The organism is Ensifer sp. MJa1 (genome assembly GCF_037026475.1).
GTDB lineage: Bacteria > Pseudomonadota > Alphaproteobacteria > Rhizobiales > Rhizobiaceae > Ensifer.
Map to the genome: position 1 here is coordinate 1 of NZ_JAKUMO010000019.1, position 54,828 is coordinate 54,828.

The window sequence follows — 54,828 nt, forward strand, 5'->3', positions numbered from 1 at the left end:
GCCAACCAGGAAACTCTAGAGCGAAGGTCGTCGTCGCCAGCAGCGCCGCCGCCCTCGTCAGTGATCGGGCTTATAGAGGACCGACCTCGAAACCGTCAACAGGCAAAATCTCCTCCTCGGAGGAAATTTTGTAAATAATTGATTTTTAACAGTATTTTCTATCCACAGCAGTGGACCGCCGTTTTCCGACCGAAATGGCCTCCCCGGCGGTCACCGCTGCGCCCCCTTAGCCGGCTTTCGTCTCCTCGTTGCCACGCAGGAGACGGATCAGGCCTGAGAAGTCCTCGCCACCATGGCCGAGCTTTTCGAACAGCGAGTAGAGTTGTGCGGCCTGCGCGCCCATCGGCGTCGCCGCGCCGCTGGTGCTTGCCGCCTGCTGCGACAGCTTCAGGTCCTTCAACATGAGGCTCGCTGCGAAGCCCGGCTTGTAGTCGTTGTTGGCAGGCGACGTCGCAACGGGTCCAGGTACCGGGCAGTAGCTCGTCAACGACCAGCATTGACCCGACGAAGTGGAGGCAACGTCGAACAGCGCCTGGTGCGACAGGCCGAGCCGTTCGGCGAGCACGAAGGCTTCGCAAACGCCTGCCATGGAGATGCCGAGGATCATGTTGTTGCAGATCTTCGCCGCCTGGCCGGAGCCGGTTCCGCCGCAGTGCACGATCTTCTTGCCCATGGCATCGAGCAAGGGTTTGCCGCGGGCAAAGGCCTCGTCGGCGCCGCCGACCATGAAGGTAAGCGTGCCGGCGGAAGCGCCCCCAGTCCCGCCGGACACCGGTGCATCGAGCGACGGGCAACCGATCTTTTCGGCAAGGGCATGCGCCTTGCGGGCGCTGTCGACGTCGATCGTCGAACTGTCGATCAGGAGCGTGCCGGGATCGACGAAACCGAGAAGCTCATCCCACACGTAAAGCACATGGGCGCCAGCTGGCAGCATGGTGATGACGCATTCGGCACCGCGAACGGCATGGGCGATGGAGCCGGCGACGGAGACCCCGGTCTTTGCCGCAGCGTTGCGCGAGGCCTCCGACAGGTCGAAGCCGGTGACCGCATGGCCCGCCTTTACCAGATTGGCGGCCATCGGCCCGCCCATGTTGCCGAGCCCGATAAAGGCGATCTTCGTCATGTCATTCCTCCTCGCATGAAAACTGGAAGCCGTATCGAAAAGCGCACCATCCTCAGGCGCTAGAACAACGGCGGATGATCCTTCCTGGCGAAACGCCCGAGCATGGCGGGCGTCACATCGGCAAGCGCCACCGACCATTGCGGATTGCGATCCTTGTCGATTACGGCCGCGCGCACGCCCTCGTAGAAGTCGGCATTGGAAAGCATGCCGAGCGTCGCCGAATACTCCCGTTCGAGGCATTCATTCAGTGACGCGCTGCTTCGGCCGGCGCGCAGGAGGTCAAGCGTCAGCTTCATGCTGAGAGCGGAGCGAGAGTTCAAAAGCGCCAGCGTCTCAAGGGCGAAGTCGGAGCCATCGGCCTCGAGCGCCGCGAGTATCTCTTCAATGGTATCGAAGACGAAGCAGCGATCGATCAGGTCCAGGTGGTGCTGCAGCGGCGTGGCCGGAGCCTCGGTCGCGAATTTCGAAATCACCGCATCGATATCGCTGCGCCCTGCCGAGGACGACAGCGCGGCCAGACCCGCCATGAGCGTGTCAAGCTTGTCCGAAGCAACGAAACTGTCGGCAAGCCGCGCATGGATCGCATCGGCGGCAGTGATATCGCGGCCGGTCAGCCCGAGATAGGTGCCGAATTCGCCGGGGGCATTGGGCAGCAGCCAGGTGGCGCCGACATCGGGGAAATAGCCGATGCCGGTCTCGGGCATGGCAAGCCGGGTACGCTCGGTGACGATACGGTGGCTACCGTGGGCGGATATCCCGACGCCGCCACCCATGACGATACCATCCATGATGGCGATATAGGGCTTGCGATAGCCGGAGATGCGGCTGTTGACAACAAACTCCTCGCGCCAGAACTGAGCCCCCTCCTCCGGTCGCTCGCGACCGCTCTCGTAGATCATGCGGATATCGCCGCCGGCGCAAAGGCCGCGCTCGCCCTCGCCCGTCACCAGCACGGCAGCGACGGCCGGATCGTCTTCGAATGTGGTCAGCGCTTCGGCAATCAGCCGGATCATCGGGACATTCAGGCTGTTGAGCGCGCGTGTCCGGTTCAGCCTTATGCGGCCGATCGTCCCCTGCCGTTCGACGATGACTTCAGGCGCGGGCGTCTGCATTTCCATGAACGGTCCTTTCTACTTCCAGCCTATTTGCGACCGATGAGCGAGCGCGCAACGATCAGGCGCATGATCTCGTTGGTGCCCTCGAGGATCTGGTGCACCCGCAGGTCCCTGACAACCTTCTCGACGCCATAGTCGGCGAGATAGCCGTATCCGCCATGAAGCTGCAGCGCGTCGTTGGCAACGGCAAAGCAACGGTCGGTGACGAAGCGCTTGGCCATGGCGCAGAGCTTGGTTGCTTCCGGATCGCCAGCATCGAGCGCCGAGGCGGCGCGCCAGAGGAAGGTGCGGGCGATTTCGAGGTCGGTCGCCATGTCGGCGAGGCGAAACTGCAGCGCCTGGAATTCGCCGATCGCCTTGCCGAAGGCCCGGCGCTCCTGAACGTAGGCGAGTGCCCTTTCGAAAGCGGACTGGGCACCGCCGAGGGACGCCGCGGCGATGTTCAACCGGCCGCCATCAAGCCCGCCCATGGCGATCTTGAAACCGTCGCCTTCCGCGCCGATGCGGTTGTCGGCCGATACACGCACGCCGTCGAGCATGACAGCGCGGGTCGGCTGCACATGCCAGCCCATCTTCTTCTCGTTGGCGCCGAAGGTCAGGCCAGGAGCATCCTTCTCGACGACGAAGGTTGAAATGCCCTTGGGGCCGTCCTCGCCGGTGCGTGCCATGATCACGTAGAGGCCGGATTCACCGGCACCGGAGATGAACTGCTTCTGGCCGGTGAGCACGTAATCGCCGCCGTCCTTCACCGCCTTGGTCTTCAATGCCGCCGCATCCGAGCCGGAGCCGGGCTCCGTCAGGCAGTAGCTTGCCAGCACCTCCATCGTCAAAAGCTTCGGCAACAGCCGCTGGCGCTGCTCGTCCGTACCGTAGCGGTCGATCATGCCAGCGCACATGTTGTGGATCGAAACGAAGGAGGCGACGGCTGGGCAACCGGTCGCTAGCGCCTCGATGATGATGGCAGCATCGAGCCGGGTCAGGCCCGTGCCACCAACATCGTCACGCACGTAGATGCCGGCCATGCCGAGGGCTGCGGCACCGCGCAGGGTGTCGACCGGAAAATGCTTCTGCTGATCCCAGTCGATTGCATGGGGGGCGATCTCGTCGCGGGCGAAATCGAGCGCCATCTGACGAATGGCCTCCTGCTCCTCCGACAGGCGAAAATCCATATGCACGTCCTCCCTGACCGCATACTTGAATGATGTGGGCTAGTTACACCAAACGTCGTGCGGGGACAGATGCAACTTCTCACAGGTTCTGTTCAAAAATGAACAGACGTTCGCAATCAACTCTCGCTTAGACGATACGGCAGAGCGCCGCGTAAGTCATGGTCCACGATCAGGCGACGCTTCAATGGCGGCACGGCACGGCTGGCGCATTTCGTGCGCTCGCAGATGCGACAGGAAATGCCGATCGGATCAAACGCCGTGCGGTTGCCGAGGTCCATGTCGTCGGCATAGACGAATGCATCGGCGTAGGAGATCTCGCACCCCAGCGCCAGCGCGTAGCGGGGTTGCGCGGCGCGAAAACCGCCGCCGCCCTTGGTGATCTGGGTGGCGAGACAGAGATAGCGCACACCGTCGGGCGTCTCCGCCAGTTGCCGAATGATTCGGCCGGGCGTCTCGAAGGCCTGGTGTACGTTCCAAAGCGGACAGGCGGCACCGAAGCGAGCGAATTGCAACTTCGCAGCACTGTGGCGCTTGGTGATGTTGCCGGCACGGTCGATGCGGGCAAAGAAAATCGGGATGCCCTTCTGCCCCGGCCGTTGCAGCGTCGAGAGGCGGTGGCAGACCTGTTCCAGCGAGGCGCCAAAACGGGCGGCAAGCAGCTCGATATCGTGCCTCAGGTCGCGGGCTGCCCTGAGAAAAACCTGATAGGGCAGGATCAGCGCCCCGGCGAAATAATTCTGCAATCCGATCCGACAGATCTCATAGGCCTCCTCCGTGCGGAAACCGGCGCTGCCGGCCACGCGATCGATCTCCTCACGGGCATGAAGCTGGGCGATCTGCAGGGCGATCTGGAAGTCGCGCGTCGCCGCCGGCGCATAAGGGTTCAGCGTCAGGATGCGGGCACGCGGATCGAAGCGCCGGATCGCCTCGTCACCCGCATTGCCGCGCACGACCCGCACCCCGTGGCGCTGCTCCAGAAAGCTTGCAAGTGCTGCGTGATTGTCGCCCTCGCCGAGCCCGAGTTCGCCGGCCAGCCGCTCGGCGAGCAGATCGATCTCATGGATGTAGTTGTCGACGAAATGGAAGAAGTCGCGCACTTCCTCATAGGGAGTCGTTTCGACGAAAGGCCCGCCGCGGCCGATCGTGTCGTCGATGCTCGCCAACTGCTCGCTGTTGCGGCGATAGGCCTGGTGGCAGGTGATCAGCGCATGCGCCAGCCCCGGGGCGTTCTGGGCGACGAGCTTCAGTTCCTGCAGGCTCGCCGAATAGGTCTCGAACAGCGGGTCGCTAAGCGCCTCGGAAAGAGCGGAAAGCAGCCGATCGCCCTCCCCGGTCGAAAGTTCGGCGATATCGATCTGGAATTTTTCGGCAAGCGCCAGAAGCACGGCGGCAGAGACCGGCCGCTGGTTGTTCTCGATCTGGTTGAGATAGCTGGTGGAGATGCCGATGCGCTCGGCAAACTGACCCTGCGTTGCCTTGTTCACTTCCCGCAATTCCCTGACCTTGCGGCCGATATAGAGCTTGCCGATCGCCATATTTGCAACTTTGCAATTTACGTTTCACAAATTTCTCTATTTCACATTTGCACATGAAGGGACGTTTTTCCATGCCTGCTTCGACGCTATTGCGAAGCTCGAAGCGCCTCTGCACTATTGTTGAAAAAGACGGCAGCGAAGAAATCGGGAGGGCACCATGCGCGCCATACTAGAACAGGTCGAGGCCCGCCGGGCGGAAGCACGCGCCGGCGGCGGCCAGCGGCGCATCGACGCGCAGCACGGCAAGGGCAAGCTGACGGCGCGCGAACGCATCGAGGTCTTGCTCGATGAAGGCTCCTTCGAAGAATACGACATGTATGTCACGCACCGCTGCGTCGATTTCGGCATGGAGAGCCAAAAGGTCGCCGGCGATGGCGTGGTGACCGGCTGGGGCACGATCAACGGCCGCCAGGTCTACGTGTTTTCCCAGGACTTCACCGTGCTCGGCGGGTCGCTGTCGGAAACCCATGCCCAGAAGATCTGCAAGATCATGGATATGGCCGTGCGCAACGGCGCGCCGGTTATCGGACTTAACGACAGTGGCGGCGCCCGCATCCAGGAAGGCGTGGCTTCGCTTGCCGGCTACGCCGAGGTCTTCCGCCGCAATGCCGAGGCTTCCGGCGTCATTCCCCAGATCTCCGTGATCATGGGCCCTTGCGCCGGAGGTGCGGTCTACTCGCCGGCGATGACCGACTTCATCTTCATGGTCCGTGATAGTTCCTACATGTTCGTGACCGGCCCTGACGTCGTAAAGACAGTGACAAACGAGATCGTCACGGCCGAAGAACTCGGCGGCGCCCGCACGCACACATCGAAGTCTTCAGTTGCCGACGGTGCTTTCGAAAACGACATCGAAGCGCTGGAGGCGACCCGGGTGCTTTTCGATTTCCTGCCGCTCAACAACCGCGAGAAGCCGCCGGTCCGCCCGTTCCACGACGATCCGTCGCGGCTCGAAATGCGGCTCGACAGCCTGATCCCCGACAGCGCCACCAAGCCCTACGACATGAAGGAGCTGATCCTGGCGCTTGCCGATGAGGGGGACTTCTTCGAGCTGCAGCAGAGCTTTGCCCGCAACATCATCACCGGCTTCATCCGCATGGAAGGCCAAACGGTCGGCGTCGTCGCCAACCAGCCGATGGTGCTTGCCGGCTGCCTGGACATCGACAGCTCGCGCAAGGCCGCGCGTTTCGTACGCTTCTGCGATGCCTTCTCGATCCCGATCCTGACGCTGGTCGACGTACCGGGCTTCCTGCCCGGCACCGCCCAGGAATATGGCGGCGTCATCAAGCACGGCGCCAAGCTGCTCTTCGCCTACAGCCAGGCGACCGTACCAATGGTGACGCTGATCACCCGCAAGGCCTATGGCGGCGCCTATGACGTCATGGCCTCGAAACACATCGGCGCCGACGTCAACTATGCCTGGCCGACCGCCGAGATCGCCGTGATGGGCGCCAAGGGCGCCACCGAAATCCTCTACCGCTCCGAACTCGGCGATGCCGAGAAGATCGCGGCGCGTACGAAGGAATACGAGGAGCGCTTTGCCAATCCATTCGTGGCGGCTGAGCGTGGTTTCATCGACGAGGTGATCATGCCGCATTCGTCACGTCGCCGCATCGCGCGCGCCTTCGCATCGCTGCGCAACAAGCAGGTCGACCTGCGCTGGCGCAAGCACGACACGATCCCGCTGTGATGGAGGCGACGATGGCGCGAGAGCCGGAGCGCATCACGACACCGGAAGCGGCCCGCCGCGATCATTGGGAGATGCTGCGCTACATGGCGGGCAATGCGCTGATCGGCATGGTTATCGGGGCTATCACCGCGGCTGCGCTGATCTGGCTCAACATCGGCGCGGTCGGCACCCATATCGTCCGCTCGACGAGTCCGGTGCTCGCCACGCTCATGGTCGTCGTGCCCTTCGCGCTGCTTTTCGGTGGTGCTGCCGCAGCCTCCTCGATCGCGCTTCTGCCCTACCGCCGCAAGTTCAAACGCTGACGCTCGCCCCAGGATTTGCCAGGGACTTGAAAGAGAAACAAATGTTCAAGAAAATCCTCATCGCCAACCGTGGTGAAATCGCCTGCCGCGTCATCAAGACCGCAAAGAAACTGGGCATTGCAACGGTCGCGGTCTATTCCGACGCCGACCGTGACGCGATGCATGTGCGCATGGCGGATGAGGCCGTGCATATCGGTCCCTCGCCGTCGGCTCAGTCCTATATCGTCATCGACAAGATCATCGATGCGATCCGCAGGACCGGCGCCGATGCCGTTCATCCGGGGTATGGCTTCCTCTCGGAAAACGCCGCCTTTGCCGAAGCGCTCGGGAAGGAGGGCGTAGCCTTCATCGGCCCACCTGTTGGAGCCATCCAGGCGATGGGCGACAAGATCACCTCGAAGAAGCTCGCCGCCGAAGCCGGCGTTTCCACGGTTCCGGGCCATATGGGCCTGATCGAGGATGCCGACGAAGCCGTCAAGATCGCCGCCTCGATCGGCTATCCCGTGATGATCAAGGCATCGGCCGGCGGCGGCGGCAAGGGCATGCGCATCGCCTGGAACGACCAGGAGGCGCGCGAAGGCTTCCAGTCATCGAAGAACGAGGCGAAAAATTCCTTCGGCGACGACCGCATCTTCATCGAAAAATTCGTGACCGAGCCGCGCCATATCGAGATCCAGGTGCTTGGCGACAAGCACGGCAATACGCTCTATCTCGGCGAGCGGGAATGCTCGATCCAGCGCCGCAACCAGAAGGTCATCGAGGAGGCGCCTTCGCCCTTCCTCGACGCCGAGACCCGCAAAGCCATGGGTGAGCAGGCGGTCGCGCTCGCCAAGGCCGTCGGCTACCATTCGGCTGGCACCGTCGAATTCATCGTCGACGGCAAGCGCAATTTCTACTTCCTCGAGATGAACACCCGTCTTCAGGTGGAGCATCCGGTGACCGAGCTCATCACCGGGCTCGACCTCGTCGAGCAGATGATCCGGGTCGCTAGCGGCGAACAGCTCGCCTTCGGGCAAGGTGACGTGAAGCTTAATGGCTGGGCGCTCGAAAGCCGGCTATATGCCGAAGACCCCTATCGCAACTTCCTGCCGTCGATCGGCCGGCTGACACGCTATCGCCCGCCGGTCGAAGGCAGACGCGATGACGGCACGGTGACGCGCAACGATACCGGCGTCTTCGAGGGCGGCGAGATCTCGATGTATTACGACCCGATGATCGCCAAGCTCTGCACCTGGGGGCCGGACCGCAAGGCTGCTGTCGATGCCATGGCCGAGGCACTCGACCAGTTCGAGGTCGAGGGCATCGGCCATAACCTGCCGTTCCTTTCGGCTGTCATGCAGCAGCAGCGTTTTCGCGATGGCCGACTGACGACCGCCTATATCGCCGACGAATTCGTTGATGGCTTCCATGGTGTTACCGCCGACGAACGATCCCTGCGCAAGCTTGCCGCCGTCGCCGTGACGGTGAACCAGGCGCTGCAGGAGCGCGCGAGCCAGATTTCCGGAACGATCGGCAATCACCGCCGCGTCATCGGCCATGACTGGGTGGCAAGCCTCGGCGACCACGAGTTCGCGGTGACTGCCGCCGCCTCTGCAGACGGCGCCTATGTGCGCTTTGCCGACGGCGCCTCCGTCACCATCGCCGGCGACTGGGCGCCCGGCCGCACGCTTGCCACCTTCAACATCGACAATGAGCCCTTGAGCGTCAAAGTCGACCTGGTCGGCACTGCCATCCGGCTGCGCTGGCGCGGCATCGATGTGATTGCGCATGTGAGGAGCCCGCGCGTCGCGGAGCTGGCACGACTGATGCCGAAAAAGCTGCCGCCGGACACCTCGCGCATGCTGCTTTGCCCGATGCCGGGCGTCATCACCTCGGTCACGGTCAAGGCGGGCGATACGGTGGAAGCCGGACAGGCGCTTGCCGTCGTCGAGGCGATGAAGATGGAAAACATCCTGCGTGCCGAGAAGAAGGCCACGGTGAAGCGCGTGGCGGTTGCCGCCGGCGCCAGCCTTGCCGTCGACGAACTGATCATGGAATTCGAATAGCAATTGCCGGCGAAGCATACAGGCTTTGCCCCTCACCCCAGCCCTCTCCCCGCGAGCGGGGAGAGGGAAATCGAGCGCAGAGAGTGCCGATTTCCCCTTCTCCCCGTTGTGACGGGGAGAAGGTCCCGGCAGGGGGATGAGGGGCTCGTTCAGACAATCAGAATGCGGAGCACGCCGATGACCGAGAAAACCATCAAGGACTGGGAAACGCTCGCCGAGCGCGAGCTCAAGGCAGCACCCGAAAGCCTGACCTGGCAGACCCCCGAGGGCATTGCCGTCAAGCCGCTTTACACCGCGGACGATCTCGGCGGCATCGACCACCTCTCTTCGCTGCCCGGCTTCGCGCCCTTCGTGCGCGGTCCCCGCGCCACCATGTATGCCGGTCGGCCCTGGACGATCCGGCAATATGCCGGCTTCTCGACGGCCGAAGCCTCCAACGCGTTCTACCGGAAGAACCTGGCAGCCGGCCAGAAGGGCCTTTCCGTCGCCTTCGATCTGGCCACCCATCGCGGCTACGACAGCGACCATCCGCGCGTCGAGGGCGATGTCGGCAAGGCGGGCGTGGCGATCGACTCGGTCGAGGACATGAAGATCCTCTTCGACGGCATTCCGCTTGAGGAAATGTCGGTGTCGATGACCATGAACGGCGCGGTCATCCCGATCCTGGCCTCCTTCATCGTCGCCGGCGAGGAACAGGGCGTTTCGCGCGACAAGCTGTCAGGCACCATCCAGAACGACATCCTCAAGGAGTTCATGGTCCGCAACACCTACATCTACCCGCCCGAACCCTCGATGCGCATCGTCGCCGATATCATCGAGTATACGGCGAGAGAGATGCCGAAGTTCAATTCGATCTCGATTTCCGGCTATCACATGCAGGAGGCCGGCGCGACGCTGGTGCAGGAGCTCGCCTTCACGCTTGCCGACGGGCGCGAATATGTGCGGGCTGCCCTTGCCAAGGGGCTGAACGTCGACGAGTTCGCCGGGCGCCTGTCCTTCTTCTTTGCGATCGGCATGAACTTCTTCATGGAAGCGGCGAAGCTTCGCGCCGCGCGGCTGCTCTGGACCCGCATCATGCAGGAGTTCGAGCCGAAGAAGCCGTCCTCGCTGATGCTGCGCACCCATTGCCAGACGTCAGGCGTCTCGTTGCAGGAACAGGATCCCTACAACAACATCATCCGCACCGCATTCGAGGCGATGTCGGCGGCGCTTGGCGGCACGCAGTCGCTGCACACCAATTCCTTCGACGAGGCGATCGCGCTGCCGACGGAATTTTCCGCCCGCATCGCCCGCAACACGCAATTGATCCTGCAGCACGAGACGGGCGTGACCAAGGTGGTCGATCCGCTCGCGGGATCCTACTACGTCGAGAGCCTGACCAACGAACTCGCTGACAAGGCCTGGCTGCTGATCGAGGAGGTCGAGGCGATGGGCGGCATGACCCGCGCCGTCAATGCCGGCCTGCCGAAGCGACTGATCGAGGAAGCGGCAACCCGTCGCCAGGCCGCCGTGGACAAAGGCGAGGAGATCATCGTCGGCGTCAACAAGTACCGGCTCGACAACGAGGAGCCGATCGACATCCTGGAGATCGACAACAGTGCGGTGCGTGCGGCACAGATCCGCCGGATCGAGGAGACCAAACGGCGGCGCGACAGCGCCGAGGTCAAGAAGACCCTTGATACCCTTTCGAAGGTCGCCTCGACAGGCGAAGGCAACCTTCTGGCCGCTGCTGTCGAAGCGGCGCGGGCGCGCGCGACCGTCGGTGAAATCTCCGATGCCATGCGTGGCGCCTTCGGCGATCATGCCGCAACGCCCAAGGTCGTCAGCAAGATCTATGGCAAGGCCTATGAAGGCGAGCCCGAACTCGAAGTGCTCTCGGGGCGCCTCGACGAGGTGTCAGCGAAGCTCGGCCGCAAACCGAAGATCATGGTCGCCAAGCTCGGGCAGGACGGCCACGACCGCGGCGCCAAGGTGATCGCATCCGCCTTCGGCGATATCGGCTTCGATGTGCTTGCCGGGCCACTGTTCCAGACGCCGGACGAGGCAGCCGACATGGCGCTTGCCAACAAGGTCAACGTCATCGGCGTGTCCTCGCTTGCCGCCGGCCACAAGACGCTGATGCCGCAGCTTGCGGAAGCCTTGAAGCAGCGCGGCGGCGAGGATGTCATCGTCATTTGCGGCGGCGTCATCCCGCGCCAGGACTACGATTACCTGATGGAGAACGGCGTCTCCGCCGTCTTCGGCCCCGGCACCAACGTGCTCGACGCGGCCCGCGCCGTGCTCGACCTGATCGAAGGCAAGCGCCGCAATATCTGATGTGCGCAAAGGTGGCGGGTCATCTTCGCCCGCCACCGCGCGTTTGCCATTTTCCCGGGAATCAAAACACTCGTGTCGAGGCCGCGGCGACGCGAAACGCCTCAGATGCGGTGCAGCTCGGTTGTCGGCAGCTGGTGCTTGTCGGAGGGAAAGCGCTGATTCTGAAACGTCGCACGGATGGACAAGGGCGCCCCGTCATCCTGCGGCACCACCATGAACATCTGCAATTGCCCGCCGCGGCGAACGAATTGGACGCCGAAACTCTTGCCCCCATAGGGCGGGGAAACGGTTGGATTCCACTTTCCCTTGCCCGCGGCAAGCTGCAGGTCCTCGAAGGTCTCAACATTCACCACCGCCTGCCAGCCGTTGTTGCTGGTAACAGTCAGCACCTCGCCGTGCCTGACGATGCCGATGTAACATGTGTCGCAACGCCCGGCCGTGGAGGTCAGCTGCTGCCACTGTCCGGCAAAGGCATCGCCACCCGCCCATGCGGTTTCCGCAAGTGCAAAAAACAACAGGCCGACAATGCCGGCCGCACCTACAGCGCTGCGCGTCTTATGCAGTCGGAACCTCACGCTTCCACTCCCTGATCACCGCACCGCCACGGCTGACGCGGTCAAACACATGCATTGATTGCGCCTCCAATGAAAAACAACCCTAGAAACGCAGTCAAGGCCCGACGCACGTAAACCTGTGCACCGGTGCGCCAGCCGACATCGATCGCAGCCACCCCGCCCTTCCTCACCCCTTGATTGGCGCTTGCCTTCTGCCGGCGACAGAGGACAATCGGACGAAAGCGGAAGGGAAACCACGTACCGTTTCATCGGACATCCTCCGCTTCATCCTGGGGAGGCCGTTGATGCGAAAATTGCAGTCGCAAGGGGTCCATCACATAACGCTCGTCGGCGCCGGCCGGCAGACATCGATCGATTTCTGGGAGGGGCTGCTCGGCATGCCCTTCATCTTCGAGCAGCCGAACCTCGACCGGGCAAGCGAAAGCCATCTCTACTTCGACCCGGGCGACGGGCGACTGATCACCGTCTTTACCGACGAGAACCGCAAGCCCGATCCCGAGCGAACGGCAACCGATATCGGTTGCGTGCACCATCTGGCCTTTGCCGTTTCCCGCGCGACCTTTGCCCAGGCAGTCGCGCGCCTCGACGAGCGCAATATCCAGCATAGCGGCGTCAAGGATCGTGGCTTCATGGACTCAATCTATTTCGAGGATCCGCTCGGCCTTCTGGTCGAGCTTGCATCCTATCGCTTCGAGCCGCCGGCGGGCCACACCCACGCAGAGGTGCTGATGGAAGCGCACAAGGTCCGTGTTGCGCGTGGCGACTACAACATCGCCGAGGCGCATCTGGCCGACGCGATCGAGGCATTGATCGAGCGCACAAGGCCAACACTGTCAGCCGATCGAGGGCCGAAGGACCCTTACGGTGCAAGGTAGCGCTGCCCGCAGCCGCAACGTGCAAAGCTGGTTCGGCTGGCGACCCGCCGGACCGCAATCGAACAGGGAGAAGTGTGATGTCGGCAATCAAGCTCAATGTGATCAAGCCCAGCGTCAACAACATGACGGCCCGCGTCTTCCTGAGGGCGGCCAAACTCGATTTCAGCGAGACCGATGTCTACGGCCAGACGCGGACACCGGAGTATCTGGCACGAGCCCCGTCCCATTTGACTCCGATGATCGAGACTGAGGACCTGCCCAAGGGAGCGCTGTGGGAGAGTTGCGCGATCATGCAGTATCTCTGCAACAAGCACGGACTCGACGAATTTTACCCCAGGGATCCCGAAGCGCGCGCGATGATCGACAGCGCCATGTTCTATCTGATCGGGACCCTTTATCCCTATCTCGCGCGGGCGACCTATCCGGCGCTGAACTTTCCGCTCTATGCGGGTGAAGTTGGCTGCAGCGACGCCGACGCCGCGACGAAGGAAACCGCACGACAGGCGGCAGTGGCGGCACTCGCCGAACCGCTCGAGGTCTTCCATGCGTTCTACATTGGCGACAAGCCGTTTATCGGCGGTGCCAAACCCTCCATTGCCGACATCAGGTTTGCCGCAACGCTCGAGTTCCTCGCAGCGATCGACTATGTCCTGCCGGACTGGGCCAAGGCCTATACGGCCAATATGGAGCGAACACTTGGCGCCGCCTATGCCGAGCCTGCTGCAGATGTTCGTGGATACATCAGCTACGTCAAGGCACAGGGCAAGGGCAATTGAACGGGACGTACCGGATCACGCTAGGGTTTTCGCCGGCGGTGCGATCGCCAAGCTATACCTATGGTCAGGACGAAAATGCCGCGGGTCGATGATAGATCAAAAGAACGACCCGCGGAGAATCTTCACATGCAAACGTTTCGATACCTTGCGCTTGGCATGGTTGCCTTCAATGTGGTGCTTGCGACCTGGCTCTGCCTCCACATGCTCTATGATCCTGAGGGATGGTACTATTTCGTGCCGGGTGTCACCGATACCGGGATGTACAACCAGCACTTCATACGCGACATCGGGATCATACAGGGCTTCGTCGCCATCGCTTTTCTGGTCGGCATGTTCAAGACGGAGCGCCGCCTGGAACTATGGACGGCAGCAACGCTGTGGCTCATCGCCCACGCCTGCTTCCACTATTGGGAAGTCGTTGTGGGTATCTGCTCGGCGTCGGTGATTGTCCGTGACTTCCCGGCGGTCAGCCTCCCTGCCATTTTCGGCATCGTCGCCTGCACTTGGGCCGCGATGTCCTCAAGTGAATGGCCGCGGGTTCAGCGCGCGAAACTCGATGCGCAAAGTTGGTGACCCGGTCCGCAGCAATGGCGTCGGCAAGTCACTGAACGAGTAGGGCGATACCGGTCGCACCGAGCGCCAGCGTCCAGAGGCGATCGAAGTTGATCCATGCCGAGCGCAGCAGTGCAAGGTCAAACCAGGTGAAGACGGCAAGTGACAGTGCGGCGGTCACGATAAGCATTGCACCGCTATGAACGGCAATGGCGGCCAGCGAGACCGGCAATGAATTCGCCATCGCCAGATCGCCAGCGTGCTCCGCAAGACAGAGGCTGAGAACAGCCGGCAGCAGCATCAGGCCTGCCCCATGGCTGGTCGCCGTCAAAAAGGACCATAGGCCCAGGCCGGCCAGGCCGGTTCGCATACCAATTCGAAAGCGGTGGCGGTGTCCATAGAAGGCGGTGTAGACGGCCACACCCAGAATGAACACGGCTGCGGCCAACCGGAAGGCACTTGGATCGAGGACCGTGCCGAATGCGACGGCCGCCGCCAGTACGGCTGCAACCGACAGTGCGTGGCCAAGCGCAATGGGAACGATGGACAGCCAGACGACCTTGCGGTTCTGGCGATGAAGACCGAGCGCCACAGCAAACAGCCAGCCCATCGCCGGATTGACGCCGTGAAACGCACCGAGGCCGGCGAGCGAAAGCCATGGCCATAACGCTGTCATTGGCGCTGACAGGACCGCACGGCCGCTCCTCCCTTACGGATAACAATAGGAATCGGACGAGCAATCGCCGCCCTCGAGGCGAACCTGATGCGGCCGGTGGCCCTTCGGCCAGTCGACGAAAAACCTCTCGTCGAAGGCGATCCCGCCACCATCGGCAACATCCAGCTTGACCATCCATCCGTCGATACCATCAGGGTAGAACTGCGGATCGATGGCGCCATAGAGCGAATTTGTGAAATAGACCCGTTTGCCGTCGCGGCTGACTTCCACCATCTGCGGCCCGCCATTCAGCGCTCTGTTCTTGGCCTTCGGATGGCTCGCACGCGAAACGATGCCGCCGATCCGCACGCGCCCCGTCTCCTTCGGCGCGAAGGGGTCGGAGACATCGTACTGGATCATGTCGCCGGTGCCCCAGCAGGACACGTAGAGGAAGCGGTCGTCCATCGACAGGTCGATGTCGGTGACGAGCGGCGCGACCGCGCTGAAACCTTTCAGCACCGGCGGCAACAGATCCGGATCGGCCGGTTCTGCCGGAATCTCGATCACCTTCTTCACGGCCCATCGGTCGCCGTCGCGATACCAGGTCCAGATCGACGCCGAGAGGTCCTTGAGGCTGATGACGCAGCCGACGAAACCATAGGCCTTGGTCGGATCATGGGCCGGGCGCAGTTCGAAGACGAGCTGGTGTTCCTCGCCGAAATCGATCTCTTGCAGATGCTTGCGCTTGTGCAGGTCCCAGAAGTGCAAGCGGCGGCCGTATTTCGAACCGAGCAACACTTCGGGAACGAGCCCGTTCTCGAAGGTATCGGGCGTGCCCCACTCGCTGGTGATCATCGTGTCATGGCCGAGATGCCACCAGAAATCATAGGCGAGCTTCTGCGGTCCCCGATCCATTTCCCATTGGCCGAGCACGTCGAAGCTCTGGTGATCGAGCAGGAAAATCCCGCCGGGCGCCTTGCCGTCGCGATCGGCGAGCGCGTTAACGTAAATCCCCTCAGGCCCGCAATGGGTGGTGTGCAATCGCGAATAGTTCGCCTTCTCGGCAACTTCCGAGGGCTCGATCACGCGCACGATCTTCGGATTGCGCGGGTCCGGCCTGGTGTCGATGATGTGCAGGCGGGAAGACCGCAGGCCCGGCACAATCAAGTAGCGACGCTCGACATGCGGGTGCGGCGCATTGGGGCAAAGGCAGGAGGAGCAGGCGTTCCAGCCGAAATGATGCAGCTCGTCGCCGACATTCGGCATATCGACCTGGCCAACGATCTGCGAATAGGTTGGCGACGCCGGATCGACGTCCACGACTGCGATCGCATCCGCTCGCTTTCGGTCCGGATCGAACGCAGCCACATAGGCGAGCGTTTCCTTTGGTGCCTTGGCTGCCATGCGTGGTGATGGATAGAAGGAAGGATCGGGTCGCCACGTCGCCATTACCATTCTCCCGTTAGAGAATTCCCAATGCGCGGTTCCTGATGCGGGCTTCGGTCATGCGGCAAAAACGCGTCGGAAATGCGGCGTCTGCCTTATTTCCCGATAGGACGAAGGGTCCTGGCGACAGACTGCTCACTGGTGCGTCGCCGCGCCTGCCAAGCTGCCTTACGTCTCGATTTTCAACTTCATTCTATCCGCTGCGAAACGGCTGCGCGAGTACTCCACCGGCTTGCCGTCGAGATCAGCATTGAGGGACTGGGTTTCGAGCACGATAGCGCCGGGTGAGAGCGTCAGCATCGAGAGTTCCTCGGCATCGGCATGGCGAGCAACGATTTCGGTCGAGACGCGCACATAATCGTCGAGGCCGTGAGCGGCGAAGGCCTTGGTGACGGAATGCAGGCTTTCGAATTCTTCGGCCATGCGCGGAAAGCGATGCGCCGGATAGTAGCTCGACGACACCGAGAGCGGGCGCCCATCGCCGCTGCTGACGGTTCTCAGTTCAACCACCGGATCGCCGGGTTTGATCCCCAGTGCCGTTGCCACCTCGCCCGCAGCCGGCAATTCGGCGTGACCGAGCAGTTTCGTGCCGATCTCCTTTACCTGATGACCAAGCCCTTGCGAAAAGCGGGTGCGCTTCGAAATCGGGTAGCTAACCCTCTCCTTGCGCTCGATCATCGTGCCGCGCCCTTGTACGGCGCGTACCAGCCCCTCTTCGGCAAGTGCTGCAAGTGCGCTTCTGACAGTGTGACGGTTGACGCCGAATTCCGTGGCGAGCGCCGTTTCGGGCGGCACCATGCCGGTCTGATCGTAGTCGCCGTTGCTGATCGCCAATCGGATCCGGTCGGCGATCTGCCGCCAGAGCGCGACGCCGGTCTGGCGCTCCACCACTTTTCGCATGGCCGTGTCTTTTCGCATTGGCATGTCACAAGCCTGTCATTTGCCGACGATATGAAAAAGTATAAGATGTATAGTTGTCTAGATCAATAGACATTTGAGGTGAAAATGATGGACGCGAAAGTGAAGCAGGAAAGTTCGCCAGACCCGGCGCGCAAGGAAGCCATGCGGTTGCTCGCCCAGGCAACGCTTGCCGAACTCAAGGACGCCTGGGAAGCGCTCGCAGACCGGCCTGAGGTTCACCCGGTCCGTGGACCCGAAACCGGCCTCGTGATGGTGCGCGGCCGCATCGGCGGCGGCGGCGATCCCTTCAATCTCGGCGAGGCGACGGTGTCGCGCGCAACCGTCCGCCTTTCGACCGGCGAGATCGGCCACGGACAGTTGCTCGGAACCGACAAGGAGCGCGCCCGTTTCGCGGCCATCTTCGATGCGCTTTCCCAGCGCGGTGGCGACAAGGCTGGCGTCGATGCCCTGCTCGGTCGCGTCGCTGAGCGGCTCGCGCAGGACGAGCGCCGCAAGGCCGAAGAGACCGCCGCCACCCGCGTCGACTTTTTCACCATGGTCCGAGGAGACGACTGATGGCCAGCCAATCGCAGATCTATGCCGGCGCTTTCGCCGATCCGGTCTTTGCCGCCCAGTCCGTGTTCCGCGATCTGATGGATGGCTTTGCCCGCCCAGGCACGATCAAGCAGCTTTCCGCCAAGAGCGTGCCACCCGCTCCTTTGTGTGCCGCAGCCGGCGCCGTGGCATTGACGCTTTGCGACCACGATACGCCCGTGTGGCTGACGCCGGCGCTGTCCAAATCCGCCGTTCCGCAATGGATCGCCTTTCATAGCGGAGCACCGGTAACCTCGAGCAAGACCGAGGCCCGCTTTGCCGTCTTTGAAAAGGGCGCCGCCATTCCGAGCTTCGATCATTTCGCGCTCGGCACGCAGGAGTATCCGGATCGCTCCACCACGCTCGTCATCGAAATCGAAGCGCTCGCAGGCGGCGCACCTCTCGTTGCCAAGGGCCCCGGCATCAAGACCGATATCGAGCTATCGCCAAAGGGCTTGCCGGATGTGTTCCTGGAGTTCTGGAACGCCAACCGCGCGATTTTCCCGCGCGGCGTCGATCTCGTGCTGACCGCAGGTGAAGCGCTTGTCTGCCTGCCGCGCACCACCCGTCTTTCGCCGAAGGAGGCGTGAGCCATGTATGTAGCCGTCAAGGGCGGGGAAGCCGCCATTGCCAATGCCCACCGCCTTCTCGCCGATCGCCGCCGCGGCGACCGCAATCTCCCCTCCATCACCATCGACCAGGTGGTCGAGCAGTTGGGTCTTGCCGTCGACCGGGTGATGGCGGAAGCCTCGCTCTATGACCGTGCGCTCGCAGCCCTTGCCGTCCGCCAGGCGCGCGGCGACATGATCGAGGCGATCTTCATCCTGCGTGCCTACCGCACGACGTTGCCGCGCTTCGGCTATTCCGAGCCAGTCGACACCGCCAACATGAAGGTCGAGCGCCGCGTGTCTGCGACCTACAAGGACCTGCCCGGCGGGCAGCTTCTTGGCCCGACGTTCGATTACACCCATCGCCTGCTCGACCCGTCGCTGGTTACTGACGAAGCCATCGCCGAACCGGCCACCAAGGAGCCCGGCGAACACGTCATGCGGGTCTCCGACATTCTCGACGGCGAAGGCCTGATCGAGGGCGACGGTCAGATGCCCGAGGGCCATGTGCTGGGCGACCTGACGCGCGAGCCGATGGAGTTTCCGATGGCGCGCGACTTGCGCCTGCAGGCACTCGCCCGCGGCGACGAAGGTTTCCTTTTGGCGCTCGCCTACTCCACCCAGCGCGGCTATGGCCGCACCCATCCCTTCGTCGGCGAAGTGCGCATCGGCGAAGTTGAAGTGGAACTCGACCTGCCCGAACTCGGCTTTGCCGTCTCGCTCGGCACGATCCGCGTGACCGAGTGCCAGATGGTCAACCAGTTCATGGGCTCGGCCAAGCAGCCGCCGCAGTTTACCCGCGGTTACGGCCTCGTCTTCGGCCAGAGCGAACGCAAGGCCATGTCGATGTCGCTGGTCGACCGGGCGCTTAGAACCGACGAGTTCAACGAGGATATCGTCGCACCCGCCCAGGATCAGGAATTCGTCATCTCGCATGCCGACAACGTGCAAGCAACCGGCTTCGTCGAGCACCTGAAGCTGCCGCACTATGTCGACTTCCAGGCTGAACTCGACCTCGTCCGCCGCATACGCCGTGACTACGACGCCGCGAATTCGGGCGAGACGGCCAAGGAACAGCGGGAGGCAGCCGAATGATCGGGTACGCTCTCTCCAGCGGTTCAGTCGCCGCCACCGTCCCCGCCACCGCAATCGCCGCCGTCATCGGCATAGACGCCACTGGCATCGCCCCCGCTATCATTCTTTCGCGCTCGGCCATCCGGCTCGCGCTGTGGCCGGCGAGCAATGCCAAACAGGCCGGCGACTGCGGAACACACGACGAAGATCCCAACCACCCCGACAAAAATCTCGCTCAAATCCTGGCCTCATCAGCGGTCGACACACTCAAGGGTAATCGGCGATGAACGACCTTGCTACCTATAATTTCGCCTATCTGGACGAACAGACGAAGCGCATGATCCGTCGCGCGATCCTCAAGGCGATCGCCATCCCCGGCTACCAGGTTCCTTTTGCGTCGCGCGAAATGCCGATGCCCTATGGCTGGGGCACCGGCGGCGTTCAGGTGACCGCCTCGATCCTCGGACCGGAAGACGTGCTGAAGGTCATCGACCAGGGTGCCGACGACACCACCAATGCGGTTTCGATCCGCGCCTTCTTCCAGAAGGTCGCCAATGTCGCCGTCACCACTCGCACGAAGGACGCGACGATCATCCAGACACGCCACCGCATCCCGGAGGAAAAACTCACCGAGGGCCAGACGCTCGTCTACCAGGTGCCGATCCCCGAACCCTTGCGCTTCCTCGAGCCGCGAGAGACCGAGACGCGCAAGATGCACGCACTCGAGGAATACGGGCTGATGCACGTGAAGCTCTACGAGGATATCGCCCGCAACGGCCATATCGCCACGACCTACGCCTATCCGGTGAAGGTCGAGGGGCGCTATGTGATGGACCCGTCGCCGACGCCGAAGTTCGACAATCCGAAGATGCACATGTCGGAAGCGCTGCAACTCTTCGGCGCCGGCCGCGAAAAGCGCATCTATGCCGTGCCACCCTATACCGATGTCGTCAGCCTCGACTTCGACGACCATCCGTTCGAGATCCAGAGCTTCGACAAGCCCTGCGCGCTCTGCGGCGCCGAGGACGTCTATCTCGACGAGGTGATCCTCGATGACAAGGGCGGGCGCATGTTCGTCTGCTCCGACACCGACCACTGCGAGGACCGCCGCGCCTGCGGCCATGCAGGTCACATGCTTGCCCGAAAGGAGGCAGCAGAATGAGTTCCCTTCCGCTTCTCAAAGTGAACGACGTCTCGAAGTTCTACGGAAGCCGCATCGGCTGCCGCAACGTCTCCTTCGAGCTCTATCCGGGCGAAGTGCTCGCCATCGTCGGCGAATCCGGTTCCGGCAAGACGACGTTGCTCTCGTGCCTGTCGACCCGGCTGATGCCCACCTCCGGCATCGTCGAATATCACATGCGCGACGGCCAGTATCGCGACCTTGCCCGCATGGGCGAGGCCGAGCGCCGCTTCCTGATGCGCACGGACTGGGGCTTCGTGCACCAGAACCCGGCCGATGGCCTGAGGATGACAGTCTCGGCCGGCGCCAATGTCGGCGAGCGGCTGATGGCGGTCGGCGACCGCCACTACGGCAACATCCGCGCCGCCGCCAGCGACTGGCTGGAGCGGGTGGAAATCGGCGTCGACCGCATCGACGACCAGCCGCGCGCCTTTTCGGGCGGCATGCGCCAGCGCCTGCAGATCGCCCGCAACCTCGTCACCTCCCCCCGCCTCGTCTTCATGGACGAGCCGACCGGGGGCCTCGACGTCTCGGTGCAGGCACGCCTGCTCGATCTGGTGCGCGGTCTGGTGCACGACCTCGGCCTTGCCGCCATCATCGTCACCCACGACCTCGCCGTCGCCCGCCTCCTCTCGCACCGCATGATGGTGATGAAGGACGGTGCCGTCATCGAGCAGGGCCTGACCGACCGGGTGCTTGACGATCCGCGCGAGCCCTACACCCAGCTCCTCGTCTCCTCGATCCTGCAGGTGTGACGCATGATCCCGAACCGCAACCCCCGGTCTTCGGCCAAGATCATGCGCAAAGGAAAGTAAGAACCATGGCAACACCTCTCGTTGTTTCCGAAGTCGCAAAAAGCTTCACCATGCATCTGCGTGATGGCGTCCGCCGGCCGGTCGTCGCCAACGTCTCCTTCTCGGTGAAGGCGGGCGAATGCGTCGTCCTCGGCGGCCCGTCCGGTGTCGGCAAGAGCTCGATCCTGAAAATGCTCTACGGCAATTACGGCGTCGACGAAGGCCAGATCCTGATGGATCACGACGGCAAGCTCGTGAACCTTGCGGCGGCCGAGCCGCGCACGGTGCTTGAAGTGCGGCGCACGACGCTCGGTTATGTCAGCCAGTTCCTGCGTGTCGTTCCGCGCGTCTCGGCGCTCGACATCGTCGCCGAACCGCTGCAGGCCCGCGGTACCCCGCTCGAGGAAGCGCGCGCACTGGCAGCCGAACTCCTGAGCAAGCTCAACCTGCCGCGTGAACTCTGGAGCCTGCCGCCGGCCACCTTCTCCGGCGGCGAGCAGCAGCGCGTTAACATCGCCCGCGGCTTCATCACCGACCACAAGATCCTTTTGCTCGACGAACCGACGGCCTCACTCGACGCGAAGAACCGATCTGTCGTCGTCGAGCTGATCGCCGAAAAGAAGGCCAAGGGTACGGCACTGATCGGCATATTCCATGACGAAGAAGTACGCGACGCCGTTGCTGATCGCATCCTTGACGTATCGGCCTTCTCGCCACGAAAGGCTGCCGCATGAGCCAGAAGCTTGGGCTTGAGCCCTTCATCCATCCAACCGCGAGCGTCAACAATTCGACGCTCGGCCACTACACCGAGGTGCAGGAGCGCTCGCGCCTCGACGAGGTCGAATTCGGCGACTATTCCTACATCATGCAGGACGGCTCGATCTGGTGCGCGACGATCGGCAAGTTCGTCAACATCGCGGCAGCCGTGCGCATCAACGCCACCAACCATCCGACCTGGCGGGCGACGCTGCACCACTTCACCTACCGCGCGCCCAACTATTGGGACGATACGGAACTCGACCACGACCTCTTCGCCTGGCGGCGTTCGAACCGGGTGACGATCGGCCACGACGTCTGGATCGGCCACGGCGCGACGATTCTCCCGGGCGTCAATGTCGGCAATGGCGCCGTGATCGGCGCCGGTGCCGTCGTTTCCAAGGACGTCGAGCCTTACACCATCGTCGGCGGCGTGCCGGCGAAACTCATTCGCGCGCGTTTCAACGAGGGCATCGGCGAGCGGATGGACGCGCTTTCCTGGTGGGATTGGGATCACCAGCGGCTGCGCCGCGCACTCGACGATTTCCGCGAGCTGACGGCGGAAGAGTTCTTGGTGCGCTACGCCTGAGCGGCTGAGCAATTGCCTGTTTGGGGACGCTGCTAGCGAAGCGGCGTCTTCTTCGCATGAGCAAACGGATTTATGGCCCGTTCACCAGCCTCAGGATCAACTGGTGGATATTGCCGCCATCGGTCAGTTCCACTTGGTCGAAGTCGCGGCTGCGCTTGCGCTGTTCTTGCGATAGCGCGCCAAGGCGCTTGGTCATTTCGGTGCGGATCTTCTGGCACTTCGGGTCATCGGGAATCGTCAGCCCCAAGGTCGCCTGCTCGATTGCGCGCACCATCTCCTTGATGAAGTCGCCATGCACGAGCTCGTGCTTGCGCACGCCGTCGATAAAGATCTCCCAGTTCTCGCGCGTGCCTGAAGGCAGCGGCTTGGCGGGCTTTGGCAACGTGTAGGTGATGATCAGCTTGGGCCTTGCCGTCGTCAGCACGCAGGCGCCGCCCTGTTCCTCGTATTTGCGCGTCCAGGTCAACTTGAAGTTGGTATGCGCGATCGCCCGACCGAGCCCGGCCTTCGGCCCACGTTCGCCGATCGAGGCGTAGAGTTCAGCACCGGTCTGCCCGGTGATGGTGTAGGGCGCCTCCTTCTCGACCGCCTGCCATTCGGCAAAAGCGATCCGTGGCACAGACGCAAGGCAAAGGGCAACGACGCCCAGGCAAAGGCTCTTGTTCAATCCAACCTCTCGACGTTCGCCGTTGCGGCGACACGGGCTACTGACTGCCTTCCTTAAACGCGAATCGGCTGATGGCAACAGGTCAAAATGCCAAGGCACCGCACGCCATCCGGGCGCGCGGTGCCTTCGTTGTTTGATGCGGTCTTGCGGAACCCCGTTGTGGGAGGTGCAACGGGACGACCAAACGACCTTAGTTGACGGCTGTCAGCGTCATCGACGTGCCGGTTGCGGCGAGATTGAGGCCGATCTGGCCGGTCACGCTGATGGTCTGCAGATGGATCGCGCCAGAGGTGCCGCCGACGAGGATGTTGGCACCAATGCCGGCGCCAACGGTCGCTTCGGCCGTAGCACCCTGATAGAGGCCGCCGAGCGAGCCGCGGTGGTAGCCGGCGGTCGGCGCGAACACGGCCCAGATCAGGCGGCTCTGCGTCGTGAATCCGACATCGACGCCCATCTTGCGGATGGCGCCGGAATAGTGGTCGGACGCCTCAGCGCCCATCGTCGAACGGAAGACGCAGTCGACTTGCTTGGCCGAACCGAGCACATAACCGACGCCGCCCGCGATGTTGCAATCGAGATAACCGATTTTGACGCCGTTGCTGGTGTCGGGCTCCGGCTGCGGCTGGGCCCTTGCGAGATCGGCAGCGTTGGCAGCGATCGCGCTCGCGAGAACCAGAGACGCTGCGGACACCTTCACGGCAAAACTCTTTTTCATTCTTGTCTCCTACTCGAAACGTCAGAAATGATTGGCATTTAACCGGCGGCACACGAACTCGAGCACTTAGCGCACGCTGCAGGAAGGACCAGCCATAGCCCGCCATCGGGCAATTCCGTGGCAGGCTTTCGGTAGCCGAGAAAATCGATGGGGTTTCCCCAACAATGACGGGAGATTGTGTTGAAAAAGCCACGGCCAACGCGCCGTGGGATCACTCCTTGGTCAAATCGCGCGACGGACGCGTTGATCCGAGGCCGTTCAGTGAGCCGGCAAATTCCGACCCGGAACGATCTCGCGAACGGGTGACGATGCCGCCGCCCGATCGCAATGGTGTGAAGCTCAACCCCTTTCGGAGGCGAGAACGTCGGCGGCGACGCGGGCTGTCAATGCCAGCGAGACCGCGCCTGCATCCGGGTGGCCGATGCTCTTTTCGGCAAGCGGGCGCGCCCGGCCGAGCTTCGGCGTGAGGTTCGACGTCGCCTCGGCCGCTTCGGTCGCCGCCTTGGCACCGGCCTGCCAGGCCCCTACCAGCGACTTGCCGGCCGCAAATTCGCGTTCGAGTGTTTCGACAAAAGGCACCAGCGCATCGACGAGCGTCTTGTCGCCGACACGCGCCCGGCCAAGCCGGGTCACGCCGTCGAGCGCTCGGCGTGCGCCTTCGACAATGGCAGCATCCGTGGGCGCCGTCTCATCACTGAAAGCCCCGCTCCAGGCACGCAACAGCAGGCCCCAGATCGCGCCCGAGGTCCCGCCGGCACGATCGGCCCAGGCGTCACCTGAAACTGCAAGCACGCTGGCCGCACCGGCGCCGGCCGCAACCGCAGCCGATGCTGCGTCCCTTGCCGCCGCCGAACCGCGGCGCATGCCCTGTCCATGGTCACCGTCACCGGCAAAGGCGTCGATACGTCCGAGTTCGTCTTCGGCCTGTCTCAGCGCTTCGGCGATTTCGCCGATCAGCCGCGCGATGCACTTGCCGCTCGCCTTCGATGGATCTGATGCGGGTGCAAATACGGCCGGACCATCTTCGTCCGTGAGCGCGTCGGTCGCCTGTTCGGCAGCGATGATCGTGCCCTTGCGCAGCACCGGTGCGTCGCAAGGCGCACGCCAATAGGTTTCGAGCTCGTCGTTCAGCCACAGCAGCGACAGCGAGCAGCCCTGCATGTCCAGGCTGGTGACGAATTCGCCGCATTCGGGGTCGATGATCTCAAGGCCGGCTGCCTTCAATTCCCTTTCGATGGCGACCCAAAGCACGAAGAGTTCTTCGTACTTGGTCGACCCGAGACCGTTCAGAACCGGCGCAACCTTTTGGACACCGGCCGGGCGCTCGATGAGCAGCTTGCCGACCAGCAGCCTGGCGAACTCGCTCGCTGAAACGATCTTTTCTTCGCGGATGCCCGGCTCGCCGTGAATGCCGAGACCAAGGGCCATCTCCCCCTTCGGCACGGAAAAGAGCGGTTGCTTGGCGCCGGGAAGCGTGCAGCCGCCAAAGGCGACACCGAAGGACACGGTGCGGTCATTGGCAAGGCGCGTGACACGCTCGACCTCGTCAAGCGACAGGCCTGCCTCGGCGGCAGCACCGGCGATCTTGAAGACGACGAGATCGCCGGCAATGCCGCGGCGCTTGGCCGGAGTCTCGGCCGAGGCGCTGGCGACATCATCGGTGACCGGCACGATGCGCACGTCGATGCCCTCGGCGCGCAAGCGCTCGGCGGCAACGCCGAAATTGAGCACGTCGCCGGCATAGTTGCCGAAGCCGAGCAGCACGCCGCCGCCCTGTTCGGCCTGCCGGCAGACGCGGGCGACAGCCGCGGTCGACGGCGAGGCAAAGACATCGCCGGCAACGGCCGCATCCGCCATGCCCGGACCGACGTAACCGGCAAAGGCCGGATAGTGGCCGGAGCCGCCGCCAATGACGACCGCAACCTTGCCCTTCGGAACCTTGGTCGAGCGGACGACGCCACCCTTCACGAGACGGACGTTGCGCGCATAGATCGAACTGAACCCGGCAAGCGCGGTCGTCGCAAACTCTTCCGGTGCGTCAAAGATTGTGGTCATCGCGTCTCTTCCCTTAGTCGCGAGGCAGAATGCGCCTCAGATAGTCCCGGTTGGCGGCGCTGACGGAGAGGCCGTCACCGCCGTAATGCTCGCAGAGGAATGGGCTGTTGAAGCCGTGGGCCAGCGCCATGCGGATGGCGGCGCGGTAGTTGATCACGCCGAACTCCAGCGGTGCCGGATGGGTCACCACCAGGCCGGAGGTCTCATCCTCGGTGCGGTGGTAGTTCTTGACGTGCCAGTACTTGGCAAATGGCGCGACCTTTTCCATCATCTGCTGCCAGCGCTCGACCGGGCGATGGAGACGAACAAGGTTGCCGAGGTCGGCATTAATGCCGACATTTGCCAATCCGACGTCGGTGACGAAGCGCACGGCGCTATCGGCCGAGCCGATATAGGTATCCTCGTACATTTCGAGCGCCAGCTCGATGCCAAGTTCCTCCGCGTGGCGGCCGAGTTCGCGAATGCGCTGGACCGCCTTCTGCCAGACGGCGGGATCGTCCGGGTTCTTGACGCCGTCAACGGTCCAGAACCAGAGCGCCTTCTTCTGCGCCTCGGTGAGTGGCCCGAAGAAACCGAAGGAAACAGAACCGGCACCGATTGCAGCCGCCGTATCGATGACCCGATGCCCATAGGCAAGGTATTCGTCGCCATGGTCAGGATCGATGACGCTGCGCCGCGAGGTCGAGATCGCCGGCATGGTGAGGCCTAGATCCCGCGTGAGCTTGACGAAGCTGTCGAGCCGCGCCGGCGAGAGATCGGCAAGCCGGATCCAGCTATCGGTCGGGTCGAGTTCGGTAAAACCCGCATCAACCACATCGGCAAGCGTCTCGGCCCATTGTTCGGCCGATTGCTCCTGCACCGAGCTGCCATCCGGCATAACATTGGAATACTGGATCATCGCGGCCGCGATCGGCCAGGTTTCACGTGTCCATTTGCGTGATGTCTTCGCCATGACGCTCCTCACCATTCTCCGGATCATTCCAGGTGGAAGTCCGCTTCACACTTTTCCTGGAATTGCACTTTGATTTTGGGGATGCGGCGGCTCCGTCAAGCCGCCGCGCTACCGTCGCCGTGCGGTTGGGCCGCATCGTGCTTGCGCTTGCGGGCCAGGCCGATCAGCCCGAAGACAAGCGGCGACAAGAGAAGGGCAAGACCGAGTGCCATCAAAGAGGAAACCAGCGGGTTCGACCAGAAGATGTTGAGACTACCGCTGGAAAGCAGCATCGACTGGCGGAAGGCATCCTCGGCCTTGTCGCCAAGCACCATGGCGAGAACCAGCGGCGCCAGCGGATACTCGAGCTTCTTGAAGACATAGCCGAGTACGCCAAAGCCGATGACCAGAAAGATGTCGGAGACCGAATTTGCCACCTGGTAGGCGCCGGAGAAGATGACGGCAACGATGACCGGACCGATGATCGCAAACGGCACGCGCAGGATCGACGCATAGAGCGGCACGGTGGCGATCACGAGGAAGACGGCGACGACGTTGCCAAGATACATCGAGGCAATCAGGCCCCAGACAAAGTCCGGTCGCTCGGAAAAGAGCATCGGTCCTGGCGTCAGGCCCCAGATCATGAGTCCGCCCATCATTACGGCTGCGGTTGCCGAACCAGGAACGCCCAGCGCCAGCATTGGCAAGAGCGCCGAGGTACCGGCCGAGTGGTCGGCTGTTTCCGGTGCGACGACGCCGCGCGGGTCACCCTTGCCGAACATCGACTTGTCGCGGGCCGAACGGCGGGCGACGCCATAGCTCATGAAGGAGGCGGCCGTCGGACCGGCAGGCGTGATGCCCATCCAGATGCCGATGATCGTCGAGCGCAGGATGGTGAACCAGTAACGCGGGATCTCGACCAGCGTACGGCCGATCTCGACCAGCTTGACGCGCGCCTTGATGCCCTCGAAGCGAAGCCCCTCTTCCGTGGTCAGCAAGAGTTCGCCGATGCCGAAGAGACCCATCACGGCGATCAGGAAGCTGACGCCCTTGATCAGCGTCGGGATATCGAAAGTCAGGCGCAGATCGCCGGAGATCGTGTCCATGCCGACGGAGGCAAGCGCGAAGCCGAGCATCATCGATACGAGCGTCTTGAACGGCGATTGCGCGCCCATGGAGATGAAGCTGGCGAAGGCGAGGAAATAGACGGCGAAGTATTCGGGCGACGAGAAGCGCAGCGCGAAGTTGGCGACCCAGCCGGACAGAAGCGTGATCATCACGACGCCCGCAAGCGCACCGATACCGGCAGAGACGAAGGCGAGCGTCAGCGCCCGGCTCGCCTGCCCGGCCTTGGCCATCGGATAGCCATCGAAGGTGGTCGCCACCGACGAGGGTTCGCCGGGAATGTTGAACAGGATCGATGTCGTCGAACCGCCGAAAAGAGCACCCCAGTACATGCAGGACAAAAGGATGATGGCGGAGATCGGATCCATCGAAAAGGTGAGCGGCAAGAGCAGCGACACCCCGTTCGGCGCGCCGAGGCCCGGCAGCACGCCGACGAGAATGCCGAGCGTGACGCCGATCATCATCAACAGGATATGGTTCCAGCTGAGGATGTGGCCGAAGCCATCGATCAGGAGACCGATATTTTCCATGTCATTCCTCCCGGGGCTTAAAGCGCGTCGAGATCTTTCAGATTTGCTCTTTGCGCTTTAAGTCTTTGATTTTCTGCATGTCGTTGTCGCAAAACCGCGATGCGATTTTGCGCGACATGCCTTGGACGGTCGGGATCAGTAGATCCCGAACCAGGCTTCGATCGGTCCCTTCAGCAGGGGAACCTTGAAGCCGATCTCGAATACGACGAAGAAAAACAGCGTGACGACGACGCCCGACGGCAGCGCGATCCACCATTTATAGCGGCCCTGGAAGAGCATGGTGCCGGCAATGTAGAGCGCGGTTCCGACATAAAGCCCGAGCCAGGCAGAAACACCTGCAAAGGCAACGAGTGGCAGAAGGAATGACGCCACAACCTTGGCCCGATGGCCGTCGATGAAGATCTCGCCCGTACCACGATGCTTCACGAAGGCGTGGACCGCATTGGCGACGCTTCCAAGAAGGATCAGAAGGCCGACATAAAAGGGAAAATAACCGGCTTCCGGCCCGAACTCGGTCCATCCCGCACCGATATCGAGAGACCCGTAGCAGACCGCAGCACCGAAGGCGCCGGTCAAAACAGCAACGCCAAGCTCAACCGCGAAGCGGGAGACCCCATTCGCACCGTTCTCGCTCATGATCGTGACCTTTCAAAGCGAACGACGGGTGCCTGAAGGCACCCGTCTCAATGTCCCGCCCTTAGTTGGCGAGCCAGCCTTCGCGCTTCAGCACTTCTCCAACGGCAGCACCATCCATCTCGATGGCGGCCTTGAAGTCGTCACCGGCGATGTAGGAAGGCGACTGCGAGGTGTCGGCGAGGTACTTCGCCCATTCCGGCGTTTCGGAAACCTTGCGCATCAGGTCGGCATAGAACTTGACCACATCCTGGTCAACGCCGGCCGGCAGCCAGACGGTGCGCGGCATCGAGTAGTTGTCGATGGCGATGCCCGATTCCTTGCAGGTGGGGATATCGCTCCAGGCCTTGTCGCCAGCAACCTTCGCGTCGTTCGCAAGCTTGACGCTCTTGAAGACACAGAGCGGCTTGACCATGCCGGCCTGCCACTGACCGAGGTTTTCACTCGGGTTGTTGACGTTGGCGTCGAGGTGTTCACCGGCAAGCTGGACGGCCGCTTCGCCGCCGCTCTTGAACGGAATGTAGTTGATCGTGGCACCAGTCGCCTCGTTGATCATCGAGGTGAGGATCTGGTCGACGTCCTTCGACTGGCTGCCGCCGATCTTCAGCCCGCCTTCCTTGGCCTTGGTGGCGAAATCCGCTGCGGTGCTGTAGGACGCCTTGCCGTTGACCCAGAGAACGAACTCGTCGGACGCAAGTGCGGCCACCGGCGTTAAGTCTTCAGCCTTGTAAGGGACCTTGGCGCGTACCGGCAACAGGTAGGCGTTGTTGGTGCCGAAAGCGAGCTTGTAGGCGTCGCCCTTGTTGGTGGCGGTGTAGACGAAACCTTCGGCGCCGCCAGCGCTGCCCTTGTTGGTGACGACAACCGGCGCCTTCATCAGCTCGTACTTGCCGATGATCGCCTGGATCGTGCGAGCAAAGATGTCGGTGCCGCCGCCCGGACCGGCGGTGACGACGAACTCAACCGGACGATCGGGCTCGAAGGCCGAAGCCGGGGCGGCAACGCCGAAGGCGGCTGCCATGATGCATGCGATGGAGACGGATTTCTTCATGTCTGGTCCTCCCGTTATGTGGGTTGCGGCGCAAGACCTCCTCCTGCGCCGTATTGCGTGAAAGCGTGCGAAATCAGGCGGCCGCCTCGAGGGCCGCCTTTTTCTTCGCCATGCGCACCGCAAGCAACAGCGCTTCGCGGCTGGCGCCGACGTCAGCGATGCCCTTGCCTGCAATGTCATAGGCAGTGCCATGGGCGGGCGTGCAGAGAGCGAACGGCAGACCACCCATCATGGTCACGCCCTTGTCGAAGCCCATCAGCTTCATCGCGATCTGGCCCTGATCGTGGTACATAGTGAGGACGGCGTTGTAGCCTTCCTTCAACGCCCGACCGAAAACGGTATCGGCCGGAAACGGTCCCGCGACGTTGAAGCCGAGTGACTTCGCCTTCTCGATCGCCGGCTCGATGATATCGATCTCTTCCATGCCGAAGCTGCCGCCGTCGCCGGCATGCGGATTGAGACCGGCAACCGCGATCTTTGCCTCTTCGTACCCAGCTTCCTTGAGGCAGGCCCGGGTCAGTTCGAGCTCGGCGATAATGCCGTCGACCGAGAGATTGTCGGCCACTTCCTTGAGCGGAATATGCGAGGTGACGCGCGCGTTCCAGACCTTCTCAAGGACATTGAACTCGCGGACCTTGCCGGTAAAGCCGAGCACGTCGGCAACGAAACGGATCTCGTCGTCATAACCCGGATAGGCAAAGCGCATGGCCTTCTTGTTGAAAGGCGTGAAGCAGACGGCGTCGGCCTTACCGGCATGTGCCAGCTCCAGCGCCGTGCGGAAGTTGCGGGTCGCAAACGTGCCGCCGGCAAGGGTCGCCTCGCCACGAACGACTTCGGCGGGATCAAGATGCGCGAGATCGACAAAAACGTGACGCGCAGTGCCGGCCTTTTGCAGATCCTCAAGCGTCGACGGCTCGAGGTCGAGCGTCACGCCGGCGGCCTTGGCACCCTCATCCAGAACGCGGCGATCGCCGATGGTTATGATGTGTGCGGCTTCCCGGATGTCGGCGAGCGCCAAGAGCTTTGCCGTGAGTTCCGGGCTGATGCCCGCCGGATCGCCCATGGCGAGCGCAATGACAGGACGCGCGCCGTTACCGGCAGCACCGTTGGTCGTCATGTGAGATGTCCTCCGCTTCATTCTTCGGCTGCCGTCATACGTTATTCAAAATTCTGCATCAAGTCTTTTGTATTCTGTATGCAGCATTTTCTGTTGACGATGGGCGAGCCCATCTCCATGCTTTAATGAGACAGCGCTGATTCAATCGGCGCGGACGAGAACAGACGGTCGACGCCCAGTCGCCAGACGCAGAAGCAAAACAATGAACGAAATCACATCTCTGGAGAGACGGCCGGATGGCGGCCCCGGCCCGATCCGCCGCACGGCGCTACATGACACGCTGGTCAGCCACCTGCGCGACATGATCATCGAAGGCGATCTGTCGCCGGGGACGAGGCTACATGAGGGCCAGCTCGGCGAGCAGCTCGGCGTATCGCGCACGCCATTGCGCGAGGCGATCAAGTATCTGGCGAGTGAAGGTCTGGTGGAGCTCGTCCCGAGCCGTGGCGCCGTCGTCAAGCGCTTCAGCGCCAAGGACGTGCACGACATGCTGACGGTTTTGCAGACGCTGGAGGAACTGGCCGGCAAACTCGCCTGCGAGGCGGCAAGCGATGCCGGCATTGCCGAGGTGCGGGCGCTCCACGACGAAATGGTCCGCCGTTACAAGGCAGGTGACCGGCTGCAATATTACAAGCTCAACCAGCAGATCCATTCGGCAATCGTACAACTCGCGGCCAACGCCGCTCTGGTGGACATGCATGCCGTGTTGCAGACAAGGCTGAAGCGAATCCGCTTCATTGGCCACGAAGGCCCGGAGAAATGGGCCGCGGCCGTGGCCGAGCACGAGGAAATGATCGTGGCGCTCGAGGCGCGCGACAAGGCGAAGCTCTCCGAGGTGCTCGGACGCCACCTGATGAATGCGTGGGAACGGGTGCGCGGCGCCGTGTAGCGCCGCCACTTTCACGCTGGAGAGCCAGCCCGGTCCTCCGACAACCCGCCTGCTTTATCAGAACTTCGAATAGGCGTTTGCCACGGCCTTCACGTTTGCGGCCGCTCCCTGCTTCTGCAGAGTCAAAAGCGCGTCTCGCAGGGCAGGGTTTGCCGTGATGTTCTTGTTTGCCAAGAGGTCTGCAGCTGAAAACGTGGAGAACAGACCACCCAGGCCCGGCAAGCCGCTCCGCCCGGTCAAAGCGCTTGGCAAGCTCTTCGACATGGAATTCAGCTGTGCCATGCTGATGCTCTGCAACGGGATGTTCTTTGTCACGGCGATCGAGCTGATCGCCTTACCAATCCCACCAAACATTCTTCGCTCCTCGTAAGGTCCAGCCCGACGCAAATCCGGGCACGCCGCAACCATTGCGCGTACAACCTTTACAAGATGAGTCGTTTCTAAATTTACATTTTCGCAACTGGCACTTTAGATAAATTTTCGACATCGCTTGGCCCAGTTCGCACACCCGCGGCGTGGACAAGCTCCGACAAAGATGCCGACCGTGCGGGCGGTCAATGAAGACCGCCGACGCCCAGCAGCCGTTCAACCGCGCCATGATCCTTGGCCAGCGCATCCGGAGTTCCGCTCCAGGCGATGCGGCCGCGTTCGAGCACGATCACCTGGTCGGCAAAATCGAGTGCGCTCTGGATGCGCTGCTCGACCAGCAGGATGGTCATGTCGCCGGTCTTCGCCAATTCGGCAAAGGCCTTCATCAGTTCCTCGCAGATGACCGGGGCCAATCCCTCAAGCGGCTCATCAAGCAAAAGGACCGTGGGTCGGCCGAGGATCGAACGCGCCGTCGACAGCATCTGCTGTTCGCCGCCCGAAAGCTGGCTACCAAGATTGCGCCGCCGCTCGTGGAGGCGCGGGAACATCGCATAGGCTTCCTGCAGCGCGCTTTTCGGGCGCCCCTTGAGCCCGACGAACAGATTTTCCTCGACGGTCAACGTCGGAAACACGCAACGCGCCTGCGGCACGAAGCCGAGACCGTGCATGGCGCGAGACGCGCTCGGCAATGCGGTGACGTCGGTACCACCCATGCGAATGCGCCCGTCATAGCGCCGCGTCTGTCCGGCCAGCGTCGCAAGCAGGGTCGTCTTGCCCATGCCATTGCGGCCGAGAACGGCAACGCGTGCACCCGCCGGCACGGCGAAGGACACATTCTCGAGCACACGCGTCGGGCCGTAGCCCGCCGACAGGTTATCCACCTCAAGCGGCGTGGCTGGCATTGGCATAACTCCCCAGATAGGCTTCCCGCACGCGCGGGTCCTTGGTCACATCAGACGGCAAGCCATCGAAAATGATCGCGCCGGCCGCCAGCACCACCACACGCTTGGCAAAGCGGAAGACGAGATCCATGTCGTGCTCGATCATCAAGACGGCGAGATCAGCAGGCAGGTCGGCGAGCGCCTGCTCGATGCGACCGGTATCGCTCTCAGGCACGCCGGCCGCCGGCTCATCAAGCAACAGCACCTTCGGCTTCAGCGCCAGGGCAACGGCTATTTCCAGCAACCTCTGCTGGCCATAGGCGATTTCGCGAACCTTGCGGTGCATCAGGTCCTTGAGACCAAGCTTACCGAGCAGATCGCCAACTTCAGCCATGACATCGGGCATGCCAAGAAAATTGCCGAAGAGCCGACCGGAGCGACCGGAGCGCTGCAGCACGGCAAGTGCCACGTGTTCAGCAGGCGTCATGTCGGCAAACAGCCGCGTCACCTGGAACGAGCGCACCAACCCGCGCCGCACCCGGCCGATCGCATCGACGCCCGTCACGGTCTCGCCGCCGATCAGCACCTGGCCGGAATCCGGCGCAAGATTGCCGGTGACGAGGTTGACGAAGGTGGTCTTGCCGGCACCGTTCGGCCCGATGAGGGCAATGCGGTCGCCGGGCGCCATGCTGAGGCTGACGTCGTTGGTGACGGCAAGGCCTCCGAAGGCGCGCTTCAGGTTGCGGACTTCAAAGATCGGCTGCATCACTGGACCTCCCGACGCCGAGCAAGGAGGGTTGCAGCCGTGCCGTAAATGCCCTTCGGCGCAAACAGCACGACGGCGATCAACAGTGCGCCCACCATCGTCAGCCAATGGAATGGATTGGCGGCCGAAACCACGTCCTCGAAGAACATGAACACGACCGTGCCGGTAAGCGCCCCGAAGAGCGAGCCGGTCCCGCCGAGAACGAGCATCACCAGGCTCTCGGCCGACATCGTGAAGGAGAGGCTGTCGAGGCCAACCACCTGGGTGGAGATCGCATTCAGCGCGCCACCGACGCCGGCGACGGCGCCCGATATCACGTACATCTTGATCAGCGCCAGTTTCGGCGACGCGCCCATCGAACGGATGCGGATCGGATCTTCCTTGATGCCGCGGCAGAGCATGCCGAAGGGCGAGCGCACAATCAACCGCAGCAGCACGAAGACAATGGCGAGCAGCGCCACCCCGAAAACATAGGCCGTGCGACCCCAGAGGTCGAACTCGTAGAGCCCGAAGAGTGCCGTCGGCGCGATGCCGGAGAGACCGTCGCTGCCGCCGGTCCAGGACGACGCCTTGTTGGCGAATTCGTGGAAGAGATGGATCAGCGCAATCGACAGCACCAGCTGCGGCAGGCCATGGGCGCGCAGGATGACGGCGCCACAGATAAGCCCAGCGACCGCGCCGGCGGCGATGCCGAAGGCCAGCATGGCGAGCGGATCGTTGATGCCGTAATGCGCCGAAGCGATGCCCGCGGCATAGGCGCCCGCGCCGAAGAGGGCGGCATGACCGAGCGTCGCCACGCCGCAATAGCCGGTGACGAGGTCGAGCGACAATACCAGCAGGGCTGCAGCAATGATGCGGGTCAGGAGCGCCAGATTATCGGGGAAGAGAAAATAGCCGATCAGCGCCGCAAGCAGAATGACCGCCAGTCCGATGAGGTCGGCGCCTCCAAAGCTGCGCCGCGCGGGAGACGTGGCGATGATGTCGTTTGTCGTGGTCATGGTCATCCCTTGGCCCTCCCAGCAAGTCCGCGTGGGAAGACGCAGATGATTGCGATCACGGCCAGATAGAAGAAGAACTCGCCGAACTCCGGCATCAGATAGCGGCCCGTCGTATCGATCGCTCCAAGCAGCAGGCACGCGATCAGCGCGCCAGGGATCGAGCCGGCACCGCCGACGGAGACGACGACCAGGAAGGTCACCATGTAGCGCAGCGCGTAGTAGGGCTCGACCGGCAGCAGTTCGGCGCCGACGACACCACCGAAGGCGGCAAGCCCGACGGCAACGGCGAAGCTCACGGCATAGACGATCTCGGTGCGCACCCCGAGAGCCGCCGCCATCGCCGCATTGTCGACGGAGGCACGCAGTTTTACGCCAAAGGCGGTTCGTTCGATCGCGTACCAAAGGCAGGCGGCAACCGCGAGACCGCAGACGATCGCAAAGAGGCGGTGGGTGGCGATCGCCCGAAAGCCAAGATCGACCGATCCCTGCAATTCACCTGGCAGCGGCACGGTCTTCAGCGTCGGGCCGAAGACGTAGTTGGCAATGCCGATGATGCAGAAGGTGATGCCGATGGTCATCAGCACCTGGGTCAGTTCCGGAGCGCCGTAGATCCGACGGTAGAGCAATCGCTCGATCGGCACGGCGATGACCACTGTCCCAAAGACGGCAAGAAGCACGGCGAAGCCGTAGCCAAGGCCGAGGTCGCGTGCGGCATAGGACGCGATGTAGCCGCCGATCATGGCAAAGGCGCCATGGGCAAGATTGACCACACGCATCAGGCCCATGGTGACCGATAGGCCGATGGAGATGACGAACAGCACCATGCCATAGGCAAGGGCGTCGATCGCAATGCTGAGGACGGTTTGCATGGGGCTATCCGTTGCCCTTTCTTCTATATCCGCTGCGCCGGAATCGGAGCGCACTGTCAATCCGGCATCGTGTCCCGGCGCGCCAGCGTTCGTCACGCCGCACCCGGAATCGGTTGCGCTCAGCTGTGCGGCCGATCGGTGCATCGCCGGCGTGAGGCGGGCGCGGAGGCGCCCGCCGACATCCCTTTATTTCAGAGCAGCAAGACCAGGATCACCCTGTTTCTCGAAGGTCTGGATTTCCTTGTTGTAGTAGGTGCCGTCATCGGCCTTGGCGACTTCACGCAGATAGATGTTCTGGGTGATGTGGCGCGATTCCGGATCGATGATCACCGGACCGCGCGGACTTGTCCAGGCAAGGCCCTTCACCGCGTCGACCGCCTTGGCCGCATCCTGTTCGCCGCCGGTCGCTTCGATCATCTTGTAGATCACATGCATGCCATCATAGGCACCGACCGAGGGGAAGGATAGTTCGGCCGGGTTGCCGATTGCCTTGCCGGCTGCCTCGACGAAGGCCTTGTTTTCCGGCGAGTCGTGCGAAACCGCATAGTGGAATGTCGTCTGGATACCGAGCGCCGCCTCGCCGAGTGCCGGCAGGTCGGACTCCTGCGTCAGGTCGCCGGGTGCGAAGAACTTGATGCCACCGTCCTTCAGGCCGTTTTCCTTGAAGGCCTTGACGAAGCCGAGCGTCGTCGGGCCGGACGGCAGGAAGGCAAAGACGCCCTCGGCACCGGAATCCTTGATGCGCTGCATGATCGGCGAGAAGTCGTTGGTGGCAAGCGGCATGCGGATCGCTTCGACCACCTGACCGCCAGCCGCTTCAAAGCCTGCCTTGAAGGCGTTCTCGGCATCGACGCCCGGCCCGTAATCGCTGACAACGGAGATGACCTTGGAAACGCCGGCGTCCTTGGCAACCTTGGCGATCGGCGTCGAGGTCTGCCAGGTGGTAAACGAGGTGCGCACGACCAGTGGGCTCTTGGTGACGATCGCTGAGGTTGCCGCGTTCATGATGACCAGCGGCACATTCGCCTGAGTCAGAAGCGGCGTCACTGCCATGGCGTCCGGTGTGAAATAGAAGCCGGCGAGATACTGCACGCCTTCCTTGACCACCAGTTCCTGCGCCAGAGCCTTCGCCTGGGCCGGATCCGCCTGCGGCACGTCGCGATAGATGATCTCGATGTCGTCGTCGCCAACCTTGGCGCCGTTCAACGCCATATAGGCGTCGATACCCGCCTTGAAGTTCTTGCCCTGCAACGCGAAGGGGCCGGAGAACGGCCCGACAACACCGACCTTGATCGTGTCGGCATAGGCCGCGCTGCTCATCGCCAAGGCCGCAACCGCGGCCAGGATCATCCGTTTCATTTTTCCTCCCTGAGATGCCACCCACTCCCGATGCGGCATCGTTCCTGCAAACCGAGTTGATTTGATCATTGTCAGCTTGCCATGCCAAACGGTGATGTAAAAATGAATAATGGGGTGGAAATCATAATTTCAGGGTTATGAATTTGCCGTCGGCCCCTGCCGCCGGCCTGCGGCGAGCGCGACGCCTCTCGCAAGAAATGCCGTCACACTTGTTACTCCCGCCCTTCGACCAGCGGTGTCAATCTGTCTCCGACTGACAACCGGCGGAGGCCGACGGATGGGGTTCACCCTCCTGACGCCAGGTTCGCCTGCACGAGGAGAGGCCAAGCCATGAGCAATAGCAAGCAGAACGCACGAACGAACGAACGACCCGCCATGCACACGCCACCGATCGTGACGGCGCAAGCATGGGAGGCGGCACGCCAGGAGATGCTGGTGAAGGAAAAGGCCCACACCCGTGCGCGCGACGCGCTCGCTGCCGAGCGCCGGCGCATGCCGTGGATGGCGGTGACCAAGGATTATGTGTTCGAGGGGCCGGAAGGAAAGATGAGCCTTGTCGATCTGTTCGCCGGCCGGCGTCAGTTGATCGTCTACCGCGCCTTTTTCGAACCGGGGGTCTTCGGCTGGCCCGACCACGCCTGCCGGGGTTGTTCCATGGTCGCCGACCAGGTCGCCCATCTCTCTCATCTCAACGCCCGCGACACCACCCTCGTCTTCGTTTCGCGCGCGCCGCAGGCCGATATCATCAGGCTGAAGGCGCGAATGGGCTGGACCATGCCGTGGTACACCATCACCGACAGCTTCGACCTCGATTTCGGCGTCGACGAATGGCACGGGCACAACGTGTTTTATCGTGACGACGACCTTCTGTTCCGCACCTACTTCGTCAACAACCGCGGCGACGAACAGATGGGAGGCACGTGGAACTACCTCGACATCACCCCGCTTGGCCGGCAGGAGGTCTGGGAGGTATCTCCCGAAGGCTATCCGCAAAGCCCGGCCTACAAGTGGTGGAACTGGAACGACAGCTATGTCGATGGGGCTGCACCCGACAAGAAATGGGTCGCGGTATCGGATGCCGGAGAAGCAGCGATGCACAGCCATGACACGGACCCGAAGCCGTGAGCATCGCGGGCCAGCCGGAAGAGTACGTTGTGCGGGGAGCGCGCAGCACGCCTATCCGAAGGGCGGCCGCATTGCTCTCCCTCGTAGCGGCGCCCACATTCGCCCTGATGGCGCTCCTTTGCAGCGCCTGGGGCGGCGGCCCGGATCAACTGTTGTGCGCCGTCGAGCCGGAAACGGTTATCGGCGACATGGTCACCATGTATCTCCTGATGGGCATCCTCCACCTCCCGCCCTGGCTGAGGTTGATCGACCTCACCAGGGGCTGGGAGGCTACGCGGGACCGCCACGCCCCCGATACAGAGCAAGGGTAGGATGGCGAGGGCGCCGCCATTCATCATCCGGCGCCCTCTTTGCAGAACACTCAAAAAGTGTGGAAACGCTCCAGCATGTATGTCGCTGATATCGGCAAATGGGCATGCTGGCCGAGTCTGGGAGCGAGCAGATTCTCAGCGTGAAGTAAGGAACGGTCCACTTGAGTGCGCAGCCTTTCAGACAATTGCGTCGAGAAAAGCTGTGTCGACGCTGTTTGAGTGCGATCGCTCCCCGTTGGTCAATACAGCGAATCGGGAAAATGACCTTGAGTCCTGCCACGCCTCAACCCAAGCCTGCCCCATCCAGACGCCGCCGGCTGTCATGGATGGTGGCCATTCTCTTCGGCGTTACAGCCCTTGCAACCTCTCTCCATTTTCTGGCCGTTCCGGAAAACACGCCCACGGAACTCGCGGCGATCGGTCCGACCGAAATCGACGCTGACGCGTCCGTGACGGGCGCGCCGAATTTCGAGATCCTGTTCAGCGATGGCGATCGCGGACTGATGGTTTACGAGGGTTACGTCTATGTCGTTCGCCTCGGCGACAAATTGCCGAATGGCAAGCGCACGATCGGTTTCCAAAAACGGGACGGAAACTGGGCGGTGGTGACACTTTGAGGGCTTCGGCGCTCCTCGAATTGTGGATGTTAACTCTTTGTTAACGCTGGCCTGCGAGGCCGCAAGAACCCCCATTTAGCCACGGTTGCCACCCAGGGCGAACTGGCGCAACTCTTTGTTAAAGAGTCGTGAATCAGTGCTTTGGATGGTGCAGAATGATTAACAAGAAACTACAGGAAGATCTGGTAGAGTTCGATGACAGCCCTGCGCTCGAAGACCGTGCAATGATGAGCGAGCGCGCCGTCCAGGGCATCCCCCTGGCGATCGAGGCGGTGATCGGTCGGACAAGGCTGACGGTCTCGCAAATCTCGAAACTCCATCAGAACGATACGATCCACCTCGACCGCAATTTTGGCGAACCGGTCGACCTCAAGGTCAATGGCATGGTGATCGGCAGGGGCGAAATCGTCTTTGATGAATCCAGCAACGCGGTCGGCATCAAGATCATCGAGATAACGCCAATCGTGCAGCGCTAGGGCGTCAACAGTGCCTATGGCCGTTGGCTGGCATCGGCACCGATGCTTGCCTGCTGCCAGACCCTTGGCTTCATCCTTCGTGAGGGCTATGTCGATAGCGCGATATCCTGCCCGCTCCGCTCATGAACGGTGCGAAAGTGACAGGATCCAAGACGGGAGGAGCCTCGAAATGCAGATCGACGGAAAAGTCTTTATCGTGACCGGCGGAGGGTCGGGTCTCGGTGCGGCGGTCGCGCGGCAGTTGCATGGTCAAGGCGCGCGCGTCGTCCTTGCCGATATCAACGCGGAAGCCGGCGAGACGACGGCACTTGACCTCGGCAGCAACGCCATCTTCCAGAAGACGGATGTCACGAGCGAGGCAGATGGTTCTGCCGCGGTCGCCGCGGCGCTCGACCGCTTCGGACACCTTCACGGGCTGGTCAACTGCGCCGGCATCGCGCCGGGGGAAAAGGTGCTCGGCCGTGACGGCCCGCACCGGCTGGAGAGCTTCTCGCGCGCGATCGGCATCAACCTGGTCGGCACCTTCAACATGGTCAGGCTGGCGGCCGAGGCGATGCAGAGGGAAGAACCCGGCGAGGACGGTGAGCGCGGCGTCATCGTCAACACCGCATCGGTCGCCGCTTTCGACGGCCAGATCGGTCAGGCAGCCTATGCGGCTTCCAAAGGCGGCGTCGTCGCAATGACGCTGCCAATCGCTCGCGAACTCGCCCGCCATGGCATCCGTGTGGTCGCCATCGCCCCCGGCATCTTCGAAACGCCGATGATGGCCGGCATGCCGCAGGAAGTGCAGGACTCGCTTGGCAAGAGCGTGCCCTTCCCGCAGCGCCTCGGCAAACCGGAGGAGTTTGCTGCCCTTGTTCGCCACATCTGTGAGAACCGTATGCTGAACGGCGAAGTTATCCGCCTCGACGGCGCGCTGCGCATGGGCGCGCGCTGACGGGACGGCAGTGCCTCGCTTGTCGCGGGGCCTGCAAGTCACGCAACCTTCCTGACGACATAGGCGCAACGACGCGCGCCGGCGAGAATATGTTCGGCGCGCTCGACCTCGACATCCGGGCCAAGCACGTCCCGGAACACGCTCAACTCGGCGCGACAAAACCCTTGGCAACTCGTCGCCGCGGCGCAAATCGGGCAGTGGTTCTCGACAAACAGCAGCGTGCCGTCGCCCGGATCCTCGCAGGCCGCCATGTAGCCTTCCTGCGATCGCAAGCGCATGAGCATCTCCACGCGTTGACGCAAACCGTCCATGCCGGCCATCGCTGCGCGATAATGTTGCCGGGTCTCGTCCTCGCGCGCGGCGATCAACCGGTCGATCGCCTCGTTTCCAAGGGTCTCACGGATCGTGCGTAGGAGTTGGACGGTGAGTTCCGCATGCGTATCGGGAAACTCGGCGTGAGCAAGGGCCGTCAGGCCCCAGAACTGCGACGGACGGCCAACGCCCTTTGCCTCCGACCATGACGCAACGAGACCATCCTCGGCAAGCCGGACAAGCTGCTGGCGCACCGCTTCGCCGGTAGTCGCAAGACGCTTCCCAAGTGCCGCAGCCGTCTGTGGTCCATGCAACTTCAACGCAAGCATGATGCGCTCGCCTGGCGTGCGGCCGCTACTCTGCTCATGATTTAACAAGGGATTGCTTGACATATTCCTGCGCGCAGATTTAAAAAGAATTGTCTTGCTAAATACACGATTGGCAGTTCGGGCACAAGTGAACCGCCAACCGTGCACCGACCGCAGAGGATTTTGATCATGGCCTTTGAACTTCCCGTCCTTCCCTATGCACCAAGCGCGCTCGCTGAAAACGGCATGAGCGCCGAAACGATCGAGTTCCACCACGGCAAGCATCACCAGGCCTATGTCACAGCACTGAACGGCTTCGTCGAAAAGGATGCTTCGCTAGCCGGTCTGTCGCTGGAGGAGATCATTCGCCACAGCCACGGCAAGGCGGAACTGGCGCCGGTGTTCAACAATGCCGGCCAGCATTGGAACCACATTCTGTTCTGGAACAACCTCTCGCCAAAGGGCGGCCAGATCCCTGGCGCGCTCGAGACGAAGCTTGTCGAGGACTTCGGCAGCATCGCCGGCTTCAAGGATGCTTTCAAGGTGGCGGCCACCGGTCAGTTCGGCTCCGGCTGGGCCTGGCTCGTGCTCGGTCCCGATGGCAAACTGAAGGTAACCAAGACGGCCAACGGCTCCAATCCGGTCGCGACGAACGAGGGCAAGGCCCTGCTCGGCCTCGATGTCTGGGAACACGCCTACTACATCGACTACCGCAACCGCCGGCCGGATTATGCCTCGAACTTCCTCGACAAGCTCGCCAACTATGAGTTTGCCGAAGCGGAGCTGAAGGCCGCCTGACTGCCGGTGTCGCTCTGGACCGACGGAGATCGAAAGCCAGACCATCCCGCGCGCAACTGCAACGCCCCGGCACCCCGCCACAGCGTCGGGTCGTTGCAACCCCGTGGCGCATTCCCCGCCGCCACGGGCTCGCCCTTCGCAGGAATGACCCATGCGCCAGACACCTTCCTTATCCGTCGCTATCGACGCCCATGCCGATCTGGCCGTTTCCAAGCAGGAATTCGCCGACACCCTGTCGCATCTCGCCGCCACGGTCTGCGTGGTGAGCGCCGGCAGCGGCGCCGACAACCTTGGCCGGACCGTGACTGCAATGTTCTCGCTGTCCGCCAATCCGCCGTCAGTCGTCATCTCGATCAAGGCCGACAGTCCGCTGGCAGCGCTGATTGCCACCGAGGAAGGCTTCTCTCTCGCCATGCTGGCGCAAGGGCAGGACCTGATCGCCAATGCCTTCGCCGGCAAGATCGAAGCGTCCAAGCGTTTTCTCGTCGGCGTCTGGGCCGACTGGCCGAGTCGACGCCCGAAGTTGCTCGGCGCTGCCGCGACGCTCGACTGCGTCTTGGGCGCGGCCATGCAGCTCGGCGACCATACCCTGTTCGTGGGAACAATTGTCGCATCCGAGACGTCAGCGCATGCTGCCCCCTTGATCTGGAGCCGCCGACGGTATCAGTCTCTCGACAAAGCGAAATCGCTTCCGGCGCCGTCAGCACATGGCCAACAGGCCCTTCCGTCCACCAAGCCCGCTGCCTGAGCCGGTGATGACATAGGAGGAACGCCAGCCATGCGGCAAGTTCTCGAGAAGCTTTTGCTGGAGGGGAAGGACGACCCCCTGCTGCGCTTCACACTGGCGAACGCCTGCCTGCAAGACGGCGAAGGCGAAACCGCGCTCGCCCACGTGCAGCGCGCGATTGCCCTCAATCCGGACTACTCGGCCGCGTGGAAACTGCGTGGTGCCATCCTGCACAAGCTGGGACGGTTCGAAGAGGCACTTCAGGTGTGGCGGGAAGGCCGGACGGTCGCGGAACGCAAGGGCGACCTGCAGGCGGCGCGCGAGATCGGGGTCTTCGTGAAGCGGCTGGAGCGTCAGTGCACCGCCGCAAACCACAACAAATGAGGCACGGATATCGGGCCCGGCCTGAAGAGGCCGAGCCCTTGATGTTGCTGCTGCCCGGCAATTCACTTGAACATCGATGGCAGCCACAGCGAAAGCGCCGGAATGTAGGTGACCGCCATCAGCACCGCGATGCTCGCGCCGAAGAACGGCCAGATGGTCCGCATCGCCTCGCGAATGGTGATCCCTCCGACAGCACAGCCGACGAACAGCACCGTTCCGACGGGTGGCGTATTGAGGCCGATGCCGGCATTCAGGATCATAACCACGCCGAAGTGCACGGGATCGATGCCGAAGGCTTTCACGACAGGCAGAAGCACCGGCGTGCAGATGATCACCATCGGCGCCATGTCCATGAAGGTGCCGAGGATCAACAGGATGATGTTGATCACGAGCAGCACGATGATCGGATTTTCCGAGATCGCGCCGATCGCGCCGATCATCAGCGCCTGCACCTGCAGGAACGCCATCAGCCAGCCGAAGGACGCGGCCATGCCGATCACGAGCAGAACCATGGCCGTGGTGCGCACCGCCCCCATGACCGCCTCGACGAAGCCTGACCAATCCAGTTCGCGATAGACGAGCATGGCAACCAGGAAGGCATAGAGAACGGCGATGCAGGAGCTTTCGGTGGCGGTGAAGACGCCGGAGCGCACGCCGCCGAAGATGATGCCGATCAGCACGATGCCCGGAAACGACGCGAGCAGGTAGTAAAAGACCTTGGAAAAGCCCGGAAACGGCTCCGCCGGGTAGCCACGGCGCCTTGCGACCACGTAAGCCGTCACCATCAGCGCCAACGCCAGAAGCAGACCAGGAATGATCCCTGCCGTGAAGAGATCGGCGACCGAGACATTACCGCCGGCGGCGATCGAATAGAGGATCATGTTGTGTGACGGCGGCACCATGAGCGCGATGATCGCCGCATTGACCGTGACGTTGACGGCATAGTCGCGGTCATAGCCGCGCTTGGCCATCTGTGGGATCATCAGGCCGCCAACCGCCGAGGCGTCGGCGACCGCCGAGCCGGAGATGCCACCAAAGAGTGTCGAGGCGACGATATTGACCTGCCCGAGCCCGCCGCGCAGATGACCGACAAGGCCGGCGGCAAAGCGGATGAGACGGTTGGCAATGCCTCCTCGCACCATCAGGTCGCCAGCAAAGATGAAGAACGGGATGGCCATCATGGCAAAGACGTTCATGCCGGAGTTCAACTGCTGAAACACCACCACCGGCGGCAGGCCCAGATAGAGAACGGTCGCGAACGATGCGATGCCAAGGCAAAACGCGATCGGCGTGCCAATCAGCATCAGCAGGGTGAAGACCCCGAAAAGGACAGTGTAAGCCATTCAGGCCATCTCCCGCACGACGACATCGGCAGCGACGTCGACACCTAGAACCAGATCAATGAAACGCTCGGCGGCAAACAGGGCGATCATGGCGCCACCGACGATCAGCGGGAAAAAGTCGACACCACCCGGCCATCCGAGAACCGGAATGGTGGCGGTCCAGGTACCGATGCACAGGAGCAGGCCATAATAGGCCATGGACGCGCCGAAGATGATGATCAGGCCGAGGCTCGTGAGATCCATCGCAAGCTGCACCGTGGGCTTCATCACGTGGCGGACGACGTCGAGACCGAGATGCACGCTTTCGCGCACGCCGACGGCCGCCCCAAGCATGATGAACCAGGCCATGAGATGGAGCGATAGCGGCTCAGACCAGCTTGGCGAATCGTTCAAGACGTAGCGCGCAAAGACCTGCCAGCCGACGATCAGCGTCATGGCAACCATGCCGGTGCCAGCGACATAGAGCGACGCGCGGCTCAGCGCCCCGAGAAATGGGCGTATCGCCCGCATGAAATGACGCATTTGTCTTCCTCCTCTGCCAAAACGGTCGGGCCGACAGTCGTGAAGGCCGGCTCCAATCCTGGAGCCGGCCTTCACCTGTCATCACTTGACCGCTTTCACCCGTTCGAGGAGGTCCTTCAGCTTCGGGTCGCTGACGAACTTGTCGTAGACCGGCCCCATGGCGGCTGCGAACTCTTCCTTGTTGACCTTGATGACGTTCGAGCCAGCGGCGCGAACCTTCTCTTCCGAGACTTTTTCGCGCGCGCTCCACAGTTCGCGCATCTTGCCAACGGAATCCTTCGCCGCCTGACGGATCAGGGCCTGGTCATCAGGGGAAAGCTTGTCCCAGCTCATCTTGGAGATCACCAGGATTTCCGGATTGAGCGAGTGTTCGGTCAGCGAATAGTTCTTGGCCACTTCGAAGTGCCGTGCAGACTCGTAGGACGGCCAGTTGTTTTCGGCGCCATCGACGACACCGGTCTCAAGCGAGGAATAGACCTCGCCCATCGGCATCGGCGTCGGGTTGGCGCCGAAGGCCTGCATCATCGCGATCCAGAGGTCGGATTGCTGCACGCGGATCTTCAGGCCCTGGAGATCGGCCAGATTCTCGATCGGCTTCTTGGTGGTGTAGAAGGAGCGCGCACCGGAATCGTAGAAGGCAAGCCCGACCAGGCCGTGTGGCTCGAAGGCGGCCAGGACCTCCTCACCGATCGGACCGTCGACGGTGTGGTGCATGTGCTCGGTCGAGCGGAACAGGAACGGCATGCCAAGGACCATCGTCTCCTTGACGAGGTTGTTGAACGGCGCGGCGTTAACGCGGTTCATGTCGATGACGCCGAAGCGGGTCTGCTCGATCGTGTCCTTCTCGCCCCCCAGCACGCCGTTGTTCATGACCTCGATCTTGATGCGGCCATTGCTGCGCTCGGACAGCAACTGTCCCATGTATTTGACCGCTTCGACCGTCGGATAGCCGTCCGGATGGATGTCAGCCGAACGCAGGGTGATCTCCTGCGCCTGCGCCGCTGTACCGGCAAGCGCCAGCCCCATTGCGACGCAAAGCATGCCTGCAATTTTCTTCATGTTTTCCTCCTCCACTGATCGTTCTTCGGCCTCTCCCAAGGCCGCGTTGTGCCCGTCCGGGCCGGCATGCGAATTCCTTATGTCTCTGGATCCGGCGAGAGGCCTCGCAACTCCCACCGCGGCTCGAAGTCACGCCGCGGCCAGCGCCGGCAGTTTGAACAGGCGTTCCGGGTTTTCGACGAGAGCCAGATGCCGCGCCCGCTCCCCTGGCAACCAGCCAAGCACGAGATCGGCGAGCCGCGCGTCATCGGGATAGTCTTCCGTCGTTCTGATCATGTTGTGAGGCCAGTTGCTGCCCCAGACGATGCGTTCCGGGGCGTGCTCGGCGATCTGTCGCGAAACGGCGGCCACATCCTCATAGGGCCATCCGTCCCGCGAACTCTCGTAAACACCGGCAAACTTGAACCAGACGTTGCCTCGATCGATCAGCTTCAACAGCGCTGCGAGCTCCGGCCCATCCGGATCAACGCCTGCGAAGAACTTGCCATGGTGGTCAAGCACCCAACGCGACTTGACGCGCTCCAGCCGTGACAGATGATCGAGCAGCCGGTTGCCGTCGAACTGAACGGCGATCATCCAGTCGGCGGCATGCGCCCGCGCGTCGACGGCCTCGAGCGCGTCGAGCCTCACAGCACCGCCGGGCAGGTCCATGATCCGCGCTCCGACCACGCCCGCCTTGGATAGCCGCTGCAATTCCGCATCCGAGGTGGTGTCGTCAATGACCACAACACCACGCGCCACGTCGCCCATTTCGGCAAGGCAGGCGAGCGTGTTGGCGTTGTCCTTCTGGTGGGCGTTGCCTTGGGTGATGATCACGCGATCGACGCCGAGCCATTCCAGCACCTTGCGATAGGCGCCGGCATCCGGCAGCGGATCGGCCGGCAGGGGCGGGCCACCGGGAAGCGACGGGAAGCCGGGCAGATACATATGCATCTGCGCATCGACCGCCCCCTTCGGCAGGCGGATTTCAGGTGCCCGGCCGCAGAGGGTACGCTCGATCATTTCGAGATCTCCGGCATCTTGAACTCGGCGAGCGCGTCGCGATTGATCTCGATGCCGAGACCGGGCGCATCAGGAATGGCGACGCTACCGTTGATGGCCTCGATCGGCGCTTTCAACACGGCCTGGCGGAACGGGTTTTCCGTGCGATCGAACTCCATGATCGGCTCGATCGGGTTCACCCGCACCGGATCCGGCGTCATCGCCGCCATGAATTGCAGTGCTGCAGCAAGGTGCACGCCGGTGCCCCAGACATGCGGGACGATGCGAACGCCATGCAGCGTCGCAAGGCTTGCGATCTTCGCCATTTCGGAAAAGCCGCCGCAGCCGCAAAGATCGGGCTGCAGGATGTCGACGGCGCGGTTCTCGATCGCCGGCCACATGCCGTATCGGCTGTGCCAGGTCTCGCCGCCGGCAACCGGGATCGGTTGCCCGGCCCTGACTTCGCGATAGGCAGAAAGCTGCTCCGGCACCACCGGCTCCTCGAACCAGTCGATATCGTAGTCCGCCGCCGCCTTGCCGAGCCGGATCGCTTCGGTGACGGTATAGCCGTGATTGGCGTCGATCATCAGCCGCATCTCGTCGCCGATCGCCTCACGCACGGCGCGGATGACAAGCAGGTCTTCGTCGATGCCAAAGCCGATCTTGATCTTGCAGGCGTGAAAGCCTTGCGCCCGGCGCTCCGCCATCTCCATCGCATTGTCGGAAACGCGGTCGACGCCATCACGCTTGAAACTGCCGGTCGCATAGGCGCGCACACTGTCGCGCCAGCGGCCGCCGAGCAACATCGAAACCGACGCACCGTAGTGTTTGCCCTTGATATCCCAGAGCGCGATGTCGATGCCGGAAAGGGCGGTAATCGCGAGGCCGCGCTGGCCCTGGTCGCGCAGCGCATTGTAGAGGATTGCCCAGAGCTTTTCCGTTTGGCGCGGATCCTGGCCGATCAGCCAGGGAGAATAGGCCGCGACCACCGCCGCATTCGGCCCCGCCGGGCCGAGGCATTCCCCCCAACCGACCGTCCCGTCGTCGCATTCGATCTCGACCAGCACATGCGCGCGACGGTCGAAGCGCATCGAGGCGCTTTCGAACGGCACCGCCAGCCGATGCTCGAGGAGGTGGGTGCGGACGGCAACGATCTTCATTGGTCTTATTTCTCCCCGCTCACGCTTTGCGCTTGTGGCTGCCGATGAGCGCGTCGAGCATCTCGACCTCGGCGCCCGTCAGGTCCGTGAGCGGGCTGCGCACCGGACCGGCCTTGAAGCCCTGCAGCCGCACGCCGGCCTTGATCGCCGACACTGCATAGCCTTTGGCCCGGTTGCGGATCGCCATGAACGGATAGAAGAAGTCGTTGAGAATACGCTCGCAGGTGGCACGATCGCCGCCGCGAAGGGCCGCGTAGAATTCGTTGGCAAGGCCAGGCACGAAGTTGAAGACGGCAGACGAATAGGTGGTGAAGCCGGCGCCGAGATAGGCCTCGGCAAACAGTTCCGCCGTCGGCATGCCGCCGAGATACATCAGCCGGTCGCCCATCTTGGCGGTAACCTGGCGCACGAGGCCGATATCGCCGGTGCCGTCCTTGAAGCCGGTCAGGTTCGGGCATTCGTCGCAAAGCCGGGCGAGCGTGTCGGCCTGCAGCACCGCGTTGTCGCGGTTGTAGACCATGACGCCGATGCCGACCGACTGGCAGATCTTCTTCACATGGTGGTAGAGGCCTTCCTGCGGCGCGTCGATCAGATAGTGCGGCAGAAGCAGGATGCCATCCGCGCCGACCTTTTCGACCGAGCGGGCGATATCGATGGCGATCTCGGTCCCGTAGCCGCAGCCCGATACGATGGCCGTATCGCCGGCGACTTCCTTGGCGGCTCGGACGATGCCGGGAATTTCATCCGGCTTCAGCGAGAAGAACTCACCGGTCCCGCCGGCCGCAAACAGCACCGGCGCCTTGTAGCCGGCCAACCATTCGACATGCGCCTTGTAGCTCTCCGGCGCGAAGCGGCCTTCGGCATCGAAATGCGTCACCGGGAAGGAAAGCAGGCCCGATCCAAGCGCGGCCTTGATCTGCTCAGGCGTCATTTCGTGCAAGCCCTCCCTCAAACTCGATGCTCATTACTAAGCAAGTCGTCATGCGCATGTCAATAGCTCATAATACATGTTGTAATACAACGTCAGAAAGCACGCCTTAGAGGCTGCATTTTGCGGCATTTGCGCGTCTCCGTGGAAACCACGAACGGTCGCACTGCGAGCGGTCACCGTTTCGCCTAGCGCGTCTTGCGTCTTAGACATAATATATGTTAGCGATCATTGTATGATGTGACTGACCTCCGCCCGGATTCCATCGGTGCGACGTCAGGTCTTCCAGGGGGAACGAGAATGAAGCGACTTCTGATCACCGGCGCGGCGGGCCAACTCGGCCGGGTGATGCGCAAGCGGCTCGCACCGCTGGCGACGACGATCCGGCTGAGCGACCGTTCGCCGATCGACCCGCCTGACACCAATGAAGAGTGCGTTCAATGTGACCTCGCCGATGCGGCGGCCGTTCATGAACTCGTGGCCGGCTGCGATGCGATCGTGCATCTTGGCGGCATATCGGTCGAACGTCCGTTCTCCGAAATCGTCGGCGGCAATATTGTCGGGCTCTACAATCTCTATGAAGCGGCGCGCGCCAACGGCCACCCGCGCATTCTGTTTGCCAGCACCAACCACACGATCGGCTTCTATCCGCAAAACGAACGGCTTGGACCGGAAGCCCCGTACCGACCCGACGGTCTTTACGGTGTCTCCAAGTGCTTCGGTGAAGCGCTCGCCCGCATGTACTTCGAAAAATTCGGCCAGGAGACCGCGATGGTGCGCATCGGCTCCTGCACGCCCGAACCGGTCAACTACCGCATGCTCTCCACGTGGCTTTCGCACGACGACTTCGTCGCCCTGACCAAAACGGTGTTTCGGGTCCCGGTTCTCGGCTGCCCGGTCATCTGGGGAGCCTCCGCCAACACCGCAGGCTGGTGGGACAATTCCCACCTGGGCTGGCTCGGCTGGCGACCGAAAGACAATGCGGAGGTCTTCCGCGCGAAGATTGCGGCCAACACCCCGAAACCAGACCCGAGCGACTCGCTGGTACGTTTTCAGGGCGGAGCCTTCGTCGACGACCCCATCTTCACGGATTGACCACATCGGCACGCGCCTTGCCTGCGGATTGTACTATTGACCGGCAATGGCGTATCCAGAAGCCACCCCAGTTCCAGAAACGGCCATATCCATGACGAACGCGACCGCATCCGATACCACCGCTCCGCAAGGCAAGACGCTGGTCGCCAAGATGACGGATGCGCTGAGCAGCCAGATAGCCGCTGGACATTACAAGCCGGGCGACCGCCTGCCTTCGGAAGCACAACTGACCCAGGAGTTCGGCGTCAGCCGCACCGTGGTGCGCGAGGCGATCGCCGCCTTGCGCTCCGGAGGGCTTGTCGAGGCGAGACACGGCATCGGCGTTTTCGTGCTGGAACCCGCGCCTACGGAGCGGCACCCGTTTCATGGCGTCGACCTCGCGCGCGTCTCGTCCCTGATCGAAATGCTGGAACTTCGAACCGCGGTCGAAGGGGACGCCGCTGCGCTCGCCGCCCTTCGCCGTTCGCCGGCACAGGAAGAAAAGATCGCCGAGGCGTTCGACACCTTCTGCGCGAGTGCCGCCGAGGGGCGGCCGACGGCAGAAGCCGATTTCAACTTTCACCTTGCCATTGCCGAGGCGACCAACAATCCGCGTTTCAGCGAGTTCCTGAAGATGCTGGGTCCGGCGCTCATTCCCCGCCGCGCGGTTTCGGAAACCGGTGAAGAAACCGTACTGGCAAGCGCCGATCTCACCCGGCTGGTATCCGAACACGAGGCGATCCTGATCGCGATCCAGGATGGAAATGAGGAGCAGGCACGCATCGCCATGCGCCAACACCTCAAGAACAGCCAGATCCGCTACCGATCCATGTTGCGCGCAACGCGCTGATCGACCGCGGCGCAAGAGAAGCGCGTTCCTTGCGCCCCTGGAAGGCGAAGCTTCCGGGGGCCATTACACCAGGCATGGCGGCAAAGAGTGGATGTCAGAGGCTGCCGAGCCGACGGATGTTGCTTGCAAGCTCGGCCGCCAGGCGCAGTGCCGCAGCCGTTGCGCCGGCCATCTGCGGCATGATCAGCCATTCGAGTGTCCAGGCGGCACCGGAGCGCTCCTGCTCATGCACCAATGCGTGGTGCATGCCGGAAAGCTGGGTGGCGTTGAAGCGGGCCAGCGAGACCAGGACTTCGGCGGCGACCGGGTTCTGCTTGTGCGGCATCGCCGAGGAACCGCCACCGCCGGCAAGCTCGATCTCGTCGCCGAGCTGCGCCATCAGCGCGATGTCCTGGCCGAACTTGCCAAGGCTGCCGGTGACGAGCGACAGAGCATTGGCAAAGTCGGCCACCTCGGAACGCTGGCTGTGCCATTGCGGAAAATCGGCGAGCTCCAGCTCTTCGGCAAGCGTGGCGCGCACGTCGTCTGCCCTGTCCTTCAGCTTCTCGAGCGTTCCGGCCGCTCCTCCGAACTGGACGGCGAAGAGATCGCGGTCCATCGCCTCGAGCCGATCCTTGTGATCGAGCAACGGCTCGATCCAGCTGCGCAGCCGATCGGACACGGTGATCGGGATTGCCGCCTGCATGCGGGTGCGCCCGGTCAGCGACCAATCGCCCCACGCACCATCACACTCCTCGAGCACGGCGACGACATTGCCGAGGCGCACGGCAAACAGTTCGGCGACCGCCTTCATCCTGAGCATCAGGCTGGTATCGATGACGTCCTGGCTGGTAGCGCCGTAGTGCACGTATTGCTGAGCCTCGCCGCCGACAGAAGCGCGCAGTTGGCGAACGAGATCTGGCACGACCACGCCGTCTACGCCCATGGCACGCTTGAGCGCAATGACGTCGGGCGAGAACGCCCGGCACGCCTCGGTAATTCGGTTGGCCGCACTTTCCGGAATGACGCCGTGGATCGCTTCGGCGCGCGCGAGCGCCGCCTCGAAGGCCAGCATCGCATGAATATCGGCTGAGGCCGAGAATTCGGCGGCGACAGCCTCGTCACCCAACAGCCCGGACAGATAGGGATGATCGAAGGCGGAATAGGTCATGGTTCCCCCGTTGCTTCTAGCCGATACCGGCTTTGCCGAACGAAATGCCACCTCTCGCTGGAACGGAGCCGGCCTTGTCCGACGTCCGCATCCAGACGTGACACTCCTGTTCAGATGTCGAGGAAGACCGTTTCCTTCTCACCTTGCAGGTGAATGTCGAAGACATAATTAGGAGCGGCGCCGGTCGCGACAAGCGTTGCCACACGATGCCGATGCTCTATCCGCATGAGCAGCGGATCCGCGGCATTGGCCTCCACCTCGTCGGGGAAGTACATGCGCGTCTGCAGCCCGACATTGATGCCGCGCGCCACGATCCAAAAGCTGATGTGCGGCGCCATCTGCCGGTCACGGCTATATGGCACAGTCCCCGGCTTCACCGTCTCGAACGTGAATACACCATCCTCGGCACCGGTCGCACAGCGCCCCCATCCGGGAAAGTTCGGGTCAGCGGAGCCACGAATTTCGGTCGGCGAATTGTAAAGGCCGGCAGCATCGGCCTGCCAGATCTCGACGAGCGCGTCTTTCAGCGGCGCGCCGGCGCCGTCGATCACGCGGCCGGTAACGGTGATGCGCTGCCCTTTCGTCTGATCGTTCACCATCCGCGATCCGAGGTCGGCTGCGTAGACGCCGCCAATGCCGCAGAAGTTCGGTGTCAGGCCGATATGCACGTAAGGGCCTGCCGTCTGCGACGGCGTTTCCTTCAAGGAGTTCAGCGGCTGCACCATCAGTTGCCCTCCAGCCTGTTCTCGAACATCGTCGAGCGGCGGCCACGCAACACGATGTCGAACTTGTAGGCGCGGGCGTCGAAGGGGATCGTGTTTGCCCAGTCGAGTGGCGCGATCAATTGCTCGATCGCCTGCCGATCCGGGATCGTGTTGACGATCGGACACTTCCAGATCATCGGGTCGCCCTCGAAATACATCTGGGTGATCAGCCGTTGAGCGAAACCATGGCCGAAGACCGAGAAGTGGATATGAGCCGGGCGCCAGTCGTTGACGCCGTTCGGCCAGGGATAGGGACCGGGCTTGATCGTGCGGAAGGAATAAAAGCCCTCCTCATCGGTGATCGTCCGGCCGCAGCCGCCGAAATTCGGATCGAGCGGGGCGAGATAGCTTTCCTTCTTGTGGCGATAGCGACCACCGGCGTTCGCCTGCCAGAATTCAAGCAGCGCGCCCGGCACCGCGCGGTCGCGCTCGTCAAGCACGCGACCATGGACGATGATACGCTCACCAATGGCGCTTTCGCCGGCGCGCGCAAAATTGTGGATCAGGTCGTTGTCGAGCTCGCCGATAACAGAATGACCAAAGACCGGCCCGGTAATTTCCGAAATCGTGCCATCGAGCGAAAGCAGCGCCTTCTGCGGCGAGCGCAGCACCGAGGTCTTGTAACCCGGCGTCAGCGCAGGCGCGTGCCACCCGCGGTCGCGCGGGAAAAAGGCGCCGGTTTCCGGCCTGCCGTTCGTTCTGTCGGACATCGTGTTCTCCCCTCAGGCCGCCTTGCCGGCATCGATCTCGGCAAAGACCTGCTTGGCGATCTTGATCGCATGGTTGGCAGCCGGCACGCCGGCATAGATCGCCACATGCAAGAGCGCCTCGCAGACATCGTCGCGGCTGGCGCCGGTGTTGACTGTTGCGCGCACATGCATCGCCACCTCATCGTCCTGGCCAAGCGCAGCCAGAAGCGCGATCGTGACGATCGAGCGCTCGCGCTTGGTCCAGGTCGGCCGCGACCAGACATGGCCCCAGGCCGCCTCGGTGATCAGTTCCTGGAACGGCAGGTCGAAGTCGGTCGAGGCGGACTGCGCCCGGTCCACGTGATCGTTGCCGAGCACGGTTCGCCGCGTGGCCATGCCCTGGCGATAACGGTCTGAGGGCACAGGGGCGTCATTCATGGGTCTTGTCTCCATGCATTGCGATTTCGAAGAAGGCGCGGAGCACCGCCGTCAACGCCTGCGGGTTCTCGACACAGGGAATATGACCAGCGTCTCGGATGACCTCATAACGGGCGCCTGGAATGAGCCGGGCGGTCGCCAGCACCACATCGGGTGGCGTCGAGCCGTCCTGGTCACCGACGACGCAGAGCGTCGGCACCGAGATCCGTGTCGCCGCCTCGGTATAGTCGGCGTCGCGTATGGCAGCGCAA

At 62.7% G+C, this 54,828-nt stretch carries 60 protein-coding genes (1 of these 60 only partly in view); 26 read left to right on the plus strand and 34 right to left on the minus strand.

All coding sequences use genetic code 11. The annotated features are described in order from the left end of the window. Positions 1-226: 226 nt before the first annotated feature. The 4 genes from mmsB to MKZ91_RS22660 form a co-directional block, all read right to left on the minus strand. A complete protein-coding gene (mmsB, locus tag MKZ91_RS22645; RefSeq protein ID WP_336173292.1) occupies positions 227-1,123 on the minus strand; it encodes a 3-hydroxyisobutyrate dehydrogenase in 897 nt (298 codons plus the stop codon). Positions 1,124-1,182: 59 nt separating this feature from the next. After that, the gene (locus MKZ91_RS22650) at positions 1,183-2,241 is read right to left on the minus strand and encodes an enoyl-CoA hydratase/isomerase family protein (RefSeq protein WP_336173293.1); all 1,059 of its coding nucleotides are present in this window, start codon (positions 2,239-2,241) and stop codon (positions 1,183-1,185) included. A gap of 23 nt (positions 2,242-2,264) precedes the next feature. After that, positions 2,265-3,407 carry an isobutyryl-CoA dehydrogenase gene (locus tag MKZ91_RS22655; protein ID WP_336173295.1) on the minus strand — a complete coding sequence of 381 codons (1,143 nt, stop codon included), beginning with the start codon at positions 3,405-3,407 and terminating at the stop codon, positions 2,265-2,267. A gap of 116 nt (positions 3,408-3,523) precedes the next feature. Then, entirely contained in the window at positions 3,524-4,942 is a 1,419-nt protein-coding gene (locus tag MKZ91_RS22660) for a helix-turn-helix domain-containing protein (RefSeq protein ID WP_336173297.1), read from the minus strand. Between the two features lie 157 nt (positions 4,943-5,099). Between MKZ91_RS22660 and MKZ91_RS22665 the strand changes: the two genes are divergently transcribed. The 4 genes from MKZ91_RS22665 (at position 5,100) to scpA (ending at position 11,295) form a co-directional block, all read left to right on the plus strand. After that, positions 5,100-6,632: an acyl-CoA carboxylase subunit beta gene (locus MKZ91_RS22665; RefSeq protein ID WP_336173298.1), complete on the plus strand. Its 1,533-nt coding sequence runs from the start codon at positions 5,100-5,102 to the stop codon at positions 6,630-6,632. Positions 6,633-6,643: 11 nt separating this feature from the next. Then, positions 6,644-6,934 carry a hypothetical protein gene (locus MKZ91_RS22670; RefSeq protein WP_336173299.1) on the plus strand — a complete coding sequence of 97 codons (291 nt, stop codon included), beginning with the start codon at positions 6,644-6,646 and terminating at the stop codon, positions 6,932-6,934. A gap of 41 nt (positions 6,935-6,975) precedes the next feature. After that, a complete protein-coding gene (locus MKZ91_RS22675; RefSeq protein WP_336173301.1) occupies positions 6,976-8,979 on the plus strand; it encodes an acetyl/propionyl/methylcrotonyl-CoA carboxylase subunit alpha in 2,004 nt (667 codons plus the stop codon). Positions 8,980-9,156: 177 nt separating this feature from the next. Then, positions 9,157-11,295, plus strand: a complete 2,139-nt coding sequence (scpA, locus tag MKZ91_RS22680) for a methylmalonyl-CoA mutase (protein WP_336173303.1) — start codon at positions 9,157-9,159, stop codon at positions 11,293-11,295. Between the two features lie 101 nt (positions 11,296-11,396). Here the strand turns inward: scpA and MKZ91_RS22685 are convergent, their stop codons facing one another. Next, positions 11,397-11,870, minus strand: a complete 474-nt coding sequence (locus MKZ91_RS22685) for a hypothetical protein (protein WP_336173305.1) — start codon at positions 11,868-11,870, stop codon at positions 11,397-11,399. Between the two features lie 284 nt (positions 11,871-12,154). Between MKZ91_RS22685 and MKZ91_RS22690 the strand changes: the two genes are divergently transcribed. The 3 genes from MKZ91_RS22690 (at position 12,155) to MKZ91_RS22700 (ending at position 14,094) form a co-directional block, all read left to right on the plus strand. Continuing rightward, a complete protein-coding gene (locus MKZ91_RS22690) occupies positions 12,155-12,745 on the plus strand; it encodes a VOC family protein (RefSeq protein ID WP_336173307.1) in 591 nt (196 codons plus the stop codon). Between the two features lie 77 nt (positions 12,746-12,822). Next, positions 12,823-13,521, plus strand: coding sequence for a glutathione S-transferase family protein (locus MKZ91_RS22695; protein ID WP_336173308.1), 699 nt, complete (start codon positions 12,823-12,825; stop codon positions 13,519-13,521). 126 nt (positions 13,522-13,647) lie between these two features. Further along, positions 13,648-14,094, plus strand: a complete 447-nt coding sequence (locus MKZ91_RS22700) for a hypothetical protein (protein ID WP_336173310.1) — start codon at positions 13,648-13,650, stop codon at positions 14,092-14,094. Positions 14,095-14,122: 28 nt separating this feature from the next. Here the strand turns inward: MKZ91_RS22700 and MKZ91_RS22705 are convergent, their stop codons facing one another. The 3 genes from MKZ91_RS22705 to phnF all read right to left on the minus strand — a co-directional run bounded on the left by MKZ91_RS22705 (position 14,123) and on the right by phnF (position 17,074). Then, positions 14,123-14,749, minus strand: a complete 627-nt coding sequence (locus tag MKZ91_RS22705) for a hypothetical protein (protein WP_336173311.1) — start codon at positions 14,747-14,749, stop codon at positions 14,123-14,125. 33 nt (positions 14,750-14,782) lie between these two features. Beyond that, positions 14,783-16,177, minus strand: a complete 1,395-nt coding sequence (locus MKZ91_RS22710; protein WP_336173312.1) for a selenium-binding family protein — start codon at positions 16,175-16,177, stop codon at positions 14,783-14,785. Positions 16,178-16,342: 165 nt separating this feature from the next. Next, the gene (gene phnF, locus MKZ91_RS22715; protein WP_336173313.1) at positions 16,343-17,074 is read right to left on the minus strand and encodes a phosphonate metabolism transcriptional regulator PhnF; all 732 of its coding nucleotides are present in this window, start codon (positions 17,072-17,074) and stop codon (positions 16,343-16,345) included. Between the two features lie 108 nt (positions 17,075-17,182). Here phnF and phnG point away from each other — a divergent pair, with 108 nt between their 5' ends. The 8 genes from phnG to MKZ91_RS22755 all read left to right on the plus strand — a co-directional run bounded on the left by phnG (position 17,183) and on the right by MKZ91_RS22755 (position 22,669). After that, the gene (gene phnG / locus MKZ91_RS22720) at positions 17,183-17,650 is read left to right on the plus strand and encodes a phosphonate C-P lyase system protein PhnG (RefSeq protein ID WP_336173314.1); all 468 of its coding nucleotides are present in this window, start codon (positions 17,183-17,185) and stop codon (positions 17,648-17,650) included. Continuing rightward, positions 17,650-18,258, plus strand: coding sequence for a phosphonate C-P lyase system protein PhnH (gene phnH, locus MKZ91_RS22725; protein ID WP_336173315.1), 609 nt, complete (start codon positions 17,650-17,652; stop codon positions 18,256-18,258). The genes phnG and phnH overlap by 1 nt, the downstream gene beginning before the upstream one ends. A 3-nt stretch (positions 18,259-18,261) precedes the next feature. After that, positions 18,262-19,371, plus strand: coding sequence for a carbon-phosphorus lyase complex subunit PhnI (locus MKZ91_RS22730; RefSeq protein WP_336173316.1), 1,110 nt, complete (start codon positions 18,262-18,264; stop codon positions 19,369-19,371). After that, entirely contained in the window at positions 19,368-19,637 is a 270-nt protein-coding gene (locus MKZ91_RS22735; RefSeq protein ID WP_336173317.1) for a hypothetical protein, read from the plus strand. The genes MKZ91_RS22730 and MKZ91_RS22735 overlap by 4 nt, the downstream gene beginning before the upstream one ends. Next, complete coding sequence (locus MKZ91_RS22740) at positions 19,634-20,512, plus strand: alpha-D-ribose 1-methylphosphonate 5-phosphate C-P-lyase PhnJ (protein ID WP_336173318.1); 879 nt, start codon at positions 19,634-19,636, stop codon at positions 20,510-20,512. The genes MKZ91_RS22735 and MKZ91_RS22740 overlap by 4 nt, the downstream gene beginning before the upstream one ends. Continuing rightward, positions 20,509-21,285 carry a phosphonate C-P lyase system protein PhnK gene (gene phnK, locus MKZ91_RS22745; protein ID WP_336173319.1) on the plus strand — a complete coding sequence of 259 codons (777 nt, stop codon included), beginning with the start codon at positions 20,509-20,511 and terminating at the stop codon, positions 21,283-21,285. Before MKZ91_RS22740 ends, phnK begins: the two co-directional genes overlap by 4 nt. Positions 21,286-21,350: 65 nt before the next feature. Further along, on the plus strand, positions 21,351-22,058 hold the full coding sequence (gene phnL / locus MKZ91_RS22750) for a phosphonate C-P lyase system protein PhnL (protein WP_336173320.1): 708 nt from the start codon (positions 21,351-21,353) through the stop codon (positions 22,056-22,058). After that, positions 22,055-22,669, plus strand: coding sequence for a DapH/DapD/GlmU-related protein (locus tag MKZ91_RS22755; protein WP_336173321.1), 615 nt, complete (start codon positions 22,055-22,057; stop codon positions 22,667-22,669). Before phnL ends, MKZ91_RS22755 begins: the two co-directional genes overlap by 4 nt. A 70-nt stretch (positions 22,670-22,739) precedes the next feature. Here the strand turns inward: MKZ91_RS22755 and MKZ91_RS22760 are convergent, their stop codons facing one another. The 8 genes from MKZ91_RS22760 to MKZ91_RS22795 form a co-directional block, all read right to left on the minus strand. Then, positions 22,740-23,336, minus strand: coding sequence for a DUF922 domain-containing Zn-dependent protease (locus tag MKZ91_RS22760; RefSeq protein ID WP_336173322.1), 597 nt, complete (start codon positions 23,334-23,336; stop codon positions 22,740-22,742). A gap of 190 nt (positions 23,337-23,526) precedes the next feature. Continuing rightward, positions 23,527-24,051: a DUF992 domain-containing protein gene (locus MKZ91_RS22765; RefSeq protein ID WP_336173323.1), complete on the minus strand. Its 525-nt coding sequence runs from the start codon at positions 24,049-24,051 to the stop codon at positions 23,527-23,529. A gap of 339 nt (positions 24,052-24,390) precedes the next feature. Further along, a complete protein-coding gene (locus tag MKZ91_RS22770; protein WP_336173324.1) occupies positions 24,391-26,106 on the minus strand; it encodes a dihydroxyacetone kinase family protein in 1,716 nt (571 codons plus the stop codon). 13 nt (positions 26,107-26,119) lie between these two features. Beyond that, positions 26,120-27,058, minus strand: a complete 939-nt coding sequence (locus MKZ91_RS22775) for a sugar phosphate isomerase/epimerase family protein (protein WP_336173325.1) — start codon at positions 27,056-27,058, stop codon at positions 26,120-26,122. Positions 27,059-27,153: 95 nt separating this feature from the next. Beyond that, positions 27,154-28,692 (minus strand): tripartite tricarboxylate transporter permease, encoded by a 1,539-nt coding sequence (locus MKZ91_RS22780; RefSeq protein WP_336173326.1) that lies wholly within the window; start codon positions 28,690-28,692, stop codon positions 27,154-27,156. Between the two features lie 135 nt (positions 28,693-28,827). Continuing rightward, entirely contained in the window at positions 28,828-29,328 is a 501-nt protein-coding gene (locus tag MKZ91_RS22785) for a tripartite tricarboxylate transporter TctB family protein (RefSeq protein WP_336173327.1), read from the minus strand. A gap of 61 nt (positions 29,329-29,389) precedes the next feature. After that, positions 29,390-30,376, minus strand: a complete 987-nt coding sequence (locus tag MKZ91_RS22790) for a tripartite tricarboxylate transporter substrate binding protein (protein WP_336173328.1) — start codon at positions 30,374-30,376, stop codon at positions 29,390-29,392. 73 nt (positions 30,377-30,449) lie between these two features. Beyond that, positions 30,450-31,493: a 4-hydroxythreonine-4-phosphate dehydrogenase PdxA gene (locus MKZ91_RS22795; RefSeq protein WP_336173329.1), complete on the minus strand. Its 1,044-nt coding sequence runs from the start codon at positions 31,491-31,493 to the stop codon at positions 30,450-30,452. A gap of 202 nt (positions 31,494-31,695) precedes the next feature. Here MKZ91_RS22795 and MKZ91_RS22800 point away from each other — a divergent pair, with 202 nt between their 5' ends. Then, positions 31,696-32,382, plus strand: coding sequence for a GntR family transcriptional regulator (locus tag MKZ91_RS22800; protein WP_336173330.1), 687 nt, complete (start codon positions 31,696-31,698; stop codon positions 32,380-32,382). Between the two features lie 57 nt (positions 32,383-32,439). Here MKZ91_RS22800 and MKZ91_RS22805 read toward each other — a convergent pair whose 3' ends face one another. The 6 genes from MKZ91_RS22805 to MKZ91_RS22830 all read right to left on the minus strand — a co-directional run bounded on the left by MKZ91_RS22805 (position 32,440) and on the right by MKZ91_RS22830 (position 37,624). After that, positions 32,440-32,736 (minus strand): hypothetical protein, encoded by a 297-nt coding sequence (locus MKZ91_RS22805; protein WP_336173331.1) that lies wholly within the window; start codon positions 32,734-32,736, stop codon positions 32,440-32,442. 200 nt (positions 32,737-32,936) lie between these two features. After that, the gene (locus tag MKZ91_RS22810) at positions 32,937-33,653 is read right to left on the minus strand and encodes an ABC transporter ATP-binding protein (RefSeq protein ID WP_336173332.1); all 717 of its coding nucleotides are present in this window, start codon (positions 33,651-33,653) and stop codon (positions 32,937-32,939) included. Continuing rightward, positions 33,634-34,398 (minus strand): ABC transporter ATP-binding protein, encoded by a 765-nt coding sequence (locus tag MKZ91_RS22815; protein WP_336173333.1) that lies wholly within the window; start codon positions 34,396-34,398, stop codon positions 33,634-33,636. The genes MKZ91_RS22810 and MKZ91_RS22815 overlap by 20 nt, the downstream gene beginning before the upstream one ends. Next, complete coding sequence (locus tag MKZ91_RS22820) at positions 34,398-35,396, minus strand: branched-chain amino acid ABC transporter permease (protein ID WP_336173334.1); 999 nt, start codon at positions 35,394-35,396, stop codon at positions 34,398-34,400. Before MKZ91_RS22820 ends, MKZ91_RS22815 begins: the two co-directional genes overlap by 1 nt. Positions 35,397-35,398: 2 nt before the next feature. Continuing rightward, positions 35,399-36,265 (minus strand): branched-chain amino acid ABC transporter permease, encoded by an 867-nt coding sequence (locus MKZ91_RS22825; protein ID WP_336173335.1) that lies wholly within the window; start codon positions 36,263-36,265, stop codon positions 35,399-35,401. A gap of 186 nt (positions 36,266-36,451) precedes the next feature. After that, positions 36,452-37,624, minus strand: a complete 1,173-nt coding sequence (locus tag MKZ91_RS22830) for an ABC transporter substrate-binding protein (protein ID WP_336173336.1) — start codon at positions 37,622-37,624, stop codon at positions 36,452-36,454. Positions 37,625-37,954: 330 nt separating this feature from the next. On the opposite strand from MKZ91_RS22830, the gene MKZ91_RS22835 reads away from it, so the two are divergent. The 5 genes from MKZ91_RS22835 to MKZ91_RS22855 all read left to right on the plus strand — a co-directional run bounded on the left by MKZ91_RS22835 (position 37,955) and on the right by MKZ91_RS22855 (position 41,090). Continuing rightward, positions 37,955-38,749: a DUF899 domain-containing protein gene (locus tag MKZ91_RS22835; RefSeq protein WP_336173337.1), complete on the plus strand. Its 795-nt coding sequence runs from the start codon at positions 37,955-37,957 to the stop codon at positions 38,747-38,749. Positions 38,750-38,820: 71 nt separating this feature from the next. Next, positions 38,821-39,060 (plus strand): hypothetical protein, encoded by a 240-nt coding sequence (locus tag MKZ91_RS22840; protein ID WP_336173338.1) that lies wholly within the window; start codon positions 38,821-38,823, stop codon positions 39,058-39,060. Positions 39,061-39,386: 326 nt separating this feature from the next. Further along, on the plus strand, positions 39,387-39,677 hold the full coding sequence (locus MKZ91_RS22845) for a hypothetical protein (protein ID WP_336173339.1): 291 nt from the start codon (positions 39,387-39,389) through the stop codon (positions 39,675-39,677). Between the two features lie 155 nt (positions 39,678-39,832). Next, positions 39,833-40,153: a FliM/FliN family flagellar motor switch protein gene (locus MKZ91_RS22850; protein ID WP_336173340.1), complete on the plus strand. Its 321-nt coding sequence runs from the start codon at positions 39,833-39,835 to the stop codon at positions 40,151-40,153. A 169-nt stretch (positions 40,154-40,322) separates the two neighbouring features. Beyond that, entirely contained in the window at positions 40,323-41,090 is a 768-nt protein-coding gene (locus MKZ91_RS22855; protein WP_336173341.1) for a 3-hydroxyacyl-CoA dehydrogenase, read from the plus strand. Between the two features lie 38 nt (positions 41,091-41,128). On the opposite strand, the gene MKZ91_RS22860 is transcribed toward MKZ91_RS22855, so the two are convergent. After that, complete coding sequence (locus MKZ91_RS22860) at positions 41,129-41,731, minus strand: helix-turn-helix transcriptional regulator (RefSeq protein WP_336173342.1); 603 nt, start codon at positions 41,729-41,731, stop codon at positions 41,129-41,131. Positions 41,732-41,899: 168 nt separating this feature from the next. Between MKZ91_RS22860 and MKZ91_RS22865 the strand changes: the two genes are divergently transcribed. The 3 genes from MKZ91_RS22865 (at position 41,900) to MKZ91_RS22875 (ending at position 43,619) form a co-directional block, all read left to right on the plus strand. Next, positions 41,900-42,508 carry a superoxide dismutase gene (locus MKZ91_RS22865; RefSeq protein ID WP_336173343.1) on the plus strand — a complete coding sequence of 203 codons (609 nt, stop codon included), beginning with the start codon at positions 41,900-41,902 and terminating at the stop codon, positions 42,506-42,508. 151 nt (positions 42,509-42,659) lie between these two features. Beyond that, positions 42,660-43,256 carry a flavin reductase family protein gene (locus MKZ91_RS22870; RefSeq protein ID WP_336173344.1) on the plus strand — a complete coding sequence of 199 codons (597 nt, stop codon included), beginning with the start codon at positions 42,660-42,662 and terminating at the stop codon, positions 43,254-43,256. Positions 43,257-43,286: 30 nt separating this feature from the next. Further along, positions 43,287-43,619 carry a tetratricopeptide repeat protein gene (locus MKZ91_RS22875; RefSeq protein WP_336173345.1) on the plus strand — a complete coding sequence of 111 codons (333 nt, stop codon included), beginning with the start codon at positions 43,287-43,289 and terminating at the stop codon, positions 43,617-43,619. Positions 43,620-43,681: 62 nt separating this feature from the next. On the opposite strand, the gene MKZ91_RS22880 is transcribed toward MKZ91_RS22875, so the two are convergent. The 6 genes from MKZ91_RS22880 to kdgD form a co-directional block, all read right to left on the minus strand. Further along, positions 43,682-44,962 carry a TRAP transporter large permease gene (locus MKZ91_RS22880; RefSeq protein WP_336173346.1) on the minus strand — a complete coding sequence of 427 codons (1,281 nt, stop codon included), beginning with the start codon at positions 44,960-44,962 and terminating at the stop codon, positions 43,682-43,684. Beyond that, positions 44,963-45,484, minus strand: coding sequence for a TRAP transporter small permease (locus MKZ91_RS22885; protein ID WP_336173347.1), 522 nt, complete (start codon positions 45,482-45,484; stop codon positions 44,963-44,965). Between the two features lie 81 nt (positions 45,485-45,565). Beyond that, positions 45,566-46,543 (minus strand): TRAP transporter substrate-binding protein, encoded by a 978-nt coding sequence (locus MKZ91_RS22890; RefSeq protein WP_336173348.1) that lies wholly within the window; start codon positions 46,541-46,543, stop codon positions 45,566-45,568. Positions 46,544-46,672: 129 nt separating this feature from the next. Next, positions 46,673-47,545 (minus strand): amidohydrolase family protein, encoded by an 873-nt coding sequence (locus MKZ91_RS22895; RefSeq protein ID WP_336173349.1) that lies wholly within the window; start codon positions 47,543-47,545, stop codon positions 46,673-46,675. Next, positions 47,542-48,684 (minus strand): mandelate racemase/muconate lactonizing enzyme family protein, encoded by a 1,143-nt coding sequence (locus MKZ91_RS22900; RefSeq protein ID WP_336173350.1) that lies wholly within the window; start codon positions 48,682-48,684, stop codon positions 47,542-47,544. The genes MKZ91_RS22895 and MKZ91_RS22900 overlap by 4 nt, the downstream gene beginning before the upstream one ends. A gap of 19 nt (positions 48,685-48,703) precedes the next feature. Continuing rightward, positions 48,704-49,615, minus strand: coding sequence for a 5-dehydro-4-deoxyglucarate dehydratase (kdgD, locus tag MKZ91_RS22905; protein ID WP_336173351.1), 912 nt, complete (start codon positions 49,613-49,615; stop codon positions 48,704-48,706). Between the two features lie 297 nt (positions 49,616-49,912). Between kdgD and MKZ91_RS22910 the strand changes: the two genes are divergently transcribed. Continuing rightward, a complete protein-coding gene (locus MKZ91_RS22910; protein ID WP_336173352.1) occupies positions 49,913-50,707 on the plus strand; it encodes an NAD-dependent epimerase/dehydratase family protein in 795 nt (264 codons plus the stop codon). Between the two features lie 91 nt (positions 50,708-50,798). Then, positions 50,799-51,536: a FadR/GntR family transcriptional regulator gene (locus tag MKZ91_RS22915; RefSeq protein WP_336173353.1), complete on the plus strand. Its 738-nt coding sequence runs from the start codon at positions 50,799-50,801 to the stop codon at positions 51,534-51,536. Positions 51,537-51,630: 94 nt separating this feature from the next. On the opposite strand, the gene MKZ91_RS22920 is transcribed toward MKZ91_RS22915, so the two are convergent. The 5 genes from MKZ91_RS22920 to pcaD all read right to left on the minus strand — a co-directional run. Then, the gene (locus MKZ91_RS22920; protein WP_336173354.1) at positions 51,631-52,686 is read right to left on the minus strand and encodes a 3-carboxy-cis,cis-muconate cycloisomerase; all 1,056 of its coding nucleotides are present in this window, start codon (positions 52,684-52,686) and stop codon (positions 51,631-51,633) included. A gap of 110 nt (positions 52,687-52,796) precedes the next feature. Beyond that, positions 52,797-53,411 (minus strand): protocatechuate 3,4-dioxygenase subunit alpha, encoded by a 615-nt coding sequence (gene pcaG / locus MKZ91_RS22925; RefSeq protein ID WP_336173355.1) that lies wholly within the window; start codon positions 53,409-53,411, stop codon positions 52,797-52,799. Next, a complete protein-coding gene (gene pcaH / locus MKZ91_RS22930) occupies positions 53,411-54,160 on the minus strand; it encodes a protocatechuate 3,4-dioxygenase subunit beta (RefSeq protein WP_336173356.1) in 750 nt (249 codons plus the stop codon). The genes pcaG and pcaH overlap by 1 nt, the downstream gene beginning before the upstream one ends. A 12-nt stretch (positions 54,161-54,172) precedes the next feature. Then, positions 54,173-54,577 (minus strand): 4-carboxymuconolactone decarboxylase, encoded by a 405-nt coding sequence (gene pcaC, locus MKZ91_RS22935; protein WP_336173357.1) that lies wholly within the window; start codon positions 54,575-54,577, stop codon positions 54,173-54,175. Continuing rightward, on the minus strand, positions 54,570-54,828 hold the 3' end of the coding sequence (gene pcaD, locus MKZ91_RS22940; protein ID WP_336173358.1) for a 3-oxoadipate enol-lactonase. The gene runs 554 nt beyond the window's last position; 259 of the gene's 813 nt are visible here — the last part of the coding sequence; the start codon falls outside the window, past its right edge — the gene reads right to left on this strand; it ends in the stop codon at positions 54,570-54,572. The genes pcaC and pcaD overlap by 8 nt, the downstream gene beginning before the upstream one ends.

Coding starts and splice junctions, on each gene's coding strand:
- mmsB (WP_336173292.1), bottom strand. CDS start 1,123: ATGACGAAGATCGCCTTTATCGGGCTCGGCAACATGGGCGGGCCGATG.
- MKZ91_RS22650 (WP_336173293.1), bottom strand. CDS start 2,241: ATGGAAATGCAGACGCCCGCGCCTGAAGTCATCGTCGAACGGCAGGGG.
- MKZ91_RS22655 (WP_336173295.1), bottom strand. CDS start 3,407: ATGGATTTTCGCCTGTCGGAGGAGCAGGAGGCCATTCGTCAGATGGCG.
- MKZ91_RS22660 (WP_336173297.1), bottom strand. CDS start 4,942: ATGGCGATCGGCAAGCTCTATATCGGCCGCAAGGTCAGGGAATTGCGG.
- MKZ91_RS22665 (WP_336173298.1), top strand. CDS start 5,100: ATGCGCGCCATACTAGAACAGGTCGAGGCCCGCCGGGCGGAAGCACGC.
- MKZ91_RS22670 (WP_336173299.1), top strand. CDS start 6,644: ATGGCGCGAGAGCCGGAGCGCATCACGACACCGGAAGCGGCCCGCCGC.
- MKZ91_RS22675 (WP_336173301.1), top strand. CDS start 6,976: ATGTTCAAGAAAATCCTCATCGCCAACCGTGGTGAAATCGCCTGCCGC.
- scpA (WP_336173303.1), top strand. CDS start 9,157: ATGACCGAGAAAACCATCAAGGACTGGGAAACGCTCGCCGAGCGCGAG.
- MKZ91_RS22690 (WP_336173307.1), top strand. CDS start 12,155: ATGCGAAAATTGCAGTCGCAAGGGGTCCATCACATAACGCTCGTCGGC.
- MKZ91_RS22695 (WP_336173308.1), top strand. CDS start 12,823: ATGTCGGCAATCAAGCTCAATGTGATCAAGCCCAGCGTCAACAACATG.
- MKZ91_RS22700 (WP_336173310.1), top strand. CDS start 13,648: ATGCAAACGTTTCGATACCTTGCGCTTGGCATGGTTGCCTTCAATGTG.
- MKZ91_RS22705 (WP_336173311.1), bottom strand. CDS start 14,749: ATGACAGCGTTATGGCCATGGCTTTCGCTCGCCGGCCTCGGTGCGTTT.
- MKZ91_RS22710 (WP_336173312.1), bottom strand. CDS start 16,177: ATGGCGACGTGGCGACCCGATCCTTCCTTCTATCCATCACCACGCATG.
- phnF (WP_336173313.1), bottom strand. CDS start 17,074: ATGCGAAAAGTGGTGGAGCGCCAGACCGGCGTCGCGCTCTGGCGGCAG.
- phnG (WP_336173314.1), top strand. CDS start 17,183: ATGGACGCGAAAGTGAAGCAGGAAAGTTCGCCAGACCCGGCGCGCAAG.
- phnH (WP_336173315.1), top strand. CDS start 17,650: ATGGCCAGCCAATCGCAGATCTATGCCGGCGCTTTCGCCGATCCGGTC.
- MKZ91_RS22730 (WP_336173316.1), top strand. CDS start 18,262: ATGTATGTAGCCGTCAAGGGCGGGGAAGCCGCCATTGCCAATGCCCAC.
- MKZ91_RS22735 (WP_336173317.1), top strand. CDS start 19,368: ATGATCGGGTACGCTCTCTCCAGCGGTTCAGTCGCCGCCACCGTCCCC.
- MKZ91_RS22740 (WP_336173318.1), top strand. CDS start 19,634: ATGAACGACCTTGCTACCTATAATTTCGCCTATCTGGACGAACAGACG.
- phnK (WP_336173319.1), top strand. CDS start 20,509: ATGAGTTCCCTTCCGCTTCTCAAAGTGAACGACGTCTCGAAGTTCTAC.
- phnL (WP_336173320.1), top strand. CDS start 21,351: ATGGCAACACCTCTCGTTGTTTCCGAAGTCGCAAAAAGCTTCACCATG.
- MKZ91_RS22755 (WP_336173321.1), top strand. CDS start 22,055: ATGAGCCAGAAGCTTGGGCTTGAGCCCTTCATCCATCCAACCGCGAGC.
- MKZ91_RS22765 (WP_336173323.1), bottom strand. CDS start 24,051: ATGAAAAAGAGTTTTGCCGTGAAGGTGTCCGCAGCGTCTCTGGTTCTC.
- MKZ91_RS22770 (WP_336173324.1), bottom strand. CDS start 26,106: ATGACCACAATCTTTGACGCACCGGAAGAGTTTGCGACGACCGCGCTT.
- MKZ91_RS22775 (WP_336173325.1), bottom strand. CDS start 27,058: ATGGCGAAGACATCACGCAAATGGACACGTGAAACCTGGCCGATCGCG.
- MKZ91_RS22780 (WP_336173326.1), bottom strand. CDS start 28,692: ATGGAAAATATCGGTCTCCTGATCGATGGCTTCGGCCACATCCTCAGC.
- MKZ91_RS22785 (WP_336173327.1), bottom strand. CDS start 29,328: ATGAGCGAGAACGGTGCGAATGGGGTCTCCCGCTTCGCGGTTGAGCTT.
- MKZ91_RS22790 (WP_336173328.1), bottom strand. CDS start 30,376: ATGAAGAAATCCGTCTCCATCGCATGCATCATGGCAGCCGCCTTCGGC.
- MKZ91_RS22795 (WP_336173329.1), bottom strand. CDS start 31,493: ATGACGACCAACGGTGCTGCCGGTAACGGCGCGCGTCCTGTCATTGCG.
- MKZ91_RS22800 (WP_336173330.1), top strand. CDS start 31,696: ATGAACGAAATCACATCTCTGGAGAGACGGCCGGATGGCGGCCCCGGC.
- MKZ91_RS22805 (WP_336173331.1), bottom strand. CDS start 32,736: ATGTTTGGTGGGATTGGTAAGGCGATCAGCTCGATCGCCGTGACAAAG.
- MKZ91_RS22810 (WP_336173332.1), bottom strand. CDS start 33,653: ATGCCAGCCACGCCGCTTGAGGTGGATAACCTGTCGGCGGGCTACGGC.
- MKZ91_RS22815 (WP_336173333.1), bottom strand. CDS start 34,398: ATGCAGCCGATCTTTGAAGTCCGCAACCTGAAGCGCGCCTTCGGAGGC.
- MKZ91_RS22820 (WP_336173334.1), bottom strand. CDS start 35,396: ATGACCACGACAAACGACATCATCGCCACGTCTCCCGCGCGGCGCAGC.
- MKZ91_RS22825 (WP_336173335.1), bottom strand. CDS start 36,265: ATGCAAACCGTCCTCAGCATTGCGATCGACGCCCTTGCCTATGGCATG.
- MKZ91_RS22830 (WP_336173336.1), bottom strand. CDS start 37,624: ATGAAACGGATGATCCTGGCCGCGGTTGCGGCCTTGGCGATGAGCAGC.
- MKZ91_RS22835 (WP_336173337.1), top strand. CDS start 37,955: ATGAGCAATAGCAAGCAGAACGCACGAACGAACGAACGACCCGCCATG.
- MKZ91_RS22845 (WP_336173339.1), top strand. CDS start 39,387: ATGGTGGCCATTCTCTTCGGCGTTACAGCCCTTGCAACCTCTCTCCAT.
- MKZ91_RS22850 (WP_336173340.1), top strand. CDS start 39,833: ATGATTAACAAGAAACTACAGGAAGATCTGGTAGAGTTCGATGACAGC.
- MKZ91_RS22855 (WP_336173341.1), top strand. CDS start 40,323: ATGCAGATCGACGGAAAAGTCTTTATCGTGACCGGCGGAGGGTCGGGT.
- MKZ91_RS22860 (WP_336173342.1), bottom strand. CDS start 41,731: ATGCTTGCGTTGAAGTTGCATGGACCACAGACGGCTGCGGCACTTGGG.
- MKZ91_RS22865 (WP_336173343.1), top strand. CDS start 41,900: ATGGCCTTTGAACTTCCCGTCCTTCCCTATGCACCAAGCGCGCTCGCT.
- MKZ91_RS22870 (WP_336173344.1), top strand. CDS start 42,660: ATGCGCCAGACACCTTCCTTATCCGTCGCTATCGACGCCCATGCCGAT.
- MKZ91_RS22875 (WP_336173345.1), top strand. CDS start 43,287: ATGCGGCAAGTTCTCGAGAAGCTTTTGCTGGAGGGGAAGGACGACCCC.
- MKZ91_RS22880 (WP_336173346.1), bottom strand. CDS start 44,962: ATGGCTTACACTGTCCTTTTCGGGGTCTTCACCCTGCTGATGCTGATT.
- MKZ91_RS22885 (WP_336173347.1), bottom strand. CDS start 45,484: ATGCGTCATTTCATGCGGGCGATACGCCCATTTCTCGGGGCGCTGAGC.
- MKZ91_RS22890 (WP_336173348.1), bottom strand. CDS start 46,543: ATGAAGAAAATTGCAGGCATGCTTTGCGTCGCAATGGGGCTGGCGCTT.
- MKZ91_RS22895 (WP_336173349.1), bottom strand. CDS start 47,545: ATGATCGAGCGTACCCTCTGCGGCCGGGCACCTGAAATCCGCCTGCCG.
- MKZ91_RS22900 (WP_336173350.1), bottom strand. CDS start 48,684: ATGAAGATCGTTGCCGTCCGCACCCACCTCCTCGAGCATCGGCTGGCG.
- kdgD (WP_336173351.1), bottom strand. CDS start 49,615: ATGACGCCTGAGCAGATCAAGGCCGCGCTTGGATCGGGCCTGCTTTCC.
- MKZ91_RS22910 (WP_336173352.1), top strand. CDS start 49,913: ATGAAGCGACTTCTGATCACCGGCGCGGCGGGCCAACTCGGCCGGGTG.
- MKZ91_RS22915 (WP_336173353.1), top strand. CDS start 50,799: ATGACGAACGCGACCGCATCCGATACCACCGCTCCGCAAGGCAAGACG.
- MKZ91_RS22920 (WP_336173354.1), bottom strand. CDS start 52,686: ATGACCTATTCCGCCTTCGATCATCCCTATCTGTCCGGGCTGTTGGGT.
- pcaG (WP_336173355.1), bottom strand. CDS start 53,411: ATGGTGCAGCCGCTGAACTCCTTGAAGGAAACGCCGTCGCAGACGGCA.
- pcaH (WP_336173356.1), bottom strand. CDS start 54,160: ATGTCCGACAGAACGAACGGCAGGCCGGAAACCGGCGCCTTTTTCCCG.
- pcaC (WP_336173357.1), bottom strand. CDS start 54,577: ATGAATGACGCCCCTGTGCCCTCAGACCGTTATCGCCAGGGCATGGCC.